Genomic DNA, 41869 nt, shown 5'->3' with positions numbered 1-41869 from the left:
GGTGCTAAGGTCCATCGTCGAGAGGGAAACAGCCCAGACCGCCAGCTAAGGTCCCCAAATCACGGCTAAGTGGGAAAGGATGTGGGAAGGCCATGACAACCAGGAGGTTGGCTTAGAAGCAGCCATCCTTTAAAGAAAGCGTAATAGCTCACTGGTCTAGTTAAGCCGGCCTGCGCCGAAAATGTATCGGGGCTCAAGCCGTGTACCGAAGCTGCGGGTGTGATCTTAGGATCACGCGGTAGCGGAGCGTTCCGTAAGCCTGCGAAGGGTGGCCGTGAGGTCGCCTGGAGGTATCGGAAGTGAGAATGCTGACATGAGTAGCGACAAAGAGTGTGAGAAACACTCTCGCCGAAAGTCCAAGGGTTCCTGCGCAAGGTTAATCCACGCAGGGTGAGCCGGCCCCTAAGGCGAGGCCGAAAGGCGTAGTCGATGGGAACCACGTTAATAGTCGTGGGCCTGGCGGAGGTGACGGATTGGAAAGCGTGTATGTCCTTATCGGATTGGACATGCTGTGGACCGGTTCCAGGAAACAGCCCCGCCGTATAGACCGTACCCCAAACCGACACAGGTGGACAGGTAGAGTATACCCAGGCGCTTGAGAGAATGGTGTTGAAGGAACTCGGCAAATTGCCCTCGTAACTTCGGAAGAAGAGGGCCCCGTTCGTGCGCAAGCACGGGCGGGGGGCACAGACCAGGGGGTAGCGACTGTTTACTAAAAACACAGGGCTCTGCGAAGCCACACAAGGCGACGTATAGGGTCTGACGCCTGCCCGGTGCCGGAAGGTTAAGAGGAGGGGTGCAAGCTCTGAATTGAAGCCCCGGTAAACGGCGGCCGTAACTATAACGGTCCTAAGGTAGCGAAATTCCTTGTCGGGTAAGTTCCGACCTGCACGAATGGCGTAACGACTTCCCCGCTGTCTCCAACACCAACTCAGCGAAATTGAACTCTCCGTGAAGATGCGGAGTTCCCGCGGTCAGACGGAAAGACCCCGTGCACCTTTACTACAGCTTTGCAGTGGTGCTAGGGATCTCATGTGTAGGATAGGTGGGAGGCTTGGAAGCCTGGGCGCCAGCCCGGGTGGAGCCAACCTTGAAATACCACCCTTGAGATCTCTGGCATCTAACCGCGGCCCGTTATCCGGGCCCGGGACCCTGCATGGCGGGTAGTTTGACTGGGGCGGTCGCCTCCCAAAGTGTAACGGAGGCGCGCGATGGTGGGCTCAGAGCGGTCGGAAATCGCTCGTCGAGTGCAATGGCATAAGCCCGCCTGACTGCAAGACTGACAAGTCGAGCAGAGACGAAAGTCGGCCATAGTGATCCGGTGGCTCCACGTGGACGGGCCATCGCTCAACGGATAAAAGGTACGCCGGGGATAACAGGCTGATGACTCCCAAGAGTCCATATCGACGGAGTCGTTTGGCACCTCGATGTCGGCTCATCACATCCTGGGGCTGGAGCAGGTCCCAAGGGTTCGGCTGTTCGCCGATTAAAGTGGTACGTGAGCTGGGTTTAGAACGTCGTGAGACAGTTCGGTCCCTATCTGCCGTGGGTGTAGGAGTTTTGCGAGGATCTGTCCCTAGTACGAGAGGACCGGGATGGACATACCTCTGGTGCACCGGTTGTCACGCCAGTGGCATGGCCGGGTAGCTAAGTATGGACGGGATAACCGCTGAAAGCATCTAAGCGGGAAACCCACCTCTAAACAAGAGCTCCCTTGAGAGCCGTGACAGACCATCACGTCGATAGGAGGCATGTGGACGGGCGGTGACGCTCGAAGCTAAGCCTTACTAATCGCTCGATCGGCTTGATCTCAACCCCACACAACCGCGCCATGCGCAGCAGCAAGCCTGCTCGACAGCAGACTTGACCAATGCGATGCCGTTCGATACACACCCTCGTCACTTGCACGACAGATTGCGAAGCGTTCCGGATCGCAGCATGACCCCGATCATAGGTCGGTGGACAATGCAGCGGGCGTCGGTCTTGTGCCTCGGTGACCTGGTGGTCATGGCGAGGTGTCAAACACCCGATCCCATCCCGAACTCGGCCGTGAAAAGCCTCTGCGCCGATGGTACTGCGTCTTAAGACGTGGGAGAGTAGGTCGCCGCCAGGTCGCTCAGGCACAGGAGACGCCAATCCAGCGCTCCGCAATCGCTCTTCACAAAATCCACCCCAATCGACAGGACATCCGCGGGGTGGAGCAGCCCGGTAGCTCGTCAGGCTCATAACCTGAAGGCCGCAGGTTCAAATCCTGCCCCCGCAACCAAATTAAGCCCGCCAGATCAAGCGCTTAGCTTCGATCCGGCGGGCTTTTTCATGTGCCGTTGGCCGTTGTGAGCTGGCCCCCATATCCCGGACAGATTTGCGGCTGAAATAAGCTTGGCTCTGGTTCGTGTTATGCCCCGCCAATCTGAACTGGTTTGTAAGCGTTGAGCCGTCCCGTCGCCGGTGGCATCAAGGCGGCATCCGCTGGCCGATCGGCTCAGTCAATGAAGGGGAGAGGGCAGGGTGGCCCTGGTGCGAGACAATGCGACGGCGCTCTACCGTCAGATCGCCGACCGGCTGCGCGACGAGATCGCCGCCCGTCTGTTCGAGCCGTCGGGACGGCTGCCGACCGAAAGCGAGATCGGTGCCCGCTTCGGTGTCAGCCGGGTCACCGTCCGGCTGGCGCTCGACCGGCTGGAGACGGACGGGCTGATCGAGCGCCGCAAGGGCAAGGGCACCTTCACCGCGGGCAAACGCGTCCAGCATCCGCTCGACCGCCTGCGCAGCTTCCACGAATCCCTGCGCCTGCAGGGGCTGGACGCCACGATGCGGCCCTTGTCGGCGCGGATCGTGCCGACTCCGGCGGAGCTGCGGGAGGATTTCGGTCCCCACTGCCTGGAGGTGTGCCGCCTGCATCTGGTGGACGGCGAACCGGTGGCGCTGGGTCGCAGCCTGCTGCCGCAGGCTCTGGAGCCGGTCGACTGGCAGGCGGCAGGACACCGGCCGATCTACGGCATCCTGCAGGACATCGTCGGCAAGCCGGTCGGCGGCGCCGACATCGAGGTGAAGGCGGCAGCGGCCGATGCGGAGGTGGCGGCGGCGCTCGGTCTGCCGGCGGGCGCGCCGGTGCTGGTGATGGACCGCCGCTCCGTCTTCGTCGGCGGCGGCTGTGCCGACCGTTCGGTGTTCCACATCCGGTCCGAACGCTACAGCTTCATCCTCTCCCACCGCTGGGAAGGGTAGGGTTTGGCGGTGGCCGGCGCCGCTCCGGAAGTTGATTTGCCGGGGATGGCCTCAACGGCGATGATGGACCCGCCGGGACAGCCATTCGCCGCCGAACTGCACCGAGGTGACCAGCACGATCAGGATCACGATGATCTCGAACAGCACCTGGGTCTCGTAGCGTTCGTAGCCGTAGCGGATGGCGAGGTCGCCCAAGCCCCCGGCGCCGACCGCCCCCGCCATCGCCGAGGCGTTGATCATCGCGATCACGCAGACGGTCATGCCGCCGATCAGGCCGGGCAGCGCCTCGGGCAGGATGACATGGCGGACGATGTGCCAGCGGCGGAAGCCCATGGCGTGGGCCGCCTCGATCAGCCCGTGGTCGACCTCGTTCAGGCTGACCTGGGCGACGCGGGTGTAGAAGGCGATCAGGTGGATGCTGAGCGGAACGATGGCGGCCCAGATGCCCAGCGTCGTGCCGACGAGCAGCCGGGTGAAGGGCAGCAGCGCCACCAGCAGGATGATGAAGGGGATCGCCCGGAAGACGTTCACCACCACCGACAGCCCCTTGTTGAAACGCTGCCGCGGATAGAGGCCGCCGGGGGCGGTGGCGACCAGCAGCAGGGCCAGGGTCAGCCCGCTGAGGATGGTGATGGTGACGGAAACGCCGACCATCGTCAGCGTTTCGCCGAAGGCGCGCAGATAGCGGTCAAACATCGTCGACGACATAGCCGAGAACCTTCCAGCTGTCGGGGGAGAAGCGGGAGCCGGCGGCCGAGCGCATCGCCGCGACCGGAACGGCGATCACAAGGTCGCCCTGGGCATGGCCCTGGATGCGGTCGATGCCGCCATGCAGCAGCTTGGCATCGGGGGCGAGTGCCAGCAGGCTGGCGAGCGAGATGCCCTCCGGGTGGCTTTCGCCGGTGAAACGCAGCGACAGCACCGCCTGCCCGCTGCCCTGCGCGGGCGGATCGAGACGCCGGAACTGCAGGGCGACGAATGGACCGAAGCGGAGGATTTCCGATGAGCGCCACCACCTTCGACACCGTCGGCGAGCCCAAACTGACCGCTCCCGGCCTTATCGATCTGATTGCCGGGCTGGACGAGGGCTCACCCCTGCAGGTGTTGCGCGCCCGCCGGGCGGAGGTCCGCGCCCGTACGCAGGCGGCTCACGATGCCCTGCTGGCGCCTCGGCGTCCTGGCCTGTTTCCCGCCACGGAGCGCGCAGCGGTGGCAGCGCGCATCGCGTCGTTGGCCGGGAACGACGCGCTTGCCGCCCATTACCGAGAGCTTGGCGGCGCCGTCGAAGCACGCCCGGCCCTGATCGCCCATGCGGAACGTGTCACCCTCTCCCCGCGCCACTCCCGGCCGGAGCATCTGAGCGCACTGGAGGCGGCGGGGCTGGACGCCCACGGCATCGTCGCGCTGTCGCAGCTGATCGCGCTGGTGAACTATCAAGTCCGGTTGCTGGCCGGTCTGCAGGCGCTGGAGGGGGGAGTTGCGGCCCCACGGCAAGCCCATCTGTCGCCGGAGCGACCGGTTCCGGCCGATCCTGCGATCGGTTTCACCACCGACGTCCTGGATTGGAAGCCATGGCTCCCCCCGGTACTGCTGGAGCAGGCGACCGAGGAGCAGCGCCTGGCGCTGGCGGCGACGCCGTCGAACACGGCCGTCGGCGCCTATTCGCTGGTGCTGGCGCATGAGCCCGAGGCGCTTCTCCACCGCACGCCGCTGTTCAACGGCATCATGTACGCCCGCGCGGCCTGCCACGGGCGGAGCGCGAACTGGCCACCGCCGTTGAGTCGGTATTGAACGGCTGCGTCTATTGCGCCTCCGTCCATGCCCGCCGCTTCGTCGAGTTGACCGGCGGCAGGGACGAAATCGATGCGCTCTTCACGCATGGAATCGGTGGTCTGAGCGACCCGCACCGGCAGGCACTCTCCGTCGCCGCTGCCCGCCTGACGGGCACGCCCGCTTCCCTGGCGGAAGAGGATGTCGCAGACCTTCGCCGAGCTGGATTGGACGAGGTCGAAATCCTTGACTTGATCCTGGCGGTTGCAATCTTCGCCTGGGCCAACCGCCTTATGCTGAGCTTGGATGAGCCTGTTCGCTGATCGGCACTGAGGCGCCACGCGGGCGGCGGCCGGCGCCCAACCCCCCGCTTGGGCAGGATGGGAGCGGTCTTTTCGGATGGCCCCCGAAGAACGCGGGTTCGGCAAAGGCCCTCCTGGTCCTGCAACCAAATCGAAAGTGAAGTGCCCTGGTTTGCGGGTTCTCTATCCCGCGAGAGCGGCGCGTCCGGCCCCGATCAGGATCATGTCGTTCTGTGGGGCGTGGACGCGGGCGCACAGAACGTCCCGATGATGGCGCTCCAGTGGATTGTCGCGCGACAGGCCGGGATTGCCGGTGACCTCCAGCGCCCGCGCCACCGCGTCGATGGCGTTGTTGGTCACCGTGTATTTCACCAGCAGGGCGTCGCTGGACGAAGGCGGGGAGCCGCCGTCCACCGCCGCCGACAGCGAACGCAGGAGGATGCGGTTGGCCAGCAGCAGCGCCTCGATCCCACCCAGCGCTTCCTGCAGGCGCGGGACGGTGGCGAGCGAAGACCCATTCAGCCCTGTCGGCTTGCGGGCGTGCAGGAAGCCGACCAGCCAGTCGCGGGCCGAGCGGGCGATGCCGTCATAGACGCCGCTGAACAGGGTGGCCATCCAGGCGGTGGCGACCGCGTCGGGTGCGGCCCAGCCGGCGGGCGGGCGAAGCTCGCCGGCATGATCGTCGGGGACGAAGACGTCACGGAACACCACCTCGTGGCTACCGCTGGCCCGCATGCCGATGTGGTTCCAGGTCTCCCGCACCTCGATCCCCTGCTCCGCCAGCCCGGCACCGCGCGGGACCACCCAGGTGCCGACAAGCGGTTCGGTATCGTCGGTGCGTGCCCAGACGCCGAGCCAGGACAATGCCGGAATGCCGGTGGAGTAAATCTTGGTGCCCGAGAGGCGCCAACCCCCCGGTACCTTGCGCGCCACCGTCGCCGGCAGGCCGCCGCGGTGGGGTGTGCCCAGTTCCGGCTCCACCCGGAGGATGTTGATCAGGGCACCGTCTGTCACGGCGGAGCTGGCAATGCGGTCGCGCAGAGCCTCCGGCCAGGCGGACCCACGCCAGAGCTGGTTGTGGATGACGTATTGCAGCACCAGAACCAGCGCGGTGGACGGCTCACCGCGGGCGATGCCGTTCACCACCGTCAACGCATCCCCCAGCCCGCCGCCCTTGCCGCCCGCCGCTTTTGGCGTGACCAGCGCCGGAATCCCTTTGCCTGCCAGCCGTTCGAAATTCTCGAACGGGAAGCTGGCGGCGGCGTCATGCTCGGCGGCGCGCAGCGCGAACTCCGCCGACAGAGCGGAGATGAGCGACGGGTCGACCGTCGGAGCGGTGCCGGCTTCACCGAAGGGGGCGGGCGGAAAGGGCAGATCGTCGAAGGGCATGGCAGGCGTTTCCGCTTCAGTGGAGATGGATCAGGCGAGATCGACCGTGATGCGCCCGGCGAAGCGCTGGCTGTCGGTGGAGCGCTTGATGACCGACACGCTCTTCAGCTCGTCGGTGTAGAGCGCCAGCTGCTGGCGCAACTCGTCGCCGGTGGGGGTGACGTTGTGGGCGTGGCTGCGCAGCATCGCCTCCAGCTCCTCCACCGGGAATTTCGGAGCGAAGGGAGCGTAGGCTGCGGCGGCGGCGCGCAGATCTGCATAGGCGGCGTGCTGAGCCTCGATCAGCGCCGTGGTCAGCGCCTTGGCCGCCGGGCGGTTGTCGCGGAGCAGGCTGCCGCGCACGCCGACGAGGCAGCAGGTGCGGGTCGCGAACTCGCCGCAGACGTTGTTGGTGATCTCCACCATCCGCGGGTCCTTGGTGTGGCGCCAGACCAGCGGGTCGCCGTCGGCGATGGCGTGGATTTCACCCTTCTCCACCGCCAGCCCCAGCAGGTCGGCGGGGAACTGGCGCCATTCGACGTCCTTGTTCGGGTCGATGCCGTACTTCGTCAGCACGACGGAAAAGAAATTCTTCGACGGGCTGGCCATGTCGCTGACGCCGATGGTCCTGCCCGGCAGGTCCAGCACGGTCTTCACCCCCGCTTCCTTCGCCCCGAACAGCCGCATGCAGCCGCCGTGGAGACCGGCGGAGATCTTCACGTCGAAGCCCTGCTCCAGCGGCTTCAGCCAGCGCAGCGCCATGCCCACGCCGGCATCGGCCTTGCCGGTGGCGATGGCCTCCAGCAGCTGGTCGGTGGAGCCGGTGAAGTTGATCAGCTCCACCTCCAGCCCATGCTTCTTGAACAGGTCGAGCTGGAAGGCCAGCGGCACGGCGGAGAAGCAGACGGCGCCGGCATTCCAGGACAGGCGCAGCGGCTCCGCCGCCACCGCCCGACGGCGCAGGACGAAGGGGGCGGCGAGCGTGACGGCGCCGGCGGCGATCAGGCCGCGGCGGGAAAGAGCGGTGTTCGCGGTCATCGTTCGGGTGCTTTCGCGAAGGATGGGGACAGGATCAGTCGAGCAGGTCGGGTTCGGCCGAGACGATCCATTCCCACAAGGGGTGGAAGTTGTAGGCGCCGCCCTGGTGGGTCCCCACCTGCGAGCGGGTCAGCAGGGCCGTCTCATGCTCGATGGGCTGGGGCCGTCCGGCGGCCTCCGCCAGCAACTGGGTATGGGCGGCGTTGTCGGCGCTGATGAACCACCAGGCAGCCGCCTCGACGCTCGGGCCGACGGTCAGCAGCCCGTGATTCTTCAGGATCGCCAGCTTCTTGTCGCCCAGTGAATCCACCAGCCGTTTGCCCTCGCCCTCGGTCAGGACGACGCCGGAATAGGGGTCGAAGATCACCTGATCCTCGTAGAAAGCGGCCGAATCCTGGCTCAGCGGGGCCAGCGGCAGGCCGAGCGCCGACCATGCCTTGCCATAGGTCGAGTGTGTGTGGGCAGCGGCCACCACGTCGGGGCGGGCCCGGTGGATGGCCGAATGGATGGTGAAACCGGCCTGGTTGATGGCGCGGTCGCCATGGAGGATATTGCCGTCGCCATCGACCAGATGCAGGTCCGACACCCGGATGCTGCGGAAATGCTGGCCCAGCGGGTTGATCCAGAAGCGGTCGGGATGCTCCGGATCCCGCGCGGTGACATGGCCGGCCAGCCCCTGGTCGAAGCCATAGCGGCCGAACAGGCGGAAAGTGGCGGCAAGCCGCTGCTTGCGGTGCTGCCGCTCCTCCTCGACGCTGCTGTAGCTGACCGGATCGACCGGCGGCCAGAATTTGCGCGGTCTTGGTTGGATGTGGGTCATCGCAAGGGGCTCCGTCGGGAAAGGATTCAATAGCCGGTGCCGGCGTCCACCACGTCGCGCAGCGGTTCGCCACGTACGTAGGCGTCGAGGTTGGCCAGGATGCGGTCGGCCAGTCGCTGTTCGAACGCCGGGTCGGACCAGGAGACATGCGGCGTCAGCCGGATGGCGGGGTGGCTGTAGAAAGGGTGTCCCGCCGGCAGCGGTTCGGGATCGGTGACGTCCAGTGTGGCGCCGGCGATCCGGCCGCCCTCGATGGCGGCGAGCAGCGCTTCCTGATCGACCAGCGCGCCGCGCGCGATATTGACCAGATGCAGCCCGGGCTTGGCCCGGGACAGCAGCTCGGTGCCGACCAGACCGCGGGTGGCGGCGGTCAGCGGCAGCGCCAGGACCAGATGGTCGCTGGCGGCGACCAAATCTTCCAACCGGTCGAACGGCTCGACGCCCGGCACCGGCACCGCCCAGCCGGAGCGGCGCACCGCCCCAACCGCCAGATTGAATGCCAGCGCTCGCTCGGCGACCGCTTGGCCGATGGCGCCGAAGCCGGCCAACCCCAGCCGCTTGCCGGACAGGCTGCCCAGCGTCTCGTGCCGCCAGTCCTGCGGTCCGCGCAGGCGGATGGCGTCCCAGCGCTTCTCGACGGCGAGGATGGCGGTCATCACGTAATCGGCGATGGCCACCGCCGAGACGCCGCGGGCGCAGGTGACGGTCCGCCGATCCTCCAGCAGCCAGGGCGGATAGAAATCCATCCCGGTGGAGCCAGACTGGATCCAGCGCAGGGTCTCGCCCCAGCCGGGTGGCGGGGCTGCGGGGGCCGCATCCCAGCCGATCAGCGGGCGGGTCAGCAGCACCTCGACACCGGCCGGCAGATCCCAAGGGGCACGGCCCGCCTCATGCTCCAGCACCGCCGGCCGGCAGGGGTGGGCGGCGATGCGCCCTGCCACCACCGGGCCAAGCTGGTTGAGGATCACCGGCGACCTGCTTGCCACAGCACCCTCACTCCGCCGCAACGGCTTGGGCGCGCTGGCGGTCGGCCACCAGCTGGCGGACGCGCGGCAGCAGGTCGCGCCCGTAGGCGATGGCGTCGGGCAGCGGGTCGAAGCCGCGGATCAGGAAGGTGGTGACGCCAAGGTCGTGGTAGTCCAGCAGGGCGTCGGCGACCTGATCCGGCGTGCCGACCAGCGAGGTGGAGTTGCCCTTGGCTCCGGTCAGGGCGGCGATGGCGGTCCACAGGCGCTTGTCGTGGCGGTGGCCCTTGTCGGCGATGGCCAGCAGGCGGCGGGCGCCCTCGTTGTTCGGCAGCTCGCTGCGGCTGAAGCCGGTCTTCTCCAGCAGCGCCTTGGCCTTGTCGTAGATCGCCTCGGCCTTGGCCCAGGCGGCGTCCTCGGTGTCGGCCAGGATCGGGCGCAACGACAGGCTGAAGGCCGGCTGCGGCCGGCCCGCCTTGGCGACGGCGGCACGGACGCGGGCCAGCAGCTCGCGCACCTGATCGTGGGTCTCGCCCCACACCGCATAGGTGTCGGCATGGCGCCCCGCCACCTCGACCGCCGCCGCGGAGGCGCCGGCGATCCAAACCGGGATGCCGGACGGGTTGTAGGGCTTCACCTGCGAGAAGGCCTTCTCGACCTGATAGAAGCGGCCTTGGTAGTCGAAGGGCTTGTCGCTGCTCCATTCGGCGCGGACGATGTCGAGGAACTCGGACGTGCGGGCATAGCGCTCGTCCTTGTCGTCCACCGTGTTGCCGTCGCGGGCAAGCTCGCTGCGTTCCGCACCGGTGATGACGTTGATGGCGACACGGCCGCGGCTCAGCTGATCCAGGGTGGCGAGCTGGCGGGCCAGGATGGTCGGCGCCTGGAAGCCGGGGCGGTGGGCGATCAGCACGCCCAGCCGGTCGGTGACGCCGGTGATGTGCTGGCTGACCTGCAGGCTGTCGGGCGCGTCGGCATGGAAGGCCTGGAGCACTGAATCGAAGCCGCCCAGCTCATGCGCCTTGGCGACCGTCTCGATATAGTCGCGGTCCACCACGGGACCCTGGCGGGGGATGATTTCGGACGAATTGTGGTTGCCGACGAAGCCGACGAAGCGGAGCGGGTGGGCGGCAGCGGTCTGAGAGGAGGTCATGGCAGCGGTCCCCATTCTGGGTTGGCGAGTGTTCAGGGTGTTTTCCGCTAGCTGAGCGGACGCGACAGGATGTCGGTGAAGCGGCGGTCGAAAGCCGGGGCGATGTCGATGCGCTTGGGCAGCACGCCCAACTGGTGGAAGGTGTCCGCGACATTCTGGGCCGACGCGATGTCGGCATCGGCGATCGGCGCCAGATCGCGCTGGCGGGAGTTCTTGCGCAGGATCTCCAGGTCGGTTTCCACCGGCACGCCGATGGCGGCGGAATGGACCTGGGCCCATCGCTCGAGGTTGGCGGCGCGCCAGGCGAAGGCACGGCGCAGCCGCAGGAAGTAATCGCCGATGGCGGCCGATTTGCCCGGATCGGCGAGCGCGTCGGGCGAGGCGAGATACAGGTAGTTGCCCGACAGGTAGCCGTTGGAGGTGATCAGCACCCGTGCGCCTTTCCTGATGGCGAACGGCACCGAATAGCCGTAGATCGCCCAGGCATCGAGCGCGCCCTGGTCGAAGGCGGCCTGCCCTTCGGACGGGGTCAGGCTGACCGGCTGGATGTCGGTGAAGCGCAGGCCGACCTCGCCCAGCATCCTGGCAAGATAATACTGCGTTGTGGTGGCGCGGACATAGCCGACGCGCTTGCCCTTCAGGTCGGCGACCGACCGGATCGGGCTGCCCGGCGGCACCAGAACCACCTGCCAATTCACGTCGTCCTTGACGACGGCGACGATCGACAGGCGGGCGCCGGCGGCGATGCCGAAGGCTGGCGGGATCTCGCTGCTGGACCCGACGTCGATGGAGCCGGCGTTGATCGCCTCGACGATCAGGTTGCCCGATGCGAATTCTGCGAACTGCGCCCGGTAGGTGGACTGCGCGTTGCCGGACGCCTCCAGCGCGAGCCCGTCCAGCGCCTTGTAGTCGGCGATGCGCAGGACGGTTTCCGCCGTCGGACCGGAGGCGGCCTGAGACAGGGTGGGCAGGCCGCCCAGCGCCAGGGCGCCGCAGGTCCCGGCGGCACCGCGCAACAGGCTGCGGCGGCCGATCGCGGTCGAGGGGAGGCGGATAAAATCGGTCGTCATGGCTGGCGAAATCCGTCGGCGGTGAATGTCAGAGGCTGGGTGCTGCGGCGGCGCCGGCGGGCAGGCCGTAGCCGCCGGGCTTCGCGCCGGTTGCCCTGGCATCGGTGCGCTGGGGTTCCCGCGCAGCCAAATGATCCTCGTCCACGCCCAGCTCGGTGAGCAGGCGGGAGCGCAGCGCGATGAAGCCGGGGTCGCCGTGGCGGCGTGGGCGGGCCAGCGGGATCGGGACGTCGGCGGCGATCCTGCCGTTTGCCATCACCACGGCGCGGTCGGCCAGCAGCAGCGCCTCGTCGACATCGTGGGTCACCAGCAGGACGGCGGGTGAATGGACGCGCCACAGCGTCTCCACCAGCCCCTGCATGCGCATCCGGGTCAGGGCGTCCAGCGCCGCGAAAGGTTCGTCGAGCAGAAGCAGCCGCGGTTCGCGGACCAGGGCGCGGGCCAGCGCCGCCCGCTGCGCCTCGCCGCCCGACAGGGTCAGCGGCCAGGCATTGGCGCGGTGGGACAGCCCGACCTCCGCCAGGGCCGCGAGGCCGCGCTCTTCCGCATCCGGATGGCGCAGGCCGAGCATGACGTTGCGCAGCACCCGCATCCAGGGCACCAGCCGCGGCTCCTGGAACACCACGGCGCGTTCGTCCGGCAGTTGTGCGGTGCCCTCCGGCGCCGGGTCCAGCTTCGCCAGCGTGCGCAGCAGCGTGGACTTGCCGCAGCCGGAGCGGCCGAGCAGGGCGGTGAAGGAGCCCGGCTGAAGGTCGAGCGACAGACCGTCCAGCACATTGCCGTTGCCGAAGTTGCGGACGAGGCCGCGGACACTGACGACCGGCTTGCCCCCAGTGGAGTGTGAGGCGGAGATCCGGGAAAGGGCGTGGCTCATGGGGGGCTCACTCCTTGATGAAGGCCGGGCGCCAGACCAGCGCCGAGCGTTCGATGAAGCGGACGATCAGGTCGGCGAGCAGGCCGAGGATGGCGTAGACGATCAGGGCGACGATGATCACGTCGGTGCGCAGGAACTCCCGCGCCGTCATCGCCAGATAGCCGATGCCGCTGGAGGCGTTGATCTGCTCCCCCACCACGAGGCTGAGCCAAGCGACGCCGAGCGCATAGCGCAGGCCGGTCAGGAAGGCCGGCAGGGCGCCCGGCAGGATCACCTGGGCGATCATCTCCCACCGCGTCAGGCCGAGGGTGGAGACGGCCTCCACCACCTTGGCGTCGACGGTGCGGATGCCGGCAAACAGGTTCAGGTAGATCGGGAAAGCGGTGCCGAGCGCCACCAGGGCGATCTTCGGCGTCTCGCCGATGCCGAACCACAGGATGAACAGCGGCACCAGTGCCAGATGCGGCAGGGTGCGGAGCATCTGCAGCAGCGCGTCCAGCGCATCCTCCCCCCGACGCGACAGGCCGGCGATCAGGGCGCAGACGGTGCCGACCGACACGCCGATGGCAAGTCCGGCGCTGACCCGGCCGAGCGAGACCAGCAGATGCACCGCCAGCTCGCCGCTGACCGTCAGGTCCCAGAAGGCTTTCAGGATCTGGCTGGGGGAGGGAATGGAGCGGGTGGAAATCCACCCGAAACCGACGCTGGCCTGCCAGAGAACCAGCAGCGCCAGTGGAACGGCACAGCGGCGCAGTCCCGCCGGAAGCGTCAGGGCGCGGTGCCGGCGTCCCGTCGGTTTGGTGGCGGTGGCTGCCGTCATGGTTCCTCCCAAGGCCGTTCGGTTGCAGTGGCTACGGGAGAAAGATTATCTCTATTGTGGAAATAGGAAAAACAAAAAACACAAACAGAACTGTTAAGAAAAACTTAAGTAACAAGAAATTTTTGTTGTTATTGTGCTGCTGCGTCGGTCAGAAGAGGCGCCAGCGATTCCGTCAGAATCCCGTACAGCCGGTCGACCGCCGGATTTGCGGCCGAGGGCGCGCGGTGCAACTCCAGGGGAACCGATCCCAGTTTCGGCAGGCCATGGCGCGGCTCAAGGATGGCCAGCGCATCGGGCAGGCCCAGGGGCGTGCGGATCGTGACGCCCAGCCCGGCCTCCACCGCCGCCCACAGGCCGGACAGGCTGGGGCTGGTGAAGGTGATGCGCCAGGGGCGCCCGCCGCCGTCCAGACGCTCGATGCCGTGCTGGCGGAACATGCAGGGCGCGTCGAGCAGGGCCAGCGGCAGGGGATTTTCCGGATCGGCGCGGAAGCCGCCGGGCGCCACCCAGGCGACCGGCAAATGGGCCAGGGCCGCCGCACCGGCCGCCGTCGCGCCGGAACCTGCGCCGATCTCGCCGAAGGCCAGGGCGATGTCGAGCGCGCCCTGCGCCACCCGCTCGCGCAGTTCGCGCCCACGGCCGACCTGTGCCTCGACATGGATGAGGGGATGAGCCTGGTGGAAGGAGCCGAGCACGGCCGGAAGCCAACGCTCCGCCAGATCCTGGGGGAAGCCGACGCGCACGGTGCCGTCCATCGTCCGGCCGCGGGCGGCCGACAGGGCTTCGTCGTTCAACGCGACGATGCGGCGGGCGTAGCCCAGCAGCAGGTCGCCGGCATCGGTCAGCGCCACCGTGCGCCCGGCCTTGCGGAACAGCGGCTGGCCGACCTGCTCCTCCAGCTTCTTCATCTGCAGGCTGATCGCCGACTGGGTCCGTCCGAGCCGTTCGGCGGCGCGGGCGAAGCCGCCATGCTCCATGGCGATCACCAGCGCCCGCAGCACGTCCATGTCGAGGTTGGTGGGGAGCAGCGCCATCGCGTCGCCTTCGGGCCGACCTTCGCCGTCAGGCGGGCAACGCGCTGTTGAAGCCGGAATCGAAGATCGCCGCGGCATCCAGCCGGTTCCGGATGATGCCGAATTCGCGCCAGACATCGGACGTCGCCTGCTGGTCGGCGATGACCGAGTTGTCGATGGAGACCGGCCGAGCCCGTTCGACGCCGAAGGTATGGCGGGCGATGGCCGGATCGACGCCGACGGCCTTGGCCCAGATGTCGGCATAGGCGGTGCTGTTCTCCAGCGCCCACAGCCGGGCGGCGGCGGTGCGGCGGATCAGGTCGGACAGAGCCTCGCGCTTGGTGGCGATGGCCTCCAGCGTGGCGGACTGGTAGGACAGGCCGCTCATCAGCCCCGTGCCGGTGACGACCGCGCGGGCACCGTCCACCAGCAGTGCCTGCGACACATAGATGCCCCAGGTCGACCATGCGTCGATCGAGCCGGCGGCGAGCGCCGACTTGGCGTCCGACGGCAGCAGGAAGGCGATCTTCACGTCATCGGGCTTCAGCCCGTTCGCCTTCAACGCCGCCAGCACGAGATAGTGGCCGATGGAGCCGCGCCCGGTGCCGATGGTCCTGCCCTTCAGGTCGGCGACGCTGCGGATGGGCGAGTTGCCCGGCACCAGGATGGTCGTGCTCTGCGGGTTGGAGCGGACGGCGCCGATGATCCTGGCCGAGGTGCCGGCGGCCAGCGCGAAGGTGGTCGGCGCGTCTCCGGCATAGCCGACCTCGATGGCGCCGGCGTTCAGCGCCTCCAGCAGCGGGGCGGCGGCCGGGAACTGGCTCCATTCGATGCGGTAGGGCAGGTCGGCCAGAAGCCCGGCGGCTTCCAGCACCGACTGCACGCCACCCTTCTGGTCGCCGACCTTCAGCACGGTTCCGGCGGGAATGGCCGCCTGTGCTTGCCGAAGTGGGGGGATGGTCAGGCCGGCGAGTGCGCTGAGGCCGAGGCCGAGGGTGTGGCGGCGGGTGAGGGAAAAGGTTCGATCACGGCTCATTACGGACTCCTGCGGAGCGGGGCTCCTGGATAAGGGAAGGTCGGGCGCGCGCAGCGAGGATGGCGTCGGCCAGTTCGACGAAGCCGTCGCCGCCGGGACCGCGCGTGATCCAGGCGGGCGGCCGTGGAATGTCGGACAGGAAGTCGATGACCGTGCTGACGCCGACGGAGGTCGGGAAATGGGCGAACATCGGGGCGTCGTTGATCGAATCGCCGGCATAGGCAACGGCGTCCGGCATGGCGTCAATGTCGAGGCCATGGACCTCGCGCATCACCCGGCGCGCCATGCCGAGCTTGTCGTAGCCGCCGAACCAGCCAAGCACCCATAAGGAGTTGACCGTCATATCCGCCCCGGCGGCACGGAAGGACCGGACCAACGCCGCCCGCAATCCGGGGTCGGCCGGGGCGCGGAAGGCGAGGCTGCACAGGCGGAAGGGCTGGTCGCTCGCCAGTTCCACCTGCGGAAGGTCGGATTGGATGGTCTGCCGAAGCCGCTCCAGCCGTTCGGACGCAGTTGCCCGGTCCGCCTCCCCATGCCAGAAGCGGCGCTCCACATCGCCGTCGATGGTGCGGCGGATGAATAGCCCGCCATTTTCGGCGATCACCCCGTCCACCGGCCACATGCGCGCCATCTGGTCGGCCCAGCCGGCGGGGGCGGCGATGACGGTCATGCGGCCTCCGTCTGCTGTCGGTCCGGTCGTCGGTTGGCCGGCACGGCGATCTGGGTGCGGTGCATGCGGCGGCGCTGGTCGTCGGGGAAGGGGTCGCGGCGGTGCATGGTCCACCGGTTGTCCCACATCACCAGATCGCCGACCCGCCAGCGGTGGTGCCAGGCAAGTTCCGGCCGCACTGCCGCCGCCCAGATCTCGTCGAGGAGGGATTCGCTGTCCGTTACGGACAGGCCGGGGATATATGCATGGGGACGACGGCCCAGCAGCAGCGCCTTGGCACCGGTCGCCGGGTGGGTGATGACCAGCGGATGCACCGTGCCGGGCGATGTGGCGACATCGGTCGGCGGGGCGAAGCCCTGGCGCAGGTAGCCGCCGCTGTTGGTGGTGCCGTCATGCTTGACCGAGAGCCCATCCACCCGCCGCTTCAGCGCATCCGGCAGGGCCTCATAGGCGGCGAACATGCTGAGGAAGCCGGTGTCGCCGCCCACGGCCGGTACCTCCAGCGCATAGAGGCTGCTGGCGTAGGGCGGCGTCTCCAGATAGGTCATGTCGGCGTGCCACACCGACTCCCCCGCTCCCAGGGCGCCGATGGGCCGGCCATTCTCGGTGATGTTGGAGATGACATAGACCTCCTCGTAACCCGGCGCATGCAGCCGGCCATGCTCGGTGATCGGTGCCTTGTCGAGCGGGCCGAAATGGCCGGAGACGCGGACGAGGTCGGCGTCCGGGAGGGTCTGGCCGCGGAAGACCAGAACCAGATGGCGGTCCAGCGCGTCGGCCAGCGCCGACGCCGTGGCCGGGCCGAACGGCAGCGACAGGTCGATGCCGCGGATTTCGGCGCCGAGCGTGGACGAGACGGGGTGGATGGTGAAGCCTGTTTCGGGCATGGCGGGACCTCAGCTGCCGGCGCGGTCGTGGATATCGGCGAAGAACAGGTCGCGCCAGTCGGCCGGCCGGTTGCGGATGGAGCCGATGCGTGCCATGAAGTCGGTGAAGATGCCGATGCTGCGCGGGGCGAGGTCGTAGGAGATCTCCGGATGGGCGATCATCGCCGCGACCTCCTCCACGCCCAGCTTGGAGTTTTCGATGCGGACGTAGGCGCGGGCGGCCTCCTGCGGGTCGGTCTTGATCAGTGCGACCGACTCCTCCAGCGCCGCCAGCACCGCCTTGGTCAGCTTCGGATTGGCGTCGTGGAAGGCGGCGGAGGTCCACAGCGCGCTGAAGGAGGCCGGGCCGCCCAGCACGTCGTAGCTGCTCAGCACCTTGTGGATCTTCGGATCGCGCAGCTGCTGGTCCTGGAAGGGCGGGCTGGTGAAATGCGCCGTGATTTCCGTCTTGCCGGACAGCAACGCGGCGGTGCCGTCCGGGTGGGCCAGCGAGACGGTCTGGGCGTCCAGTTTCGCATGCTGGCCGGGTCCGAAGGTCTTCTCAGCTGCGATCTGCAGCACAATGGCCTGATAGGATGCGCGGACCGAGGGCACGACGATGCGGTCCTTCCCGGTGAAGTCCTTCAGGCTCTTCACCTCGGGCCGGTTGGTGTTGAGATAGGCGGGCTGGGCGTTCAGCGCCGCCAGTCCGCGCAGGTTGGCGTTCCCCTTCGTCTTGTCCCAGGCGATGATGAAGGCGGGCACGCCGGCAGCACCGAAATCGGCATTGCCGGACAGGGTGGCCTCGGTGATCGTCGTCGGGTTGCCGAGCGGGGTGTAGCTGGCCTTCACCTCCCCCAGCCCGGCCGCGCGGGCCTGCTTTTCCACCAGCCCCTTGTCCTGCATGACGTAGAGCGGCAGATAGCCGAGGCCGAGATTGCGGGCGAAGCGGACCTCCGTGGCCTCTGCCCGCGCCGGTTCCGGCGTCAGGCCGGCGATCCCGGCGGCGAGGAGCAGCGCCGTGCCCAGCAGGGTCCGGCGCAGGATGGGAAGGGGCTTGGTCATGGCGGGCCTCACCGGGAACATCAGATGACGTGGAAATTGTGGGCGCCGTCGCGCTTCAGCTGGTCGACCAGTTCCAGCTCCCAGTCGATGTAGCCCTGCATGGCGGCGGCGCTGTTGTCGGTTCCCTCGTAGGGGCGCTTGTAGACGTCGTCGGGCTCCCCCCCCAGCCGGTCCAGGTCAGTGCTGAGCGGCAGACCGGCGGCGACCCAGCCCTTGGTGCCGCCCTCCAGCAGCAGCGGGCGCTGACCGGCGGGAAAGTCGGCGACGGCGTAGCGGGTCAGCGTGCCGTCGCCGCAGGTCAGCACCGGGCGGACCCCCTTGGGCAGGCGGGCGATGGTGCCGGCCAGCCGGGCACGGGTGGAGAAGTACGCCCCCGGAATGTGGCCGGCGCGGTAGCGCGGGCTGCGGGTGATGTCGATCACCGCCGCCTCGCCATTGTCCAGCAGGGCCAGCAGGTCGCGCGGTCCGATGGTCTCGGCCCCCACATCCGGCTCCGGCGGCAGGCGGCGGCGGTCGGGACCGCTCTCGCTGCCCAGGGCCGACACGTCACCCTCCAGCACATGCACCTCCCAGCCGAGCTGGGCGAGCCAGGAGGCGGTCATGTCGGCGCGCGGACCGCCGCCGCCAGCCGGATCGTCGGCCAGCACGATGCGGGCGCCGCGCACCGCCACATGCTCGTCGGTCGCCTGGACCAGCTGGCCGCCGGCGGCATGGCGGAAGCCCGGCAGATGGCCCGCCTCATACTCCTCCGGCGTGCGCACGTCGAACAGGTGCAGCGTGCGGCGCTCGTCGCCGCGGAAGCGGTCCAGCGTCTTCGCATCGATCCGGCCGACGCCCGCCCGGTCGGCAACCGCGCGCGCCGCCCGGCGGCCCCTTGCGTCGCCCTCGGCCGAGACCTCGGGGAAGCGGCCGTCACGCCCGCCGTCGAGCGCCAGCCCGGCCAGCGTCCAGCCGATGGTGCCGTTGCGCAAGGCGGCCACACGGTTGGGAATTCCGGCATTGACCAGGGACTGCGTGCCGATGATCGACCGCGTGCGGCCGGCGCAGTTGACGACCACCAGCGTGTCGGGATCGGGAGCGATGTCGTGGATGCGCTTGACCAGTTCGGCGCCCGGCACGCTGATGCCGCCGGGGATCGACATGGTGCGGAATTCCTCGAAACGGCGGGCGTCGAGGATGGCCAGATCGGCCTTGGCGTCGATCAGCGCCTTGATCTCCGCAGCGGGCAGCGAGGGGGTGTGGCGATGGTGCTCGACCCATTCGCCAAAGGCCTTGCTCGGTACATTCACGTCCCGGTAGACCTCGAAGCCGGCGGCGATCCAGCCGGCCAGACCGCCTTCCAGCAGCGTCACGTCGCTGTAGCCCAATGTCTGGAGGCGGCGGGCTGCCGGCTCGGCATAGCCTTCGCCATCGTCATAGACCGTGATCGGCACGTCGCGCCGCGGCAGCAGGTCGTAGGCCAGCAACTCCACCCGGCTGAGCGGGATGGAGACGGCGAACAGCGGGTGGGCCAGCGAATAGGGGCCTTCCTCCCGTGCGTCGAGCAGGGCGACCTCGTCGCGCTCGATCCAGGCGCGGCGGATGTCGGCGGGCTTGCGGGTGGCGAGCGGTGCGGCTGCGGTCATGATGCTTCGGATCCTCAGGCGGCATGGGGGATGGGCTGCGAGCGGTCCCACAGGTTGGGCAGGGCGCTGTTGGCGTAACCGGAGATGAAGAGCTTGGGCTGGCCGGTCAGCGGGTCGAACACCGACCGCCGGACGGCGCCGATATTGCCGCCATAGACGTGGATGCTGATGGACGGCCGGTCGGGCAGCGCGTTGGCGATGGCATGGACGTCGCCGATGCCGGGCGACACCGCCGCCACCGAACCCGCCTGCAGGATCTCGGACGGATGAGCCACGGGCGGCCCGCCCTGCCGCTGCAGGTCGTAACGTTGCGAGCGCTCGGCCCCGCGCAGGATGCCGACGAGGCCCCAGACGGTGTGGTCGTGGATCGGCGTCCGCTGCCCCGGTCCCCAGACGAAGCTGACGACGGAGAAACGTTCGTACGGGTCGCAATGCAGCAGATATTGCCGGTAATGCACCGGATCGGGCCGGGCGTAGGCGTCGGGCAGCCAGTCGTCGGCCGCGATCAGATCGGCCAGCAGGACGCGGCCGGCGTCCAGCACCGCGGCTTCGTCGTCGCCGTGCCGTTCCACCAGCCGGGTGAAGTCGGCGATGAAGCCGCGCAGGCGCGGCAGATTCGGGGTGGCTGTATCGGGCGCTTTGCCGTCGGTCATGGTCGGTCGTCCTCACCAGGTCTCGGCAAGGCCGAGCAGTTCGAGAATGCGGTGGCGAAGCTCGGTCAGAACGGGATCGCCGCGGTGGCGGGGATAGGGGCGGTCGACGGGCAGGTCGGCCTTGATGCGGGCAGGGCGGCTGCTGAACACGATGACCCGGGTCGCCATGAACAGCGCCTCTTCGACGTCGTGGGTCACCAGAAGGCCGGTGAAGCCGGTGCTGCGCCACAGATCGACCAGTTCGCTCTGCATGGCGAGCCGGGTCAGGCTGTCCAGCTTGCCCAGCGGCTCGTCGAGGATCAGCAGGCGCGGGTCGTTGACAAGCGCGCGGGCCAGCGCGGCCCTCTGGGCCATGCCGCCCGACAGCTGGTGCGGATAGGCCTTCTCGAAGCCGGTCAGCCCGACGAGCGCCAGCGCCTTGTCCACCCGATGGCCCTGGGTGCGCAGCAGGCCGCGCGCCTCCAGTCCCAGGGCGACATTGTCGCGCACGGTGCGCCAGGGATAGAGCGTCGGGTCCTGGAACACGACGACGCGCGACGGGTCGGGGCCGGTGATCGGGCGGTCGTCGGCCAGGATCCGGCCGCGGCTGGGCGGCTCCAGACCGGCGACGAGGCGCAGCAGGGTGGATTTGCCGCAGCCGCTCGGTCCCAGCAGGGCGACCAGCTCGCCCGGCTCCACCCGCAGCTCCACCCCGTCCAGCACCGGAAGCGGCGCGCCGTGCAGTTCGAAGCTGTGGCTGACCGCCTGCACGTCGATCGTCATTCCGGCGGTCGTGCCGACGCCGTCGGTGTTTTCGAGCGCTACCATTTCAGCATTCCCTTCTGCCAGGCGAGCAGGTGGTCGCGGACACGGAACAGCAGCGCCACCAGACCGGAGCAGACCAGCGCCATCACCAGCAGTGCCGCGTACATGTTGCCGTAGGCGGCCCAGCCCTGGGCCCATTGCAGGTACCAGCCGACGCCGGACTTCACGCCCAGCATCTCCGCCACCACCAGGACGGCGAAGGAGGCGCCGAGCCCCATGAACAGCCCGACGAAGACATGCGGCATCGCCGCCGGGACGGCGACCTTCAGCACCAGGAAGCGTTGCGACGCGCCCAGCGTGCGGGCGATGTCGTAATAGGCGCTGTTGACCCCAGCCACGCCGGACCATGTGAGGACGGTCACCGGCACGCCGCTGGCGAGCGCGATCAGGAAGACGCTGGCGCTCCAGCTGGTCGGGAAGGCGAAGAAGGCGATGGGCAGCCAGGCGGTCGCCGGCAGCGGGCCGATCAGCCGCAGCACCGGATGGACCCAATAGCCGACCGCGCGCGACCAGCCGATGGCGACCCCTGTCACCACGCCCAGCACCGAACCCACGGCAAAACCGGTGACCAGAAGCTTCAGCGAGGCGGCGAAACAGTCGAGCAGCCGCGGCCAGTCGTCGAGATAGACCTCCAGCAGCGCCTGGGGTGGCACGAAGAAGGGCCGCGGCAGCAGGCCGAGCTTGGCGGTCAAGATCTCCCAGCCGGTCACGCCCAGCGCGAGTGCGACCAGCCAGGGCACGGACACCGACAGGCCCGCGATGGCGGATGCCAGCCGGCTGGGCGCCGTCGGGCGGATGACCACGGTCAGTGGTACGAGCAGCGCCAGCAGCCCGGCGGCGACCACCAGCAGGCTGGCGAACTCGCCGGTCCGTTCCCACGGCTCCGCATCGGCGGCATCGGGCCACAGTGCGGTCACCCCGGCAGCAAGGAACCACAGCAGGGCGGCGGCGGAAAAGCGCAGCGGGAGGCTGGATGGCAGGGAGCCGCCACCCGGCAAAGCTGCGCCATTGACCGCCGGCAGTGCGGCGGCCGTGTCGTTCACGCTCATGGTTGGTCTCCGGTTCGGCCGGCCGGTTCGTTCGTCCGGGCGACCGTTACGGCGTTTGGATCAAAGGATGACCACTGCCTTCGACACGTCCAGCCGCGGGGCGCGCGGGCGCGACGGCGGTCCGTCGGCATGGCCCAGAGCCACCAGCAGGTTCGTGCGCAGGCGCCCGTCGGCGAAGAATTCCGCATCGACCGCTTCTGCATCGAAACCGGACATCGGTCCGGCATCCAGCCCCAGCAGCCGGGCTGCCAGGATCAGGTAGCCGGCCTGCAGAGAGCCATTGCGGAACGCCGTGGTTTCGGCCAGCGACGGCTCGTCGACGAACATCGGCGAGGGATCGTAATGCGGGCTCAGCAGCGGCAGATGTTCGAAGAAGCGCCGGTCATAGGCGACGATGGCGATGGCCCCGGCCGTCAGCTTGGACTGGTTGCCGCGGCTCAACGCCGGTCGCAGCCGTTCCTTCGCCTCCGGCGTGGTCAGGAAGACGAAGCGTGCCGGGCTGCCGTTGAAGGCGGTCGGCGCCAGCCGGACCAGATCGTAGAGACGATGCAGGGTCTCCACCGGGACCGGCCGGTCGGACCAGCTTTGCGGCGTGCGGGCGTTGAGGAACAGACGGTCGGCCGCCGCCTGGGCAATGTCATCGGGCGGCTGTTCGGTGACGGGAAGATGGGTGTCCGGCATGGGAGCGGGCTCCGTCAGGTGATTGGGTCACGACCACACATGCTGGCGGCGGTCGTCGATTCGTTTGGCCTTGTGGACGGCGCGGGGCAGGGTGCCGGGGGCGAGCAGGGCGACCTCCGCCCCGACACCGGTGGCGCCTTTCAATTGGCGGCGCAGGCGCCCCCGTAGGTCTTCGAGATCGCCGTTGAAGCCCTGGGTGTGCTCCACCTCGACCGTCAGGCGGTCCAACCGATCGACCCGTTCCAGCACCAGCCGGTATTCGCCGGTCAGCGCCGGGTCCTGGCGCACCACCGCCTCCACGTCGCCGGGGAACAGGTTGACCCCCTTGACGATCAGCATGTCGTCGAGCCGTCCATGAACCCCCTTCAGCCGCAGAGAGGTGCGGCCGCAGCGGCAGGGCTCCCTCGTTACCGACACCACGTCGCCGGTGCGAAAGCGGATGATCGGGCGGGCGCGCTTGCGCAGCGTGGTCAGCACCAGCTCGCCGCGTTCCCCCTCCGCCACCGGTTCCAGGGTTTCCGGGTCCAGCACCTCGACCAGGATATGGTCCTCGGCCCAGTGCAGACCGTCCTTCTCCACGCACATGCCGGCGCAGGAGCCGAAGATGTCGGACAGGCCGTAATAGTCGTAGACCTCGGCACCCCACAGCGCCTCGATCCGCTCCCGCGTCTCGGGGATGGAGCCGCCGGGCTCGCCCGCCACGAACAGGCGGCGGACGGCGAGATCGCGGGCCGGGTCGATGCCCTCGCGCTGGGCGGTCTCGCCGAGATGCCAGGCGTAGGACGGCGTCGTCCACAGCGCCGTCGCCCTGAACTGGTTCAGCACCGCCAGCAGCCGTTCCGATGGCAGGGTTCCGGCATGGATGCTGAGCGCTCCCAGCTTCTGCGCGCCCAGCACGCAGGGGCCGCCGACGAACAGGGAGAAGTTCAGCGCATGGGCATAGCGGTCGGTCGGCCGCAGGCCGCTCGACCAGAACTGCCGCGCCTCATAGTCGATCCACTCCCCGAAATCCTTGGCGGTGAAGGGCGAGGCGGTCGGCACACCGGTCGATCCGCTGGAGGCGGAAATGTAGACGATCTCCCGTTCCGGCACGGCGACCAGATCGCCGAAGGGCGGCACCGCGATCTGGCGGTCGCGGATGGTCGCCTTGTCCAGGAAGGGAAAGCGCCGCAAGTCATCCAGCGTGCGCAGGTCGGCCGGTGACACCCCCTGCGCGTCGAAGGCGGCACGGTAGTAGGGCGAGCCTTCGTAAGCGTGCCGCAGATGGTCCTTCAGCAGGTCCAACTGCAGTTGCCGCCAGTCTGTGCGGTTCTGGGTTTCCAGACCGGGGTGCCAGTATGCGTCATGGTCCTGAACCGCCACTTTTTCTTATCCTTCGAGAGTGTGTGAGCGGCCGGCGGCCCGATCAGGCGAGCGCGGCAAGCGAAGCCAGGAGAATGGCCGAGACGATGCCGAGGCCGAGGGGAAGCAGGCTCCCGTCCTCATGGCCGCCGCCATCCCCATGGCCAATGTCCGCGACGCCATCGCCGCTCACCCCGGCTGCCGGCCCATCGGGCGGCAGAAGCGGCAGCACGAGCGCGCCGGAGGGGCAGAGCGACGCCATCACCATCCGGTCGAAATCATCCAAACCCTGCATGGCAGATCTCCTTGTCAGGCGGTGGGGGCAACGGGGTTTTTCCGAACGGCTGCGGTAAATCACATAACACAGACGTTTAAATAATCAATAGTCTATAGGAAAATAGGAAAAAGGAGCGAGGTCAAGCGCCAGCTTCGTATCGGACGGTTTTTTTTGGCGAAATCGGCTCCGCGCCCGGTCAGCGGAAGGTGAGGGAATCCGGGTTGCCATAGCGCCTTGAGGCACTCAGGAAGCTATAATTAACACAATTAAAATGGTATATTAAACTACTTTCCCATAGAGAAATAGATTTTATGGTGACAACGGCGCGGGCATCGCTTTAGAGTTCCCGGACATTCGGATTTCCGGCGCTCGCATGCCGGCATTCACACCGTGACGGGGAACACGACGATGAAGCCCATCCTGCCCGCCTTCCTCTATGCCACCCTGGCGACCATCGCTCCCTTTGCCGCTCCCCTCACTGCCGAAGCCGCGTCCGGCAAGGTCGTGGTCGGCTATCAGACCGACGCGCTGCCCTCCTCGGCCGCCATTGCCAACGGCGATTTCGCCAAGGCGACCGGCACCGAGATCGACTTCCGCAAGTTCAATTCGGGGGCCGAGATCTTCGCCGCCATCGCCTCGGGCGACGTGCAGGTCGGCTATGTAGGCTCCAGTCCCTTCGCCGCAGCGGTCAGCCGCGGGCTGGACGTGAAGGCTTTCCACCTCGCGACCATCTCCGGCACCGACGAGGCCCTGGTGGTGCGCAACGGGTCCGGCATCGAAAAGCCGTCGGACCTGAAGGGCAAGAAGCTGGCCGCGGCGCCGGTGTCCACCGACCACTACCAGCTGCTCGCCGTCCTGAAGCAGGAGAAGCTGACGGAGCGTGACGCCCAGGTCTTCGCCATCCCGCAGCCGGACATCGTTGCCGCCTGGAACCGCGGCGACCTGGATGGCGCCTTCGTCTGGGACCCCGCGCTAACAGAACTGAAGAAGACCGGCAAGGTGCTGCTGACCTCGCGCGAGGTGGCCGACCGTGGTGCCCCCACCTTCACCGCCTGGGTGGCGACCACCGCCTTCGCCAAGGACAATCCCGCCTTCCTGAAAAACTTCGCCGGCACCATCGAGCGCTACAGCGCCTCCTTCCGCAACGACAAGGCGGCCTGGGGTCCGGACTCGGAGAATGCGAAGACGCTGGCGAAGCTGCTGGGCGGCACACCGTCCGATCAGGCGTCGGCGCTGACCAACCTGTCGCTGGTCCCGGCGGAGGTGCAGGCCTCCACCGCCTGGCTGGCCGGCAACGACTCCGCAGGTGCTGCCAGGATCCTCAAGGACACCGCCGAATTCCTGAAGGAGCAGAAGAAGATCACCACCGTGCTGCCCAGTTACGGCGGCTTCGTCACCGCGGAGTACGTCAAGGACATCCGCTGACTATCCGGCCCTCGATCCGGCCGCCGACAGGAGAGCGCCCATGCTCCAGGTCCGCAACGCCAGCGTCTTCTTCTCCGCCCGCGACGGCCGGGTGGTCCATGCGCTGGACCGCGCGTCGCTCGATATCGACGCCAACAGCATCGTCGTGGCGCTCGGGGCATCCGGCTGCGGGAAATCGACGCTTCTGAACGCCATCGCCGGTTTCCTGCCCCTGTCGGAAGGATCGATCACGCTGGACGGCCGGCCGGTCGCCAACCCCGGCGCCGACCGCGGCGTGGTGTTCCAGAAGGACACGCTGCTGCCCTGGAGCAGCGTCGCCGACAATGTGGCGCTCGGTCTGCGCTTCGCCGGGGTTCCCGCCAGGGAGCGGCGCGAGCGCGCGGAGGATCTGCTGGGGCTGGTCGGGCTGGAAGGTTTCGCCGACGCCGCTCCGCACGAGCTGTCGGGCGGCATGCGCCAGCGCGTCGGCATCGCCCGCGCGCTGGCGACCGATCCGAAGATCCTGCTGATGGACGAGCCCTTCGGCGCGCTCGACAGCCTGACGCGCGAACAGATGCAGGAACTGTTGATCGATGTCTGGGCGCGCACCGGCAAGCGCATCTTCTTCATCACCCATTCCATCGAGGAGGCGCTGTTCCTTGGCACGACGGTGGTGGTGATGTCGCCGCGCCCAGGCCGGATCGTCGCCCGCTTCGACCTGGATTTCGTCCGCCGTTTCGCCGCCGAGCGCGACGTGCGGGCCATCCTGTCGGCGCCGGAATTCGCCGAACTCTATGACGAGATCCGCTCCCTGGTGCACCGGCCGCACGCCGAGACGGACTCCCGCCGGAAGGTGCTGCAATGACCGACATCGCCCGCCCCGGCGACGGCGTCGCCGACCGGGTCCTTGGCCCGGCGGACCGGCCGAGGATCGTCCGGCTCCATCCCTTCGGACTGGACGGTGCCCGCACCGGGCCGATCAGCCTTGCCACCGCGGCCCTGCTGCTGGCGGCCTGGTTCCTGGTCGCGCAGTACCGGCTGGTGCCGCCGCTGTTCCTGCCCACGCCGCAGGAGGTGGCGGCCCAGTTCCTGGCGGTCCTCGAGGATGGCTATGCCGGCGCCACCCTGTGGGAGCATGTGTCGGCCAGCCTGTTCCGCATCTTCTCCGCCGCCGTCATCGCCGCTTCGCTCGGCATTCCGCTGGGGCTGGCGATGGGGCTGAACCGCTGGGCCAAGGGTATTTTAGACACGCCCATCGAATTCTACTGGCCGCTGCCGCCGCTGGCCTATCTGCCGCTGATGATTATCTGGCTCGGCATCGGCGAGGTGTCGAAGATCGTCCTGCTGACGCTGGCGATGTTCGCGCCGGTCTGCCTGTCGGCCCAGGCCGGCGTCCGGGCGCTGCCGATCGAGCGCGTGAACGCAGCGCTGTCGCTGGGCGCCAGCCGCTGGCAGCTGTTCCGCACCATCGTGCTGCCCAGCGCCCTGCCGGAGATCCTGACCGGACTGCGCATCGGCATCGGCGTCGGCTGGAGCACGCTGGTCGCGGCGGAGCTGATCGCCGCCACCCGCGGCATCGGCTTCATGATCATGTCCGCCTCGCATTTCCTCGCCACCGACGTCGTCTTCGTCGGCATCGGCATCATCGCCGCCTTCGCCTTCGCCTTTTCCTACGGGATGCGCCTGCTGGAAGCCTGGCTGGTGCCGTGGAAGGGCAAGTCCTGAGGCCGGCAAACCATAAGAACGCACTCTGACGAACAATAAGATTTTGGGGAACCGCCATGCCTGACATCGCCTTGCCCACCCTGACCATCACGCCCGTCAGCCCCGCCATCGGCGCGCGGGTGGAGGGTATCGACCTCACCCACCCGCTATCGGACAGCGAGGCGGCAGCGCTGGAGCGGGCGCTGGTCGCCCATCAGGTTCTATTCTTCGAGAACCAGCCGCTGACGCCGCAGGCACAGCGTGACTTCGCGGCCCGCTTCGGTCAGCTGCACATCCACCCGATTTATCCCAAGGTGCCCGAGCAGCCGGAGATCATGGTGCTGGACACCGGTCCGCACAATCCGAGCGACAACGACGTCTGGCACACCGACGTCACCTGCATCGAAACGCCGCCTGCAATCGTCGCATTGTCGGGCAAGCTGATTCCGCCCAGCGGTGGCGACACGGTGTGGGCCAGCAACATCGCCGCCTACGACGGCCTGTCCGAACCGATCCGCCGCCTGCTGGAGCCGCTGAAGGCCCTGCACGACTTCACCCGCTCCTTCCCGGAATGGCGGCACAATGGCGATCCGGAGACCCATGAGCGCTGGAAGGCGGCGCGGGACAAGCACCCGGCGGAGGTTCATCCTGTCATCCGCACTCATCCGGTCAGCGGGGTCAAGGCCCTGTTCGTGAACGAGAATTTCACCTCGCGCATCGTCGGGCTCAGCGACCGCGAAAGTGCGGCGATCCTCGATTTTCTGTACGGCCACATCAGCCGGCCGGAATACACGGTGCGTTGGCGCTGGAAAACCGACGATCTGGTGCTGTGGGACAACAGGTCGACCCAGCATTACGCGGTGAACGACTATGCGCCGCACCGGCGCATCATGCACCGCGCCACCGTACTGGGCGACCGGCCTTATTGAGAGGGGAAGCGGGGCATCAATCCTGCCGCGCTCAAGAGCGACCCATCGTTCGGTAAAGGCCAAATCCTGCCCCCGCACCCAGACGCACGAACGCCCCGGTTCGAATGAGCCGGGGCGTTCGTGCGTCTGGGTGTGCCGGTGCGCAACCTGGCCGTCTCGAGAGGCAGCCTGAACATGTCTTGCTGACCTTGCTGACCTTGCCCGCGTGGACGCCTCGAAAAACTGTAGCGTGTTCGGCGTTCTGGTGATTCCCTTGTCGTGAAGGGGAGGGGGCGGAAGCATGGCCGGTCAAGCTGGGCAGTGCAATCGTCAGGACCGCTACGCAGAGCTGAGCCGGAGCGGGAATCCGCTGGGCCGGGCCTTGGGGCGCAAGGATCGCTCCCGGGGCGGTCGGTCGCCGCTGGACGCGGTGACGATGTTCTGGATCCTTGTTCTCCAGTCGCTGTTCGGCCACCAGCGCCATGAGGGGGACGACGTGGCGGAGCGAAATCATCATTCCCGGACCTTTTGCACTGGGATGGAGCCGGTCGCGGCGTAAGCCGGTGGGCGGGCTGCCGGGAGCCGGATCATCGCACTGTCTTGATCCAATATATATGATTGAGCATAGCGTATCAGGCAATGGGCGGAGCATGCAGCCGGCATGTCAGGAGCGAGGCCGACTATCGACCGGCTTTGCGCGTAAATTTCCATGAACATCCTGTGTTGCCGGCATCGGCCTGGGTGTGTAAAGTCAATCGCTATATCCAAATAGATATAAAAAGAGGGCCGGCAACCGCCATGTGTCCGATCATCCTCCGCCTTGCCGTCGCGTTGCTCGGCTCCGCCCTGATGCTCGGGGCCGGGGCAGGATGGGCATTGGAAGACCGTGTCTTGGTGATGACCAGCTACCCCGACGAACTGGTCCAGCGCTTCGAACAGGCGTTCGAGCGTGCCAATCCCGGCACCGACTTGCAGATCGTCTGGAAGCCGTCGCGCGACGCAGCTGTGGAACTCGCCAAGCCGGACCAGGGTGGCGTCGACGTCTATTGGACGCCCTCGCTCGGCAGCTTCCCGCGGCTGCGCGAAGCCGGCGCCTTCCGCCCGCTGTCGGTCGACCGCAACGTCCTGCCGGGGGTGGTGGATGGCCAGCCGGTGTCAGACCGCCAGGGCTTCTTCGAGGCGTTCGAGGTCGCCGGTTATGGCCTGGTCGTCAACCCGGTGGCGCTGGCCCGCGACGGATTGCCCCAGCCGGCGAATTGGCGCGATCTGGCGGCGACGCGCTGGAAAGGCCGGCTGGCCATGCCCATTGCCGGGCAGGTCGGCTTTTCCGGGGCGCTCTATGACATCCTGCTGCAGGCGGAGGGCTGGGAGGCCGGCTGGGCGCTGCTAGGGGAGGCGGCTGCCGACGCGACACTGGTGGGCAGCGGCGGGCAGGTCAGCGAGAGCGTGGTGAACGGCGAGGCCGATGTCGCGGTGACGGTCGACTTCTTCGCCCGCAGCGCCATCGCCAACGGCCATCCGGTGGCGCTGGTCTATCCGCCGCGTACCGCGTTCCTGCCGGCCCAGGTGGCGATCGCCCGATCCGCACCGCATCCCGACGCGGCACGCGCCTTCGTCGATTTCGTGCTGTCGGCTCCCGGGCAGAGCCTGCTGTTCCACCCCGACATCCGCCGCTATCCGGTGCGGCCCGACGTCTACGCCCAGGCGCCGGCCGGGACTGTCAACCCGTTCCGGCGGACCGGGGCCGAACCCTACGCCTACGACATGGACAAGGGGCTGGCCCGTCACGGGCTGATCGCAGCGCTGTTCGACAGCCTGATCGTCGAGCGTCAGGACCGGCTGAAGCTCCTGTGGGGCGTCATCCATGCCGCCGAGGCGGGGTTCGCGGCCAAGCCGGATCCGGAGCGCGGCGCCCTGGTAACCCGCGCGCGGGCGTTGGCCGGCTTCGTGCCGGTCTCCGGTGCCGATGCCGACCGCATCGCCCCGACCTTCCAGGAGCGCAAATCCAACCGCAACCCGGAGGAGCGGGCAGCGCTGCAGCAGGAATGGGCGGCCCGCATCGATGCCGCCCAGGCCGAGGCGCTGGACCTCGCCCGCCGTACCTTGCCGGCTGCGCCATGATGCGGCTCCCGATCCTTGCGGCCGTCCTGCTGGGGGCCGCATCTCCTCTGCTGGCTGGCGAGGCGGTGACCGGAGCAGTCGGGGCGGCGGGCGCCGTGCCGGGCGTCACCGTGTCCATCCAGGGGCGCGACGCCTTTTCCCGGCCGCTGCCGGGGCTCGACCCGGCGCATCGCGCCGCCTTCCATGCCGGCCGCTCGCTGTTCCAGCAGGTGTGGACGGTCGGCCCGTCGGAGGTGCGGCCCGACCTCGACGGGCTCGGCCCGCTGTTCAACCGGCAATCCTGCATCGCCTGCCACGCCAAGAACGGGCGCGGCGAGCCGCCGGAGGGGGAGGACGACGCCATGCGCTCCACCCTGTTGCGGCTGTCGGTCCCCGTCGGCAAACCTGGCGGCGTGCCGGAGCCGCACCCGGCCTATGGCGACCAGTTCAACCCCGACGGCATTCCCGGCATGCCGGGCGAGGGCATCGCGACGCTGGTCTGGCGGGATCAGGTCGAGCGTCTGGCCGACGGCACCCCGGTCGCCCTGCGCCGGCCGGAGCTGCGGCTGCGCAACCTCGCCTACGGGCCGCTGGAGCCGAATGTCATGACCTCGGTGCGGATGGCGCCGCCGGTCATCGGGCTCGGCCTGCTGGAGGCGGTGCCGGAGGCCGACCTGCTGGCGCTCGCCGATCCGGACGACCGCGACGGCGACGGGGTGCGCGGGCGGATCAATCTGGTGTGGGACGCGGCGCGCGGCGCCTTCGCGGTCGGGCGTTTCGGGCTGAAGGCCAACCAGCCGAGCCTGCGCCAGCAGAATGCCGGGGCCTTCGATGGCGATCTCGGCCTGACCTCGACCCTGTTTCCCCGCCATGGCTGCATGGCGGCGCAGACCGCCTGTGGCGCCGTGGCCGGGCTGTCGGAGAAGGCCGGGTTGGAGTTGAGCGACGAGCAGCTCGATCTGGTGACGCTCTACATCCGTTCGCTGGCGGTGCCGGCGCGGCGCAACGCCGACGACCCGCTGGTGCGGGTGGGGGAAGGGCTGTTCACCGCCGCCGGCTGTCCGGCCTGCCATGTCCCGACCCTGCGCACCGGCCCGGCGCCGGCCCTGCCGGAACTCGCCGACCACACCATCCATCCCTATACCGACCTGTTGCTGCACGACATGGGCGAGGGGCTGGCGGACGGGCGGCCCGACTTCCAGGCGACCGGCCGGCAGTGGCGGACGCCGCCGCTCTGGGGGCTGGGCCTGACGGCGGCGGTCGCCGACCGCGCGACCTATCTGCATGACGGCCGCGCCCGCTCACCGCTGGAGGCCATCCTGTGGCATGGCGGCGAGGCGGAGGCGGCGCGCGAGGTGGTCCGCCGAATGCCCTCCCTGAACCGCAAGGCGTTGCTGGCCTTCCTCGACTCCCTTTGATCCCGGTCATGCGGGACGGGCGGTCGCTTGTGCGCTGCACAACGGCATCGTACTCCGCATCATTATATCTGAATGAATATATCGAATCCGCCATCCACCGGATAGGTCTTGGAGACCGAGCGATGAAGCCACCCATCTTCATACTGGGCAACGGAGCCCCCTGGCTGCGGCTGGGCCGTATCCATCTGACCGGCGGGCAATGCGGCCTGATCACCGGCCCGAGCGGTGCCGGCAAGACCACCGTGCTGCGGGCGCTCGCCGGCCTGCCCGGGGGCGACGGGCGGTCGACGGCGGTCGACGGCGGCATTGCGGTGCCGCTGGGAACAGCGACCCCGGCCGTCTTCGTGCCGCAGCTTCCGGATAGCCCCCTACGCTCCGGCCGGGTCGATGCGGTGGTCGAAACCGGCCTGCGCGGTCGTTTCCCGCCGGGCGGGGACAACGGGGGCAAGGTCGCCGAGGCACTGAACGAGGTCGGGCTGGAGAGCGCCGCCGGCCGGATGGTCGAAACCCTGTCGATGGGCGAACGCCATCGCCTCGCGCTCGCCACCGCCCTGGCGGCCGATCCGGCGGTGCTGCTGCTCGACGAGCCCTTTGCGCTGCTGGATTCCGAGGGGGTGCAGATGCTGCGCGCCGTCATCCGCCGGCGCCTCGCCCGTGGCCGCATCCTGCTGGTCAGCGAGCACCGGCCGGAACGGATGACCGGCCTGCCCGCCGTCCATCTCCGCATGCCGGCCATGGACGGCGCCGGGCTGCCCGTGCCGGATGGAGCCGATCCGGCGGCATGGCAGGGCGCCCGGCCGGTCGACGCCATGGTGACGGCGGCGGAGGCTCCGCCGGTCCTGCTGGCCGAGGGGCTGCGGGTTCCGCGCGGCGACGGCACGCCCTTGTTCGACCGGCTTGCCATGACGGTGCCTGCAGGGCGCCGGGTCCATCTCAGCGGCATGAACGGAACGGGGAAGAGCACGCTGCTGCGCTGCCTGATCGGGGCGGAGCCGGTGGAGGGCGGCACGGTCACCGTCACCGACCTGCGCAACCCCAGCCCGCGCGACCTGCCCGGCCGCGTCGGCTTCCTGCCGCAGGACCCGCCCCGCCATTTCTTCGCCGAGACGGTGCGGACGGAAATCGGCTTCGCGCTGACCCGTGCCGGCCTGCGCCCGCCCGACCGGGCAGAGCGGGTCGACCGGGCGATGGCGCAGTTCGGCCTGTCCCCGTTGGCCGACCGCTCACCGCAGAGCCTCAGCGTCGGCGAACGCCAACTGGTGGCGCTGGCCGGGCTGGTGGCGGGACGGCCCCGCCTGTTCCTGCTGGACGAGCCGCTGAGCGGACTGGATCCGCAGCGCGCCACCCATGCGCTGGCGGTGCTGGCCGCCGCTGCCCGCCGCGACGGCTCCGCCGTCCTGCTGGCGAGCCACGATTCCCTGCCGGTCGCGGGCTGGGCCGACCGCAGCCTGCGGCTGGAGAACGGCCGCCTGCATGCCGTGGCCTGAGCCGCCACGGCCCCCCGCGAAACGACGATGCCCGGCGGACCCGGGCATCGGTGCGGCAGCGGGAAAAGCCGCGGGAGAAGCGGTCAGAAGCTGTAGCGCGCGTTGACGAACATCGTTCGGCCCGGTTCCGGGAAGCCATCGGCCAGCGAATAGGTCGCGTCGAACAGGTTGCGCACGCCGGCAGACAACGCGGCGTTGGCGGTCAGGACATAGCTCGCCTGGAGGTTGGTCAGGACATAGCCGCCATTGCCGAGGAACACGGTGCCGGACGTGCTCTGGCTGTATCGGCCGCTCGCCGCCTCGACGCTGGGCACGATGCTCAACTGCTCGGTCGGACGCCAGTCGGCATGCAGGAACAGCTTGTGGTTCGGGGTCCCCACCGCCTTCATGTTCGGCACGTTGGGGTCGGACAGCGACCTGACGGTCAGCGTGTAGGTGCCGCCGACGTCGAGCGTCGGCGTCAGGCTGGTGCCGATGCCGGTCTCAAGCCCGCGATAGAGGCCGGATGCCAGGTTGCGGCTCTGTACCGTGGACTGGCCGTTGACGGTGATGGGGGAGTTGGCGATCACGTCGCGCAGGCGGCTGAGGAACAGGGCCGCCTCGATCCGGGTCTTGCCGAAACGTTCGGAGGCACCGACCTCGTAGTTGACCGCCCGTTCCGGCTTCAGGTCGGGGTTGGAGGTGACGCCGTTGAAACGGGTGCTGAACCGCTCGAAGATGCTGGGGAAACGGCTGCGGGCCGAGATGCTGGCATGCGCCTCGCCGGTGGGGGAGAAGCGGTAGATCACGGCGCCTTGCCCGTTGGTGGCATCGCTGTCCGCCAGCCGGTAGTTGATCATCGACCCGGTCGCCGTGCCGCTCCAGTCCTGCGCCTTGTGCAGGCGCCGCCAGTCGTGGCTGACGCCCAGCACGATGTCCAGGGCGCCCGTCGCGTGGAAGCTGTTTTCCAGCGCCACGGAATAGGTGTCCTCCAGCGCCCTCTGCTTGGGCTCCACGAAATTGGTCGGGCTGTAGAGGCGCTGCCATTCGCGGTGGTCGTCGCGCCGCACATGCAGTGCGCCCTTCAGGCTGTTCATCGGGATCAGGTCGGTGCCCAATTCCACGCTGCCGCCATAGGCCTTGTCGTCATAATAGCTGCGGAAGGACTTGGACGTCCGCTGCACCGACATGGCTTGGTTGTCGAAGGAATAGAGGCCGTTCCGGAAGGTATTGTAATACAGCTTGGTCTTGGCATACGACGCCGTCCCCAGCCTGGTGTTCGACAGCCAGTAGACGCTTTGCAAATCCCAATAGGGCCAGCTCCAATAGCGTTGGTTGGCCACGGTGTCGTTGATGTTGAGCGGGGCGCCCTTCTTGCCGGATTGCTTGAGGAAGTTCAGGGAGTATTCGTCGGTGTCGTTGGGCGTGAAGCCGGCCTTCAGGTTCGCCTGCCAGTCGGCGGTCTGCGACTGGTCGCGATTGCCGCCATTCTCCGCCGCCACCGCCTTGAACCCGTCGGTCAGACGGCTGTGCGTCGTCTCCGTCCTGGTCCCGCTCGCCTGCAGGTAGAAGCGCTCCTGCCGGGTGCCGACCCGCCCGTAGGTGGTGTAGCCGCCGAGCGCGCTCGCATTGTCGAAGGACAGGCCGGTGCGCAGCTCGCCCTCCAGCTCGCGGGTCGGCTTGCGGGTGACGAGGTTGATGGCTCCACCCATGGCGCCCGGCCCGTCCAGCACCGAGGCGTAACCCTTCGACACCTGGATTTCCGACAGGTCGGGGGTCAGGAAGCGGCCGAAATCGAGCCGGTTGTCGGCAGGCAGATAGACCCGCACGCCGTCCATCATCACCGGAATCTGGAAGCGGTCGAAACCGCGGACATAGACCAGCCGCTCGTTGCGCGAGCCGCCGGTGGAGGAGGACGCCACGCCCGGAACCAGATCCATCGCCTGGTCGAGCGTCTGCTTGTTGAAGGTTTCCATGTCCTCCGCCGACAGGCTGGAGCCGCCGACCGTCTGTCCGCCCGCTTCCGCCGCCACGTTGATCTGCCCCAGCGTGAACACGCCCGGAGCCGTGTCAGCGGTCGTTCCGGCCGCCAGCGCCCCGCCCCCGATCAGCGCCGTGACCGAACACGCAATATACAAACAGGAATTACGCATTTCGCCCCCTTGAAAGACCGCATCATGCATCATCGTCACGGAAGAGCCACACCAGACCCCCGCCGGCCTCCCGATACGATATATATGTGTGAATATATCGATTGATCATGGCTTGTCAAAAGGCAGTGACCCGGAAAGGGAACGGACCGTCCAGGCCGGCCGGTTCCCTATCGCCGGTTCCCTATCGCGCCAGGCCTGTCACATGTCCTTGCCGGGCAGGTCCGGAATGCATCCGCCCGCCTGCGCCGGCAGGACCGGCAGCAGGATGCGGATGGTGGTGCCCTGTCCCACGGCGCTGTCGACGGTGATATGGCCGCCCCATCCGCCGACGATGCCATGCACCACCGGCAGCCCCAACCCGGTCCCCAAACCCACCGACTTCGTGGTGAAGAAGGGATCGAACATCCGGGCCATCGTCGCGGCGTCCATGCCGCAACCGCTGTCGCGAACACTCAAGGCGGCATAGCGGCCGGCCGGATGCAGCCACGCCCCCTCCGTCGCCTCGTCGAGATGGACGGTGTCGAGACCGACCTCGACCTCTCCCCCCGTTTCCTCCATGGCGTCGGCGGCATTGCGGATCAGGTTGATCAGGACCTGCGCCATCGCCGTTTCGTCCGCACGGACGAGGATGCAATCCTCTTTGATCCGCCATACGATGCGCACGCTGCGCGGAACGGCGACGTCGACCATCTCGACCGCATTGCGCAGGGCAGACGCCAGCGGCAGCGGCACGGCCTCCCCATGGTCGGAGCGGCTGAAGGTGAGCACCTGCCGGGTGATGCGCCTGGCCCGTTCCGCGGCTTCGAGCACCCGCGCCAGATTCCTCTGCGCCGTCCCATCCGCCGGCACATCCTCCATGACCAGTTCGGTCAGGCCGATGATCGGTTGCAGCATGTTGTTGATTTCATGGGCCAGCCCGCCGGCGAGGCAGCCGAGCGCTTCCAGCTTCTGCGCCTGCCGGAGCTGGGCTTCCAGATCCATGCGGGATTCGACCGCGCGGCGGCGTTCTTCGACAAGGCGCAGTTCAGCCTCGCGCAGGCTTAGAACTTCTGCCACCGCCTCCCGTTCTTCGGTCGCCTGCATGACGGCGGTGAGCAGATCCTTGACCGTCGAGTCGAGGGGATCGGGGCCACCTTCCGCGATTTCGGCGGTGTAGGATCCGATCTGCTCGAAGCGGCCATAGAGCGCGCCGGCGGTATCGGTGCGGCCGATCAGGTTGCGGAGCAGGCTCTGCCGCAGGCGGTTGAGCATGCGCAACCGATTGTTGCGGGCCTGACTGAAATAATTCTGGAAATGGGCATAGTGGACCGGGAAATTGCCCACATAGTCGTCACGAAAGCCCTTTGCCCCGCTCCAGTCCTCGCGGCTGTCGTCGAAGAAGAATATCGCGGACAGGGTCTGGTTGATGCTGATCCCGAGTATCTCGCCGAAGGTGGAGAACCCGGCGACCGGGACAGTCTCGAACATGTCCATTTGCGACAGCTGCGGACCGTTGTTGATCCGCCTCAATATGCAGTCGTTCAGGATGCCACCGACCGGCTCCGGCTTGCCGCGCAGGAAGGTGGCGAAGTCGTGCCTCGTCTGTTCGACGAAATCGGTGGCTTCGACCAGGAACAGCTCGTCGCCGGAATTGATGTCGCAGAAGAAGGAAGCCGTCCTGGCCGCAGGGTCGATCTCGGCGACGGAGCGCACGAACAGTCGGCCTTCCAGTTCCACCGCGAAGGTGTGGGAGGCCAGCAGGCGCTCGAGGTCGGTGGCATGGCAGTCCAGGCGGCGGCACAGCGCGTCGATGAAGCCGGAGACCTCCAGGCTGTCGGGATCGATGACGCTGGCTACCGTGCGGCGGATCGGGTCGCAATCCAGGATGGTGAAGGAGATCGGCGTCTTGCGGAAATTCTGCGTTTTGAAGACGCCGTAGCGCTTGCCGGAAGCCATCCGGACGAAGGCGATGACGGCGTGGTTCTCCAGGATCCGGCTGCCGTCGAACAGCCATGTGTGACGATAGTCCAGGCTGCCGCCGGCCGAGCCGCCGACGAAGAGGACCGGAAAGCGGCCCGTCGTGTAGATCGCCTCCATCAGGCAGCTTTCGCTCGCCGCCAACCCGTCGATGAACAGCAACGCGACGGTATCGTGGCAGTCGAGCGGGAATGGCGGGTCGATGGCCTCCAACTCGCGCTCGATGGCCTTGAGGCGTTGTTCGTAGCTGAGGCAGGGACGACCCGACCGGATGTCCTCGCTGTGCAGCGGAACGCTGTGGATGCTGACGTCCGCGAACAGGGCCGGGCTGAAGGATTGGAGAACGATTCCCGCCCGCCGGTCCGCTCCTGGATGGTAGAGGCCTCCCGGCATGCCCGAGCACAGCTCGCCGGCCGTGGAAACCAGCACCAGCCTGGTTCCTGCCCCCAGGGCGGAGCGCAGCGCCTGGGCGACATGCCCGAAGGACAGCTCCGGGGATATGTAGCCGAGGATGAGCGCCGGAGCGGTGCCGTCGAACGCCAGCGGCGCCAGGGCGCCGGGATCGATGCCGGCGGCATCCAGGCTCAGCGTCCTGACGGCGTCGTTCGAACATCCGGTCGTGACGGGCATTGCGGAACCTCCCTGTCCTGGAACCCGGTCAGCGCGACGCCTCGCGCAGGAACAGGTCCTGCCAGCCGAACCGCAGCATGTGCTGCGGGATCTCCTCGGCCCGGCCGATGCGGTCGCCGGCGATCAGCGTGGTGCCTGCGGCCCGTGCCGCGACCGCGAGGCTGGTGGAGCCGATGCCGACGACGCAGGTCTTCAGGCCCGCCCGCTCGGCCGCCGCGACGAAGCCGTTCATGTCCTCCATGGTCCGGGCTTCCGCCCCGCGGTCGGACGGCACCAGCGTCGTCAGGCCGGCCAGCCCGGTGCCGGCGAGGCCGGCGAAGCTCTGCTGGCGGAATTCCACCCGCAGGAAAGTCCAGCGGCAGAAGGGCCGGACCTCGTTGACCAGCTCACCCATCCGGCCGCTGGGAACACCCGCCGGGAAACGCAGGAACTCGAAGATCAGGAAGGGGCGCAGGTAATCCGGCACCGACTGGCAGAGTCCGAGATACTCCTGGCGGGTGCGGCGTGCCGCCAGCGTCTCGAAGCAGACGGGAACCGACACCATCAGCCGGAACTTGTTGCGGAACAGCTCGTCCAGCATCTCGATGGTATTCGCCAGCGTGTCGACGTCGACCTTCGCCAGCTGATACGGGTCCTCCAACGCCGACAGGGCGGCGGCCCCTTCGACCGCGGTTCCGTCGGGAAAGCGGCGGACCGGGATGCACATGTAGGTCGAGATCACTTGCCGGCCGACATCCCAGAGCGGCCGGTACATGGTGCCGATCTGCGCCATCTCCATCGGCGACAGCTGCAGCTTGCGGGGCTCCTCCCTGTCGGCTGCCGCGGTGGCCGGAGATGCCTGTGCGGGGGGAACGGCCGGGAGGGCGTCCGCGACGGAGGCGTCAGCCTGCCCGATCGTGGACAGAAGGTCGGCGGCGGACGCGTATTCGAACTGCATCCTGCCGTCCAGCACGCCGACCGCGGTCGCGATCCTGATGTCGGCCAGTTTGGGGTCGCCCAGAAACTGCCGGTGCAGCTCCTCGGCGATCTTGGCGCAGACCAGTTCGGCGGCAGTGCGGCCCAGCGCCGCGAAGACGATGATGTATTCGCCGTCGCCGGTACGGAACTGAACGTCCTGGGCGGTGATGTGGCGGTCGATGATGCGGTCGGCGGTGGCATGGACGCGGTCGCGCAGATCGGTCCAGGCAGCGCCGAGCCCTTCGCGCAGCGTGTCGAGCTTGAGCATGTGGATGCGGCCGGCGGACAGCAGCTGGGGCTGGATCAGCAGGGCCTTCAGCCGGCGTTCCAGGGACTGCAGACGTTCGACCTCTGCCGGCTGCGGCGGTTGGGGCTGGTCGGGTCTCGGGGAGCTTGCGGCCGCGGCCGGTTCGTCCTCGGCGAACCAGTTCCGCAGTTTCTCGCTCAGGGATGCGCCCAGCATGATCGGCTCCTCTCAGGCATTCGCCTCAGCGGGGGTGGGGGGGTGGGACGGCCATCTGGCGGTCGGGAAGGCAGACCCCGACGAGCGCGCGCAGCTGGTCGCGCGTGAAGGGCTTTCCGAGCGTATGGTCGGCTCCCATCTGCTCGGCGACCTTCAGCAGTTCCATTGCGTGGCTGCGGCCACCGCCGGAAATGGCGATGATCTTCATGGCCGGCATCGCGCGGCGGATGTGCATGATGGTGCCGATGCCGTCCGCACGCGGCATGATCAGGTCGCAGATGACCAGATCAACGGCGTTGGCCCGCAACGCCCGCAACCCCTCGTCGCCGTCCTGCGCCTCGATGACCTCCAGGCCCTGGCGTTCCAGGAACTGCCGCAGGACGAGGCGGACCATGTCCTCATCGTCGATCACGAGCACCGTCGCCATCTTCGCCTCCTTCTGCGCGGCTTGCTGCCGGCCACTCCTTAAGGATGCGGTTGCGCTCTTGCCAACCGGTAACAGGAAAGATAGGGGTTTCTCCCAGGTGGTTTTGAAACCGATGCGGGAAATTCGATGGCGCCGCTCGGGAAATGAAATTCCCCTGACGCATCGTTCCCCGGCCTTTCGATCCACGACCCCTTGGTGTCCGTAGCCCGGGAATCCGACCGGGTCACTCCGCGCTATCCTGGACATGCCGGCTTTTGCATACCTGGATACTATCCCTTTGAACGGTGGGGCTATCCCTCGGGATGAGGGCGTCGGCGCCGGAAAACCCCTAGAGTGATGGGGTCGATCCGGCGCCGCCGGTCGACGCGACGCCGATCCGGGAGGACCGCCATGATTCAGGACACTGTCTTGACGGCCGTTTCCATGGCTTTCGGTGCCAACGCCCTGCTGCTGACGCTGGCCGCGTCCGGCAGGTGCGACCTGCAATCAAGACTCTGTCGGGTGCGGATCGGGCACCGGCGGCGCGCAATGGCGCCGTTCACGCCGCGTCACGACGGTTGCCGATGGGAAGGAACCCCACCATGACCTCTCGCATGGCTCGTATCGTTCATATGGGGAAGTTCGGCGGCTATGTGGCGCTGCTGGACGGCACATTGCTGGAACTGGACGGCCGCATGCTCTGGCCGTCCGTCGAGGTGCTGACCGTGGCGGCCCGGCGTGCCGGCATTATGCCGTCCGACATCATCGCCGACACGCAGTCGCCGGCAGCGGCGGCCAGCGAAGCCGACGCGGCGGTCAGCGCGCCGGCTAAGGGCTGGTCGGGGAGCCGGGCGGTAGCCCCGCCCCGGTCCGGTGGTCTGCCGTTGGCGGCGTGACGCCGGTCAGGTGGACGACGACGCCGCCGAAATCGCTGTCCGTTTCCAGCCGTACCGGCAGGGGCGGAGCGCCGGCGGCGACCGGAGCAAGCCAAATGTTGACCGGCGGCCGGTCCGCGGGATCGGTCCTCTGCCAGAAGCGCCCGCCAGATGGCGAGCGGGCATAGCCGGCGACCGGCTTGTAGGTCACCCGGCATTGCAGGGCGATGCCGGAGAAGGTCGAGTAGCGCGACGGATCGACGATGCGCCGCCCGACCTCCGAGAACACCATGTCGTAGCGGCGGCGGCCGTCGAACACCGGCAGGGACCGGTCGCAGCCTTCGCTCGCTCCGAGGCCGATCAGCAGGTCCAGAACCGCGCTCAGCGGGTCCAGGGTGCCGTGTTGCAAGGCTGGCGGCACCGGTTCGCGGTCGTCATCCGCCGCCGGGGGTGAGACGCTGGCGGAGACGTCGCCCTGGGAATCGTAGGTCAGGGTGACGTTGCGCGGTTCCCCGCGCAGCTGGCTGGTCTGCCGATGGCTGGCCGGCTTCAGATCCATGCCGCGCCGGTTGCCGTCGGTCTCGGAAACGGTTCGCCAGGTGAGCAGGCGGCCGATGGTGCCGCCGGTGACCGCCGTCACCGCGATGCGGTAGCGGTCGCCGCTCATCTCCAGCGTTGCGTCGATATCGAGCGCTGTGATGCCGCCGACGAACACACGGTAGCTCGCCTTCACCGGCTCCGCCGCCGCGGCCATGGGCGGCAGCGGAAAGGACAGGCCGGCGGCGAGCAGGAGCGTCCGGTGCCAGGGCACGCGATGGGGCGGGCAGAGAGGGCTGGGCTGCGGCACGGTCCGGGACTCCTGCGGTCGTCGAATTCTTTTTTAAGATGGGGATGAATCTGACGCTTGACACCCGCCGGGTAAGGCCGTAGAAACCCGCCCA

General features: G+C 68.1%; 37 protein-coding genes, 1 tRNA gene, 2 rRNA genes and 1 pseudogene (1 of these 41 only partly in view). 14 read left to right on the top strand and 27 right to left on the bottom strand.

The window, feature by feature from the left end:
* The 4 genes from ABMY26_RS31160 to ABMY26_RS31145 form a co-directional block, all read left to right on the top strand.
* A 23S ribosomal RNA gene (locus ABMY26_RS31160) occupies positions 1–1812 on the top strand; it begins 934 nt to the left of the window's first position.
* A 185-nt stretch (positions 1813–1997) separates the two neighbouring features.
* A 5S ribosomal RNA gene (gene rrf / locus ABMY26_RS31155) occupies positions 1998–2113 on the top strand.
* 76 nt (positions 2114–2189) lie between these two features.
* A tRNA-Met gene (locus ABMY26_RS31150) sits at positions 2190–2266 on the top strand.
* 242 nt (positions 2267–2508) lie between these two features.
* Positions 2509–3228: a GntR family transcriptional regulator gene (locus tag ABMY26_RS31145; RefSeq protein ID WP_372399381.1), complete on the top strand. Its 720-nt coding sequence runs from the start codon at positions 2509–2511 to the stop codon at positions 3226–3228.
* A gap of 51 nt (positions 3229–3279) precedes the next feature.
* Here ABMY26_RS31145 and ABMY26_RS31140 read toward each other — a convergent pair whose 3' ends face one another.
* Positions 3280–3936, bottom strand: a complete 657-nt coding sequence (locus tag ABMY26_RS31140; RefSeq protein ID WP_372399380.1) for a methionine ABC transporter permease — start codon at positions 3934–3936, stop codon at positions 3280–3282.
* Positions 3917–4150, bottom strand: coding sequence for a hypothetical protein (locus tag ABMY26_RS31135; protein WP_372399379.1), 234 nt, complete (start codon positions 4148–4150; stop codon positions 3917–3919). Before ABMY26_RS31135 ends, ABMY26_RS31140 begins: the two co-directional genes overlap by 20 nt.
* A gap of 820 nt (positions 4151–4970) precedes the next feature.
* Between ABMY26_RS31135 and ABMY26_RS31130 the strand changes: the two are divergent.
* Together ABMY26_RS31130 and ABMY26_RS31125 are read left to right on the top strand one after the other, a co-directional pair.
* Positions 4971–5015 (top strand): annotated as a pseudogene (locus tag ABMY26_RS31130) (hypothetical protein); the annotation flags it as partial.
* Complete coding sequence (locus ABMY26_RS31125) at positions 5016–5321, top strand: peroxidase-related enzyme (protein ID WP_372399378.1); 306 nt, start codon at positions 5016–5018, stop codon at positions 5319–5321.
* Positions 5322–5483: 162 nt separating this feature from the next.
* Here the strand turns inward: ABMY26_RS31125 and ABMY26_RS31120 are convergent, their stop codons facing one another.
* The 20 genes from ABMY26_RS31120 to ABMY26_RS31025 form a co-directional block, all read right to left on the bottom strand.
* Positions 5484–6689, bottom strand: a complete 1206-nt coding sequence (locus ABMY26_RS31120; RefSeq protein WP_372399377.1) for an acyl-CoA dehydrogenase family protein — start codon at positions 6687–6689, stop codon at positions 5484–5486.
* A 30-nt stretch (positions 6690–6719) separates the two neighbouring features.
* On the bottom strand, positions 6720–7706 hold the full coding sequence (locus ABMY26_RS31115; protein WP_372399376.1) for an ABC transporter substrate-binding protein: 987 nt from the start codon (positions 7704–7706) through the stop codon (positions 6720–6722).
* A gap of 34 nt (positions 7707–7740) precedes the next feature.
* Positions 7741–8526, bottom strand: coding sequence for a class II aldolase/adducin family protein (locus tag ABMY26_RS31110; protein WP_372399375.1), 786 nt, complete (start codon positions 8524–8526; stop codon positions 7741–7743).
* Between the two features lie 26 nt (positions 8527–8552).
* Complete coding sequence (locus tag ABMY26_RS31105) at positions 8553–9512, bottom strand: D-isomer specific 2-hydroxyacid dehydrogenase family protein (RefSeq protein ID WP_372399374.1); 960 nt, start codon at positions 9510–9512, stop codon at positions 8553–8555.
* Between the two features lie 7 nt (positions 9513–9519).
* Positions 9520–10644: an LLM class flavin-dependent oxidoreductase gene (locus tag ABMY26_RS31100; RefSeq protein ID WP_372399373.1), complete on the bottom strand. Its 1125-nt coding sequence runs from the start codon at positions 10642–10644 to the stop codon at positions 9520–9522.
* Between the two features lie 47 nt (positions 10645–10691).
* Positions 10692–11714, bottom strand: coding sequence for an ABC transporter substrate-binding protein (locus ABMY26_RS31095; protein ID WP_372399372.1), 1023 nt, complete (start codon positions 11712–11714; stop codon positions 10692–10694).
* A 28-nt stretch (positions 11715–11742) separates the two neighbouring features.
* Positions 11743–12588, bottom strand: a complete 846-nt coding sequence (locus ABMY26_RS31090; RefSeq protein ID WP_372399371.1) for an ABC transporter ATP-binding protein — start codon at positions 12586–12588, stop codon at positions 11743–11745.
* 7 nt (positions 12589–12595) lie between these two features.
* The gene (locus tag ABMY26_RS31085; RefSeq protein WP_372399370.1) at positions 12596–13408 is read right to left on the bottom strand and encodes an ABC transporter permease subunit; all 813 of its coding nucleotides are present in this window, start codon (positions 13406–13408) and stop codon (positions 12596–12598) included.
* Between the two features lie 128 nt (positions 13409–13536).
* Positions 13537–14442: a LysR substrate-binding domain-containing protein gene (locus ABMY26_RS31080; RefSeq protein ID WP_372399369.1), complete on the bottom strand. Its 906-nt coding sequence runs from the start codon at positions 14440–14442 to the stop codon at positions 13537–13539.
* 28 nt (positions 14443–14470) lie between these two features.
* A complete protein-coding gene (locus ABMY26_RS31075; protein ID WP_372399368.1) occupies positions 14471–15457 on the bottom strand; it encodes an ABC transporter substrate-binding protein in 987 nt (328 codons plus the stop codon).
* A complete protein-coding gene (locus ABMY26_RS31070) occupies positions 15447–16127 on the bottom strand; it encodes an HAD family hydrolase (RefSeq protein ID WP_372399367.1) in 681 nt (226 codons plus the stop codon). The genes ABMY26_RS31075 and ABMY26_RS31070 overlap by 11 nt, the downstream gene beginning before the upstream one ends.
* Entirely contained in the window at positions 16124–17014 is an 891-nt protein-coding gene (locus tag ABMY26_RS31065; protein ID WP_372399366.1) for a TauD/TfdA dioxygenase family protein, read from the bottom strand. The genes ABMY26_RS31070 and ABMY26_RS31065 overlap by 4 nt, the downstream gene beginning before the upstream one ends.
* 9 nt (positions 17015–17023) lie before the next feature.
* Positions 17024–18058 (bottom strand): ABC transporter substrate-binding protein, encoded by a 1035-nt coding sequence (locus ABMY26_RS31060; RefSeq protein WP_372399365.1) that lies wholly within the window; start codon positions 18056–18058, stop codon positions 17024–17026.
* Between the two features lie 20 nt (positions 18059–18078).
* Positions 18079–19683 (bottom strand): rhodanese-like domain-containing protein, encoded by a 1605-nt coding sequence (locus tag ABMY26_RS31055; RefSeq protein WP_372399364.1) that lies wholly within the window; start codon positions 19681–19683, stop codon positions 18079–18081.
* 14 nt (positions 19684–19697) lie between these two features.
* A complete protein-coding gene (locus ABMY26_RS31050) occupies positions 19698–20336 on the bottom strand; it encodes a cysteine dioxygenase (protein WP_372399363.1) in 639 nt (212 codons plus the stop codon).
* A gap of 12 nt (positions 20337–20348) precedes the next feature.
* Positions 20349–21143, bottom strand: coding sequence for an ABC transporter ATP-binding protein (locus ABMY26_RS31045; RefSeq protein WP_372399362.1), 795 nt, complete (start codon positions 21141–21143; stop codon positions 20349–20351).
* Positions 21137–22189 (bottom strand): ABC transporter permease, encoded by a 1053-nt coding sequence (locus tag ABMY26_RS31040; RefSeq protein ID WP_372399361.1) that lies wholly within the window; start codon positions 22187–22189, stop codon positions 21137–21139. The genes ABMY26_RS31045 and ABMY26_RS31040 overlap by 7 nt, the downstream gene beginning before the upstream one ends.
* Before the next feature lie 60 nt (positions 22190–22249).
* Complete coding sequence (locus ABMY26_RS31035; RefSeq protein ID WP_372399360.1) at positions 22250–22870, bottom strand: malonic semialdehyde reductase; 621 nt, start codon at positions 22868–22870, stop codon at positions 22250–22252.
* A gap of 27 nt (positions 22871–22897) precedes the next feature.
* Positions 22898–24232: a phenylacetate--CoA ligase family protein gene (locus ABMY26_RS31030; RefSeq protein WP_372399359.1), complete on the bottom strand. Its 1335-nt coding sequence runs from the start codon at positions 24230–24232 to the stop codon at positions 22898–22900.
* 43 nt (positions 24233–24275) lie between these two features.
* Positions 24276–24506, bottom strand: a complete 231-nt coding sequence (locus ABMY26_RS31025) for a hypothetical protein (RefSeq protein WP_372399358.1) — start codon at positions 24504–24506, stop codon at positions 24276–24278.
* A gap of 390 nt (positions 24507–24896) precedes the next feature.
* On the opposite strand from ABMY26_RS31025, the gene tauA reads away from it, so the two are divergent.
* The 7 genes from tauA (at position 24897) to ABMY26_RS30990 (ending at position 33509) form a co-directional block, all read left to right on the top strand.
* Entirely contained in the window at positions 24897–25913 is a 1017-nt protein-coding gene (tauA, locus tag ABMY26_RS31020) for a taurine ABC transporter substrate-binding protein (RefSeq protein WP_372399357.1), read from the top strand.
* A 40-nt stretch (positions 25914–25953) separates the two neighbouring features.
* Positions 25954–26757, top strand: a complete 804-nt coding sequence (locus tag ABMY26_RS31015) for a taurine ABC transporter ATP-binding protein (RefSeq protein ID WP_372399356.1) — start codon at positions 25954–25956, stop codon at positions 26755–26757.
* The gene (locus ABMY26_RS31010; RefSeq protein ID WP_372399355.1) at positions 26754–27617 is read left to right on the top strand and encodes an ABC transporter permease subunit; all 864 of its coding nucleotides are present in this window, start codon (positions 26754–26756) and stop codon (positions 27615–27617) included. Before ABMY26_RS31015 ends, ABMY26_RS31010 begins: the two co-directional genes overlap by 4 nt.
* Positions 27618–27673: 56 nt before the next feature.
* Positions 27674–28525: a taurine dioxygenase gene (gene tauD, locus ABMY26_RS31005; protein WP_372399354.1), complete on the top strand. Its 852-nt coding sequence runs from the start codon at positions 27674–27676 to the stop codon at positions 28523–28525.
* 777 nt (positions 28526–29302) lie between these two features.
* Positions 29303–30625 carry an ABC transporter substrate-binding protein gene (locus tag ABMY26_RS31000; protein ID WP_372399353.1) on the top strand — a complete coding sequence of 441 codons (1323 nt, stop codon included), beginning with the start codon at positions 29303–29305 and terminating at the stop codon, positions 30623–30625.
* On the top strand, positions 30622–32022 hold the full coding sequence (locus tag ABMY26_RS30995) for a di-heme oxidoredictase family protein (RefSeq protein ID WP_372399352.1): 1401 nt from the start codon (positions 30622–30624) through the stop codon (positions 32020–32022). Before ABMY26_RS31000 ends, ABMY26_RS30995 begins: the two co-directional genes overlap by 4 nt.
* Positions 32023–32144: 122 nt before the next feature.
* Positions 32145–33509 (top strand): ATP-binding cassette domain-containing protein, encoded by a 1365-nt coding sequence (locus ABMY26_RS30990; RefSeq protein WP_372399351.1) that lies wholly within the window; start codon positions 32145–32147, stop codon positions 33507–33509.
* 83 nt (positions 33510–33592) lie between these two features.
* Here ABMY26_RS30990 and ABMY26_RS30985 read toward each other — a convergent pair whose 3' ends face one another.
* The 4 genes from ABMY26_RS30985 to ABMY26_RS30970 form a co-directional block, all read right to left on the bottom strand.
* A complete protein-coding gene (locus ABMY26_RS30985) occupies positions 33593–35641 on the bottom strand; it encodes a TonB-dependent receptor plug domain-containing protein (RefSeq protein WP_372399350.1) in 2049 nt (682 codons plus the stop codon).
* Between the two features lie 198 nt (positions 35642–35839).
* Positions 35840–38227 (bottom strand): FIST N-terminal domain-containing protein, encoded by a 2388-nt coding sequence (locus tag ABMY26_RS30980; RefSeq protein ID WP_372399349.1) that lies wholly within the window; start codon positions 38225–38227, stop codon positions 35840–35842.
* A gap of 28 nt (positions 38228–38255) precedes the next feature.
* Positions 38256–39647, bottom strand: coding sequence for a hypothetical protein (locus tag ABMY26_RS30975; protein WP_372399348.1), 1392 nt, complete (start codon positions 39645–39647; stop codon positions 38256–38258).
* Positions 39648–39672: 25 nt separating this feature from the next.
* A complete protein-coding gene (locus ABMY26_RS30970; RefSeq protein WP_372399347.1) occupies positions 39673–40074 on the bottom strand; it encodes a response regulator in 402 nt (133 codons plus the stop codon).
* A 581-nt stretch (positions 40075–40655) separates the two neighbouring features.
* Between ABMY26_RS30970 and ABMY26_RS30965 the strand changes: the two genes are divergently transcribed.
* Positions 40656–40949, top strand: a complete 294-nt coding sequence (locus ABMY26_RS30965; protein WP_372399346.1) for a hypothetical protein — start codon at positions 40656–40658, stop codon at positions 40947–40949.
* Here the strand turns inward: ABMY26_RS30965 and ABMY26_RS30960 are convergent.
* Positions 40882–41775 carry a DUF3108 domain-containing protein gene (locus ABMY26_RS30960; protein ID WP_372399345.1) on the bottom strand — a complete coding sequence of 298 codons (894 nt, stop codon included), beginning with the start codon at positions 41773–41775 and terminating at the stop codon, positions 40882–40884. The two genes, ABMY26_RS30965 and ABMY26_RS30960, sit on opposite strands and share 68 nt — an antisense overlap.
* Positions 41776–41869 lie beyond the last annotated feature (94 nt).

Origin of the sequence: Azospirillum sp. HJ39 (assembly GCF_041507355.1) — a bacterium.
Classification (GTDB): Bacteria; Pseudomonadota; Alphaproteobacteria; order Azospirillales; family Azospirillaceae; genus Azospirillum; species Azospirillum thiophilum.
Note: the sequence above shows the minus strand (reverse complement) of the source record. Positions and strands in the feature narration are given on the sequence as shown.

Excerpts from the sequence above, each read along its gene's own strand:
- ABMY26_RS31140 (WP_372399380.1), bottom strand. The coding sequence starts at position 3,936 with ATGTCGTCGACGATGTTTGACCGCTATCTGCGCGCCTTCGGCGAAACG.
- ABMY26_RS31120 (WP_372399377.1), bottom strand. The coding sequence starts at position 6,689 with ATGCCCTTCGACGATCTGCCCTTTCCGCCCGCCCCCTTCGGTGAAGCC.
- ABMY26_RS31115 (WP_372399376.1), bottom strand. The coding sequence starts at position 7,706 with ATGACCGCGAACACCGCTCTTTCCCGCCGCGGCCTGATCGCCGCCGGC.
- ABMY26_RS31110 (WP_372399375.1), bottom strand. The coding sequence starts at position 8,526 with ATGACCCACATCCAACCAAGACCGCGCAAATTCTGGCCGCCGGTCGAT.
- ABMY26_RS31100 (WP_372399373.1), bottom strand. The coding sequence starts at position 10,644 with ATGACCTCCTCTCAGACCGCTGCCGCCCACCCGCTCCGCTTCGTCGGC.
- ABMY26_RS31095 (WP_372399372.1), bottom strand. The coding sequence starts at position 11,714 with ATGACGACCGATTTTATCCGCCTCCCCTCGACCGCGATCGGCCGCCGC.
- ABMY26_RS31090 (WP_372399371.1), bottom strand. The coding sequence starts at position 12,588 with ATGAGCCACGCCCTTTCCCGGATCTCCGCCTCACACTCCACTGGGGGC.
- ABMY26_RS31085 (WP_372399370.1), bottom strand. The coding sequence starts at position 13,408 with ATGACGGCAGCCACCGCCACCAAACCGACGGGACGCCGGCACCGCGCC.
- ABMY26_RS31080 (WP_372399369.1), bottom strand. The coding sequence starts at position 14,442 with ATGGCGCTGCTCCCCACCAACCTCGACATGGACGTGCTGCGGGCGCTG.
- ABMY26_RS31075 (WP_372399368.1), bottom strand. The coding sequence starts at position 15,457 with ATGAGCCGTGATCGAACCTTTTCCCTCACCCGCCGCCACACCCTCGGC.
- ABMY26_RS31070 (WP_372399367.1), bottom strand. The coding sequence starts at position 16,127 with ATGACCGTCATCGCCGCCCCCGCCGGCTGGGCCGACCAGATGGCGCGC.
- ABMY26_RS31065 (WP_372399366.1), bottom strand. The coding sequence starts at position 17,014 with ATGCCCGAAACAGGCTTCACCATCCACCCCGTCTCGTCCACGCTCGGC.
- ABMY26_RS31060 (WP_372399365.1), bottom strand. The coding sequence starts at position 18,058 with ATGACCAAGCCCCTTCCCATCCTGCGCCGGACCCTGCTGGGCACGGCG.
- ABMY26_RS31055 (WP_372399364.1), bottom strand. The coding sequence starts at position 19,683 with ATGACCGCAGCCGCACCGCTCGCCACCCGCAAGCCCGCCGACATCCGC.
- ABMY26_RS31050 (WP_372399363.1), bottom strand. The coding sequence starts at position 20,336 with ATGACCGACGGCAAAGCGCCCGATACAGCCACCCCGAATCTGCCGCGC.
- ABMY26_RS31045 (WP_372399362.1), bottom strand. The coding sequence starts at position 21,143 with ATGGTAGCGCTCGAAAACACCGACGGCGTCGGCACGACCGCCGGAATG.
- ABMY26_RS31040 (WP_372399361.1), bottom strand. The coding sequence starts at position 22,189 with ATGAGCGTGAACGACACGGCCGCCGCACTGCCGGCGGTCAATGGCGCA.
- ABMY26_RS31035 (WP_372399360.1), bottom strand. The coding sequence starts at position 22,870 with ATGCCGGACACCCATCTTCCCGTCACCGAACAGCCGCCCGATGACATT.
- ABMY26_RS31025 (WP_372399358.1), bottom strand. The coding sequence starts at position 24,506 with ATGCAGGGTTTGGATGATTTCGACCGGATGGTGATGGCGTCGCTCTGC.
- tauA (WP_372399357.1), top strand. The coding sequence starts at position 24,897 with ATGAAGCCCATCCTGCCCGCCTTCCTCTATGCCACCCTGGCGACCATC.
- ABMY26_RS31015 (WP_372399356.1), top strand. The coding sequence starts at position 25,954 with ATGCTCCAGGTCCGCAACGCCAGCGTCTTCTTCTCCGCCCGCGACGGC.
- ABMY26_RS31010 (WP_372399355.1), top strand. The coding sequence starts at position 26,754 with ATGACCGACATCGCCCGCCCCGGCGACGGCGTCGCCGACCGGGTCCTT.
- tauD (WP_372399354.1), top strand. The coding sequence starts at position 27,674 with ATGCCTGACATCGCCTTGCCCACCCTGACCATCACGCCCGTCAGCCCC.
- ABMY26_RS31000 (WP_372399353.1), top strand. The coding sequence starts at position 29,303 with ATGTGTCCGATCATCCTCCGCCTTGCCGTCGCGTTGCTCGGCTCCGCC.
- ABMY26_RS30995 (WP_372399352.1), top strand. The coding sequence starts at position 30,622 with ATGATGCGGCTCCCGATCCTTGCGGCCGTCCTGCTGGGGGCCGCATCT.
- ABMY26_RS30990 (WP_372399351.1), top strand. The coding sequence starts at position 32,145 with ATGAAGCCACCCATCTTCATACTGGGCAACGGAGCCCCCTGGCTGCGG.
- ABMY26_RS30985 (WP_372399350.1), bottom strand. The coding sequence starts at position 35,641 with ATGCGTAATTCCTGTTTGTATATTGCGTGTTCGGTCACGGCGCTGATC.
- ABMY26_RS30980 (WP_372399349.1), bottom strand. The coding sequence starts at position 38,227 with ATGCCCGTCACGACCGGATGTTCGAACGACGCCGTCAGGACGCTGAGC.
- ABMY26_RS30975 (WP_372399348.1), bottom strand. The coding sequence starts at position 39,647 with ATGCTGGGCGCATCCCTGAGCGAGAAACTGCGGAACTGGTTCGCCGAG.
- ABMY26_RS30970 (WP_372399347.1), bottom strand. The coding sequence starts at position 40,074 with ATGGCGACGGTGCTCGTGATCGACGATGAGGACATGGTCCGCCTCGTC.
- ABMY26_RS30965 (WP_372399346.1), top strand. The coding sequence starts at position 40,656 with ATGACCTCTCGCATGGCTCGTATCGTTCATATGGGGAAGTTCGGCGGC.